At 36.4% G+C, this 51,077-nt stretch carries 47 protein-coding genes, 1 tRNA gene, 1 pseudogene and 3 riboswitches; of the genes and pseudogenes, 4 read left to right on the top strand and 45 right to left on the bottom strand.

Annotation, left to right across the window (positions count from 1 at the left end):
• Positions 1-210: hypothetical protein (locus MWH30_RS07155; protein WP_248663379.1), on the top strand; the 210-nt coding region annotated here is incomplete at its 5' end.
• A 168-nt stretch (positions 211-378) separates the two neighbouring features.
• Here MWH30_RS07155 and MWH30_RS07150 read toward each other — a convergent pair.
• From MWH30_RS07150 to MWH30_RS07105, 9 genes are all read right to left on the bottom strand, one after another.
• Positions 379-747, bottom strand: coding sequence for a hypothetical protein (locus tag MWH30_RS07150; protein ID WP_248663378.1), 369 nt, complete (start codon positions 745-747; stop codon positions 379-381).
• 116 nt (positions 748-863) lie between these two features.
• Positions 864-2,768 (bottom strand): selenocysteine-specific translation elongation factor, encoded by a 1,905-nt coding sequence (gene selB / locus MWH30_RS07145; protein ID WP_248663377.1) that lies wholly within the window; start codon positions 2,766-2,768, stop codon positions 864-866.
• Positions 2,765-4,171 carry an L-seryl-tRNA(Sec) selenium transferase gene (gene selA, locus MWH30_RS07140; RefSeq protein WP_248663376.1) on the bottom strand — a complete coding sequence of 469 codons (1,407 nt, stop codon included), beginning with the start codon at positions 4,169-4,171 and terminating at the stop codon, positions 2,765-2,767. The genes selB and selA overlap by 4 nt, the downstream gene beginning before the upstream one ends.
• Before the next feature lie 165 nt (positions 4,172-4,336).
• Positions 4,337-5,131, bottom strand: coding sequence for a formate dehydrogenase accessory sulfurtransferase FdhD (gene fdhD, locus MWH30_RS07135; RefSeq protein ID WP_248663375.1), 795 nt, complete (start codon positions 5,129-5,131; stop codon positions 4,337-4,339).
• Positions 5,132-5,165: 34 nt separating this feature from the next.
• Positions 5,166-7,844, bottom strand: coding sequence for a formate dehydrogenase subunit alpha (gene fdhF / locus MWH30_RS07130; RefSeq protein ID WP_248663381.1), 2,679 nt, complete (start codon positions 7,842-7,844; stop codon positions 5,166-5,168).
• Between the two features lie 53 nt (positions 7,845-7,897).
• The gene (locus tag MWH30_RS07120; protein ID WP_308221605.1) at positions 7,898-9,475 is read right to left on the bottom strand and encodes an NADH-ubiquinone oxidoreductase-F iron-sulfur binding region domain-containing protein; all 1,578 of its coding nucleotides are present in this window, start codon (positions 9,473-9,475) and stop codon (positions 7,898-7,900) included.
• Positions 9,476-9,510: 35 nt separating this feature from the next.
• Complete coding sequence (locus tag MWH30_RS07115; RefSeq protein ID WP_248663374.1) at positions 9,511-9,870, bottom strand: (2Fe-2S) ferredoxin domain-containing protein; 360 nt, start codon at positions 9,868-9,870, stop codon at positions 9,511-9,513.
• 29 nt (positions 9,871-9,899) lie between these two features.
• Positions 9,900-10,391: an NADH-quinone oxidoreductase subunit NuoE gene (nuoE, locus tag MWH30_RS07110; protein ID WP_248663373.1), complete on the bottom strand. Its 492-nt coding sequence runs from the start codon at positions 10,389-10,391 to the stop codon at positions 9,900-9,902.
• Positions 10,392-10,657: 266 nt separating this feature from the next.
• On the bottom strand, positions 10,658-11,278 hold the full coding sequence (locus MWH30_RS07105) for a redox-sensing transcriptional repressor Rex (RefSeq protein WP_248663372.1): 621 nt from the start codon (positions 11,276-11,278) through the stop codon (positions 10,658-10,660).
• Positions 11,279-11,508: 230 nt separating this feature from the next.
• Here MWH30_RS07105 and lgt point away from each other — a divergent pair, with 230 nt between their 5' ends.
• Positions 11,509-12,279, top strand: a complete 771-nt coding sequence (gene lgt, locus MWH30_RS07100) for a prolipoprotein diacylglyceryl transferase (RefSeq protein ID WP_248663371.1) — start codon at positions 11,509-11,511, stop codon at positions 12,277-12,279.
• Positions 12,280-12,336: 57 nt separating this feature from the next.
• Here lgt and MWH30_RS07095 read toward each other — a convergent pair.
• The 13 genes from MWH30_RS07095 to MWH30_RS07035 all read right to left on the bottom strand — a co-directional run bounded on the left by MWH30_RS07095 (position 12,337) and on the right by MWH30_RS07035 (position 27,243).
• Positions 12,337-12,412 (bottom strand) — tRNA-Phe (locus MWH30_RS07095).
• Positions 12,413-12,499: 87 nt separating this feature from the next.
• A complete protein-coding gene (gene ilvE, locus MWH30_RS07090) occupies positions 12,500-13,351 on the bottom strand; it encodes a branched-chain-amino-acid transaminase (protein WP_248663370.1) in 852 nt (283 codons plus the stop codon).
• Entirely contained in the window at positions 13,341-13,940 is a 600-nt protein-coding gene (locus tag MWH30_RS07085; RefSeq protein ID WP_248663369.1) for an anthranilate synthase component II, read from the bottom strand. Before MWH30_RS07085 ends, ilvE begins: the two co-directional genes overlap by 11 nt.
• Positions 13,921-15,429, bottom strand: a complete 1,509-nt coding sequence (gene trpE, locus MWH30_RS07080; protein WP_248663368.1) for an anthranilate synthase component I — start codon at positions 15,427-15,429, stop codon at positions 13,921-13,923. The genes MWH30_RS07085 and trpE overlap by 20 nt, the downstream gene beginning before the upstream one ends.
• A gap of 123 nt (positions 15,430-15,552) precedes the next feature.
• On the bottom strand, positions 15,553-17,964 hold the full coding sequence (locus MWH30_RS07075; protein ID WP_248663367.1) for an MASE3 domain-containing protein: 2,412 nt from the start codon (positions 17,962-17,964) through the stop codon (positions 15,553-15,555).
• A gap of 79 nt (positions 17,965-18,043) precedes the next feature.
• Positions 18,044-19,864: a hypothetical protein gene (locus tag MWH30_RS07070; RefSeq protein ID WP_248663366.1), complete on the bottom strand. Its 1,821-nt coding sequence runs from the start codon at positions 19,862-19,864 to the stop codon at positions 18,044-18,046.
• Positions 19,865-19,973: 109 nt separating this feature from the next.
• Positions 19,974-20,285: an STAS domain-containing protein gene (locus MWH30_RS07065; protein ID WP_248663365.1), complete on the bottom strand. Its 312-nt coding sequence runs from the start codon at positions 20,283-20,285 to the stop codon at positions 19,974-19,976.
• A gap of 53 nt (positions 20,286-20,338) precedes the next feature.
• Entirely contained in the window at positions 20,339-22,072 is a 1,734-nt protein-coding gene (locus tag MWH30_RS07060; protein ID WP_248663364.1) for a methyl-accepting chemotaxis protein, read from the bottom strand.
• A 48-nt stretch (positions 22,073-22,120) separates the two neighbouring features.
• The gene (locus MWH30_RS07055; protein ID WP_248663363.1) at positions 22,121-22,708 is read right to left on the bottom strand and encodes a chemotaxis protein CheD; all 588 of its coding nucleotides are present in this window, start codon (positions 22,706-22,708) and stop codon (positions 22,121-22,123) included.
• A 15-nt stretch (positions 22,709-22,723) separates the two neighbouring features.
• Entirely contained in the window at positions 22,724-23,584 is an 861-nt protein-coding gene (locus MWH30_RS07050) for a CheR family methyltransferase (protein WP_248663362.1), read from the bottom strand.
• A gap of 32 nt (positions 23,585-23,616) precedes the next feature.
• Complete coding sequence (locus MWH30_RS07045; protein WP_248663361.1) at positions 23,617-25,749, bottom strand: chemotaxis protein CheA; 2,133 nt, start codon at positions 25,747-25,749, stop codon at positions 23,617-23,619.
• A gap of 13 nt (positions 25,750-25,762) precedes the next feature.
• Positions 25,763-26,143, bottom strand: coding sequence for a response regulator (locus tag MWH30_RS07040; RefSeq protein WP_248663360.1), 381 nt, complete (start codon positions 26,141-26,143; stop codon positions 25,763-25,765).
• A 416-nt stretch (positions 26,144-26,559) separates the two neighbouring features.
• Positions 26,560-27,243 carry a Crp/Fnr family transcriptional regulator gene (locus MWH30_RS07035; protein WP_248663359.1) on the bottom strand — a complete coding sequence of 228 codons (684 nt, stop codon included), beginning with the start codon at positions 27,241-27,243 and terminating at the stop codon, positions 26,560-26,562.
• A gap of 217 nt (positions 27,244-27,460) precedes the next feature.
• Here MWH30_RS07035 and MWH30_RS13835 point away from each other — a divergent pair, with 217 nt between their 5' ends.
• Positions 27,461-27,583 (top strand): hypothetical protein, encoded by a 123-nt coding sequence (locus tag MWH30_RS13835; RefSeq protein ID WP_282706235.1) that lies wholly within the window; start codon positions 27,461-27,463, stop codon positions 27,581-27,583.
• 173 nt (positions 27,584-27,756) lie between these two features.
• On the opposite strand, the gene MWH30_RS07030 is transcribed toward MWH30_RS13835, so the two are convergent.
• From MWH30_RS07030 to MWH30_RS07020, 3 genes are all read right to left on the bottom strand, one after another.
• Positions 27,757-28,557, bottom strand: a complete 801-nt coding sequence (locus tag MWH30_RS07030; protein WP_248663358.1) for an ExeA family protein — start codon at positions 28,555-28,557, stop codon at positions 27,757-27,759.
• A gap of 2 nt (positions 28,558-28,559) precedes the next feature.
• Complete coding sequence (locus MWH30_RS07025) at positions 28,560-29,813, bottom strand: helix-turn-helix domain-containing protein (RefSeq protein WP_248663357.1); 1,254 nt, start codon at positions 29,811-29,813, stop codon at positions 28,560-28,562.
• 156 nt (positions 29,814-29,969) lie between these two features.
• Entirely contained in the window at positions 29,970-30,491 is a 522-nt protein-coding gene (locus tag MWH30_RS07020; protein ID WP_248663356.1) for a DUF6431 domain-containing protein, read from the bottom strand.
• Positions 30,492-30,633: 142 nt separating this feature from the next.
• Here MWH30_RS07020 and hcp point away from each other — a divergent pair.
• Positions 30,634-31,404: pseudogene (hcp, locus tag MWH30_RS07015) on the top strand (hydroxylamine reductase); the annotation flags it as partial.
• Positions 31,405-31,602: 198 nt separating this feature from the next.
• On the opposite strand, the gene MWH30_RS07010 reads toward hcp, so the two are convergent.
• From MWH30_RS07010 to MWH30_RS06915, 20 genes are all read right to left on the bottom strand, one after another.
• Positions 31,603-31,848: a hypothetical protein gene (locus MWH30_RS07010; RefSeq protein ID WP_248663355.1), complete on the bottom strand. Its 246-nt coding sequence runs from the start codon at positions 31,846-31,848 to the stop codon at positions 31,603-31,605.
• 33 nt (positions 31,849-31,881) lie between these two features.
• Complete coding sequence (locus MWH30_RS07005) at positions 31,882-32,409, bottom strand: 4Fe-4S dicluster domain-containing protein (RefSeq protein ID WP_248663354.1); 528 nt, start codon at positions 32,407-32,409, stop codon at positions 31,882-31,884.
• Positions 32,406-33,194, bottom strand: a complete 789-nt coding sequence (locus MWH30_RS07000) for a 4Fe-4S binding protein (RefSeq protein ID WP_248663353.1) — start codon at positions 33,192-33,194, stop codon at positions 32,406-32,408. Before MWH30_RS07000 ends, MWH30_RS07005 begins: the two co-directional genes overlap by 4 nt.
• 33 nt (positions 33,195-33,227) lie before the next feature.
• Positions 33,228-33,770 carry a 4Fe-4S dicluster domain-containing protein gene (locus MWH30_RS06995; protein ID WP_248663352.1) on the bottom strand — a complete coding sequence of 181 codons (543 nt, stop codon included), beginning with the start codon at positions 33,768-33,770 and terminating at the stop codon, positions 33,228-33,230.
• A gap of 2 nt (positions 33,771-33,772) precedes the next feature.
• Positions 33,773-36,022, bottom strand: a complete 2,250-nt coding sequence (locus tag MWH30_RS06990) for a molybdopterin-dependent oxidoreductase (protein WP_248663351.1) — start codon at positions 36,020-36,022, stop codon at positions 33,773-33,775.
• Between the two features lie 20 nt (positions 36,023-36,042).
• Positions 36,043-36,315: a chaperone NapD gene (locus MWH30_RS06985; protein ID WP_248663350.1), complete on the bottom strand. Its 273-nt coding sequence runs from the start codon at positions 36,313-36,315 to the stop codon at positions 36,043-36,045.
• Positions 36,316-36,327: 12 nt separating this feature from the next.
• Complete coding sequence (locus MWH30_RS06980) at positions 36,328-37,023, bottom strand: formate dehydrogenase subunit gamma (RefSeq protein ID WP_248663349.1); 696 nt, start codon at positions 37,021-37,023, stop codon at positions 36,328-36,330.
• 361 nt (positions 37,024-37,384) lie between these two features.
• The gene (locus tag MWH30_RS06975; RefSeq protein ID WP_248663348.1) at positions 37,385-38,674 is read right to left on the bottom strand and encodes an ammonia-forming cytochrome c nitrite reductase subunit c552; all 1,290 of its coding nucleotides are present in this window, start codon (positions 38,672-38,674) and stop codon (positions 37,385-37,387) included.
• 192 nt (positions 38,675-38,866) lie between these two features.
• A complete protein-coding gene (gene asrC / locus MWH30_RS06970) occupies positions 38,867-39,820 on the bottom strand; it encodes a sulfite reductase subunit C (protein WP_248663347.1) in 954 nt (317 codons plus the stop codon).
• Between the two features lie 118 nt (positions 39,821-39,938).
• Positions 39,939-40,271 carry a hypothetical protein gene (locus MWH30_RS06965; protein ID WP_248663346.1) on the bottom strand — a complete coding sequence of 111 codons (333 nt, stop codon included), beginning with the start codon at positions 40,269-40,271 and terminating at the stop codon, positions 39,939-39,941.
• Between the two features lie 84 nt (positions 40,272-40,355).
• Positions 40,356-41,027, bottom strand: a complete 672-nt coding sequence (locus tag MWH30_RS06960) for a HesA/MoeB/ThiF family protein (protein ID WP_248663345.1) — start codon at positions 41,025-41,027, stop codon at positions 40,356-40,358.
• Positions 41,028-41,110: 83 nt separating this feature from the next.
• A complete protein-coding gene (locus tag MWH30_RS06955; RefSeq protein WP_248663344.1) occupies positions 41,111-41,344 on the bottom strand; it encodes a MoaD/ThiS family protein in 234 nt (77 codons plus the stop codon).
• A gap of 14 nt (positions 41,345-41,358) precedes the next feature.
• Positions 41,359-43,089 carry an aldehyde ferredoxin oxidoreductase family protein gene (locus MWH30_RS06950; RefSeq protein ID WP_248663343.1) on the bottom strand — a complete coding sequence of 577 codons (1,731 nt, stop codon included), beginning with the start codon at positions 43,087-43,089 and terminating at the stop codon, positions 41,359-41,361.
• 13 nt (positions 43,090-43,102) lie between these two features.
• Positions 43,103-43,229, bottom strand: a riboswitch (molybdenum cofactor riboswitch).
• 166 nt (positions 43,230-43,395) lie between these two features.
• Positions 43,396-44,556: an iron-containing alcohol dehydrogenase gene (locus tag MWH30_RS06945; protein ID WP_248663342.1), complete on the bottom strand. Its 1,161-nt coding sequence runs from the start codon at positions 44,554-44,556 to the stop codon at positions 43,396-43,398.
• A gap of 418 nt (positions 44,557-44,974) precedes the next feature.
• On the bottom strand, positions 44,975-46,903 hold the full coding sequence (locus tag MWH30_RS06940) for a sigma-54-dependent Fis family transcriptional regulator (protein WP_248663341.1): 1,929 nt from the start codon (positions 46,901-46,903) through the stop codon (positions 44,975-44,977).
• Positions 46,904-46,998: 95 nt separating this feature from the next.
• A riboswitch (molybdenum cofactor riboswitch) is annotated at positions 46,999-47,123 on the bottom strand.
• Positions 47,124-47,259: 136 nt separating this feature from the next.
• Complete coding sequence (locus MWH30_RS06935) at positions 47,260-47,595, bottom strand: winged helix-turn-helix domain-containing protein (RefSeq protein WP_248663340.1); 336 nt, start codon at positions 47,593-47,595, stop codon at positions 47,260-47,262.
• Positions 47,596-47,613: 18 nt separating this feature from the next.
• Positions 47,614-48,693, bottom strand: a complete 1,080-nt coding sequence (locus MWH30_RS06930; protein ID WP_248663339.1) for an ABC transporter ATP-binding protein — start codon at positions 48,691-48,693, stop codon at positions 47,614-47,616.
• 24 nt (positions 48,694-48,717) lie between these two features.
• Positions 48,718-49,377 carry a molybdate ABC transporter permease subunit gene (modB, locus tag MWH30_RS06925; protein WP_248663338.1) on the bottom strand — a complete coding sequence of 220 codons (660 nt, stop codon included), beginning with the start codon at positions 49,375-49,377 and terminating at the stop codon, positions 48,718-48,720.
• Between the two features lie 13 nt (positions 49,378-49,390).
• On the bottom strand, positions 49,391-50,185 hold the full coding sequence (gene modA / locus MWH30_RS06920; protein ID WP_248663337.1) for a molybdate ABC transporter substrate-binding protein: 795 nt from the start codon (positions 50,183-50,185) through the stop codon (positions 49,391-49,393).
• Between the two features lie 76 nt (positions 50,186-50,261).
• Positions 50,262-50,389, bottom strand: a riboswitch (molybdenum cofactor riboswitch).
• Positions 50,390-50,526: 137 nt separating this feature from the next.
• Positions 50,527-50,967 carry an ATP-binding cassette domain-containing protein gene (locus MWH30_RS06915; protein ID WP_248663336.1) on the bottom strand — a complete coding sequence of 147 codons (441 nt, stop codon included), beginning with the start codon at positions 50,965-50,967 and terminating at the stop codon, positions 50,527-50,529.
• Positions 50,968-51,077: the final 110 nt, after the last annotated feature.

The raw sequence follows: 51,077 nt of genomic DNA, 5'->3' as shown, positions 1-51,077 counted from the left end.
GTAATCGGTATAGATAGAAGAAAATTAAAGCAGCCTACTTTAACATCAATATTGCAAATAATTGATAGAGTCAGAGTCATAACTTATAAAGTTAACGGAAAAGCTTACCGTGAAATCAAAGAACTAGATGATAGCTGCAAGAAAATAATTAGATTTCTTGGATTAAATGAAAACCATTTTGCTTGGAATGAAGCTAGTAATTCCACATAAAAGGCTAAAATAAAATGGTATTTTTATACTATTGAAAACTACTATTCACTTATGCGGAATATGGGTTAAAATGAAAGTAAGGTATGGAATTAGTATAGCCCAAAGAAAGAAGCAGGTGTTAAACACCTGCTTCTTTCTTTGAAAATTTTTCAAGACTAAATACTATATTTACCAAGGATCAAACTCAGTAATTTTACCGTGAATTATCATCTGCAGGGCCTGTCTACTGCGATTAACAAAACATTCCTCCATATGATAGGCACCACAGTGCTGACATAAGCCTTCTACCTGCCCCAAAAACTCTTCCATTTTAGCTTTATCAAAGTCATCTCTATTATCATCAGTTGAAAACTCTATATCTTCCAAACCTTCATTAGCTTTACGACCTGCCTTAGTGAAATCATGCAAATAGCTTTTAGCCTTACCAAAGTTACAGCCATCTTCACATTCAGATAAACAGCCTTTATCTCGACAGTGCTGACTAATATTCATCCAAACCTTACTTACTTTATGTTGGGGAATCGAAGTTACCGACATAATTAATAACCTCCTTTTGATAATTATTAATAACAGTTACTATTATTAATTATATACTAATTTATTATAGCTGTCAATAAGTATTTATTAAAAACTTTGAATAGTTTTCCTGTTAACTACTTTAAAACTCTCTTATCTCCAATTCGTTCTATTAAACCCTGTTGCTCAAAATAACTAAACAAAGCTAAAGTATACTTACGACTACTGGCTAATAAGTCTCTATAGTCACTTATCTCTATCTCCTCTTCTTGTTGTAAGTAGTTCTTTAACTTTTGCTCAGCCGTTAATAAAGCCTGTCGATGAAAATAGATCTCTCCTGCTACTCTTTGCACTTTATTTTCAGCTAATAATAATCTAAATAGTTCCTCAAATAGCTCTTCTGCTGCTGAAAAATTTGATTTTAGTTCAGCTAAACTAGGCGGAGTAAATAAGTTTTTTCTAAACTGCGCTTCTATAGCCTCCTTATGCTCTTTTTCAGCATAGCTTAACTCTACTTTATGCTCCGCTAATTTAACTTGGTCTTCCTTAATTTCAATCAACTCTTCAACTACTAGCTCTTTTAAAAATTGATTATACTCTCTTTTTTGCAAATGAATTTCTAGCTGATCTCTAAGCTCCTCTTTAGACCTGCCCCAGCGCAAATGATACTGTTGATGGTACTCTTCTAGTAAGGATATTAGATTATTTTTAAGAGTAGAGTAGTTAACCAGATGCAGATAAGTATTATCGCTTCCTAGCTCAAAACTAATAGCTTTTTCTTCAGTCACTAGCTGATTGCACTTCTCTATTAGCTCAGTCTCGTTTAAGCCAGTTTTCAAAATAAGCTCTTCGGCTTTAACTGTTTGAGAAGCAGACTTTAAAGCTAGTTCAACTCGGTCTAAGTCACTTCCCTTTTCTTGCACAGCCAATCTCTTAAGTACAGTCTGGCGAGCTGCCTTATATTTAATAGTCTGTGGAAATAGAATCTTACCTCCGCCAATAGTCAGCATTGGTGAATAACGCCTGACTACATAAGGCTGATTATAATAAGCCACCATCTCCTCTTCCAATCTTAATTGTACATAGGCCTCTTCGCCAGGATAAATCTCTGCTCCTTCTAAAATACTAACCCGCGCAAATACCTCTTTAGCTCCAATATGAACCCTTAATCTGTCGTTATGCTCTAAGCTCAAAGGAGCTTCCGGCAATAAGCTTAGCTTTACATCCATTAAGGTACTAGGACTTAAGCTACCCGGTGTAGCTAGAATATCCCCTCTATTAATGTCTGCTACCTCTATATCGGTTAAGTTAACTCCTACTCTTTGTCCAGCAACAGCTCTTTGAGCCGACTCGCCGTGAATCTGAATATTTCTGACTGTAACAGGCTTTACTTGCGGATAAATTACCACCTCCTCTCCTACTTCCAAACTGCCTGAAATTAAAGTTCCAGTTACTACTGTACCAAAGCCGGCTATAGAAAAGACTCTATCCAAAGGAAAGTAGAGATTACCTGCTTCATCTTTAGGAGCTAACTGCTCAGTTAAAGCTTCTAATTGAGCAGTCAGTTTTTCAACCCCTTGACCGGTAACACTAGATACCTCTATTAAAGGAGCTGCTTTTAAAAAAGTACCGGCTAAATTATCTTTAATATCCTCCTTAACTAGCTCCAACCATTCTTGATCTACTAAGTCCACCTTAGTAACTGCTACTAAGCCTTTATTTACACCTAATAACTGCAAAATATTTAAGTGCTCTAAAGTCTGAGGCATAACTCCTTCATCAGCACTAACCACTAATAAAGCTAAGTCAATTCCTCCAGCACCGGCTAGCATATTTTTAACAAACTTTTCATGCCCCGGAACATCTACTATTCCTAGCTCTACCTGATTAGCCAAATTTAATGAGCTAAAACCTAAGTCAATAGAGATTCCCCGCTCCTGCTCTTCGGATAATCTATCGGTATTAGTACCAGTTAACCTTTCAATTAAGGTAGTCTTACCGTGGTCAATATGTCCTGCTGTTCCTAGTATAAAGTGTTTCATTCCCCTTCCCCCTCTAGCAGCTTATTAAAGTGATTAACTATAATGGAAATCTGTTCTTCTTTCACTGTTCGCAGATCAATAATAATTTCTTCATCTTGAATCCGAGTAAATAAAGGGGGATTTAAGCTCCTTAGTCTATTGGCTAATTGATTAGCAGTTAAACCGGGAACTGTTACTTTAATTAAATAAGTAGCTAGCCTTTCACTAGGAAAAGAGCCACCTCCTACTTGCGAATAACCTTCTGCTTTTTCTATAGTCAAGTTGCTATTTAACTCTGCTAAAGCTTCTTTTAATTTGTCTGCTTTATCTGCCAATATTTGTAAATCTAGAGTCAACATTCGTAAAGTAGGAACCTTTTCTACCACCTGATCCAGATCTAGATAGAGTCGCAGCGTTTCTTCTAAGGCAGCTAAAGTAAACTTATCTACTCTTAAAGCTCTAGTGAGCGGATTCTTTTTCATCCTGCTTATATATTCCTCTTTACCAACAATAATTCCTGCCTGTGGACCTCCTAACAGCTTATCTCCACTAAAGGTAACTACATCAACTCCAGCTTCAATACTTTCTTGGACTGTAGGCTCTTCTAACTCAAAGCCATATTGACTAAAGTCTATTAGGGTGCCACTACCTAAGTCATCTAAAACAGCTAAGTTATTATCATTGCTTAGTTTAACTAATTTTTCTAAGGCTACTTCTTTGGTAAAGCCGACAATTCGATAATTACTGGTATGGGCCCGCAACAACAACGCAGTCTCCTCGTTAATTGCTGCTTCATAATCCCGCAGATGAGTCTTATTAGTAGCTCCCACTTCCACTAAGTGAGCTCCACTCTGCTCCATTACCTCCGGAATTCTAAAAGAACCCCCGATTTCCACTAGTTGACCGCGAGAAATAACAACTTCCTGACCTTTAGCCAAGGTATCCAGAGCCAATAACACAGCAGCAGCATTATTATTAACCACTAAGGCCGCTTCCGCTCCTGTTAAATAGGTTAATAGTTCACTTACATTATCGTATCTAGAACCTCTTTCTCCGCTCTCTACCTCTATTTCTAAGTTAGAATAATTATCAGCAACCTCCACTAATCTTTGCTGAGCTGATTCTGCTAATAAGGAACGTCCTAAATTAGTATGGATCACTACTCCAGTACCATTGATCGTTGCCCGCAAATTGGGTTCTGACCAGCCCTTCACCTTCTCTCTAAGCAATTCAACCACTCTATTTATTGCTAATTCAGAGTCTGAACTAAGCTTTCCCGCTAGAATTCGCTCTCTTAACTGCTCATTCACTCCGCGGATGGAATCCACTATTAAAGTTCTAGGATAATCCTTAAGTAGCTCTTGAACCTTCTCCTCTGCTAATATCTTATTCACCGCCGGTATCTGTCTTAAATAAGTTTCCATAGCCTCACCTCAATTCCTCGATAATAAAACTACTCTATATTATTTCAGTTATACTTTTTATTATTCTCGATTAACTATCTTTCTCCTCCTGAATCCCTAGATAAAGCCTCTAACAAATAAAAAGTAGAGCTCCCTTTAAAGAAGCCCTACTAATTAAATTCTAGCTTATCTTTTTACTCTATGCTTATGGGTATAAACATTCATTCTCTTACCTCTGGCAAAGCAGATTAAAGTAATCCCTAATTCATCGGCTATCCTAACTGTTAAAGAAGTAGGAGCAGCCCTGGAAATGAGAATGGATATTCCAAGCTTAGCTACTTTCAACAGAATTTCAGAAGAAACTCGACCACTAGTAACTACTAGTTTATCCTCCCACTCTATCTCCTCCATAATTACTTCTCCAACTATCTTATCCACAGCATTATGCCGACCAATATCTTCATTAAAAATCACTATCTCTTCGGGAGTACAAAGAGCTGAGCTATGAGAGCCACCAGTTTCTTTAAAGAGTTCAGCTCTTTGCTGTAAGTCCTTTACTAACTGTAAAGCATTATTAACTTCAACTTTCAAGTCAGTTTCAATCTTACTACATTGTAAAGAATCGATTACGTTATAGAAGATAGTTCCCTTACCACAACCAGAGGTAATAGTTCTTTGCCCGTGTAATTCTTCGACTAAAGAAGAAGTAGCAGTATCCGTTTCGACTTCCACTCTACCTTCCTCTTCATCTACTTTAAGTTCCTTGATATCAGCCTTAGTTGAGATCAAGCCTTCAGACTTCAAAAAGCCTAAAGCTAAATAATCCATCTTATCAGGCGTACACAGCATAGTAATTACCTCTTTACCATTAAGTACGACAGTCAAAGGCACCTCAACTACTACTGAATCAGTTACTTTTCTACCTCTTATTCGATCTACTTTCAATATTTCGATCTTTTCCGATTTCTCTAAGTTCTGCAATTCATTACCTCCAAGACTTCTATCTAAACTCTAATTAGCTTTTTTCTATATTTACTGCACATACTTTATACTCCGGTATCTTAGCTACTGGATCTAAAGCTGGATTAGTTAGCACGTTAGCAGCCGACTCAGCAAAGTGGAAGGACATAAAGACTAAACCTTCAGGAACTCGATCGGTAACAGTCACTTTAGATTCCACTTCTCCTCTTCTAGAGCTAACTAATACTCTATCTCCATCTTCTATCTCCATCCTTTGAGCATCAGCTAAGCTAATCTCCATTAGCTCTTCAGAATACTGTTCTTCTAAACCTGGAGAGTTTCCACTCATAGTTCTAGTGTGGAAATGGAAGAGCCTACGTCCTGTAGTCAAGACATAAGGATAATCCTCATCTGGCTTCTCTGCCGGAGGAATATATTCAGCCGGATTAAACTGTCCTAGTCCTCTACTGAACTCTCCTTTGTGTAAATACTTAGTACCTGGATGATCATAGTCTGGACAAGGCCACTGTAAGCCTTCCTCTTCGATTCTTTCATAGCTAATTCCACCGTAGATTGGACTTACTCTAGCTATTTCATCCATAATTTCGCTAGCACTACTATAGTCCCAGTCGTGACCTAAGCGATTAGCTAATTCCATTAGGATCTCCCAATCAGACTTACTCTCACCTATAGGTTCAATAACTTGATCAAGCTTTTGAACTTTACGCTCGGAATTAGTGAAGGTACCATCTTTTTCTGCAAAGCTAGCCGCAGGTAGTACTACATCGGCATATTCAGCAGTATCACTCATAAAGATATCCTGCACTACTAAGAACTCAACCTGCTCTAAAGCCTCTCTAATATGGTTAGAGTCAGGGTCACTTAGTACTGGATTTTCTCCCATTACATATAGAGCTTTAACTTCATCTTCTTCAATTCCATCGAAGATCTCCGTTACTGTTAATCCTACTTCATCAGAGAGTTCTACTCCCCAAGCTTCGCTAAATTTCTTATTAACTTCTTCATCATCTACAGCTTGGTAGCCTGGATAAACATTAGGTAATGCTCCTAAGTCACAAGCCCCCTGTACGTTATTTTGACCTCGCAGTGGATTAACCCCGGCATTCTCCTTACCGACATTTCCAGTTAGCATAGCCAAACAAGCAATCGATAATACATTATCTGTACCAGAGGTATGCTGAGTAATTCCCATAGCATAAAGAATACTAGCCCGCTCAGCTTCGCCGTACATATGAGCTGCCTTTACAATATCTTCTGCCGGCACTCCGGTGATTTCAGCTACATGCTCTGGATCATACTTTTCCATAATATCTTCAACTGCTTCAAAATTCTCAGTTCTCTTTTGAATATACTTTTTATCCAATAAGTCATCTCTGATAATCACGTGCATCAAACCATTCAATAAAGCAATATCAGTTCCTGGCTTTTGCTGTAACCAGAGATCTGCATACTTAACTAGATCAATCTTTCGCGGATCAGCAACTATCAGCTTACTCCCATTTTGCTTAGCTTTCTTAACTCTATAAGCGATTACTGGATGAGCTTCTGTAGTATTAGAGCCCGTTACAAAGATTGCGTCAGCTCCTTCAATCTCATCAATAGAGTTTGTCATTGCTCCACTACCAAAACTTTTGGCCAGACCGGCCACAGTAGAGGAGTGTCATAAACGAGCACAGTGATCTACACTATTAGTACCCATTACGGCCCGCATAAATTTCTGCATTAAATAGTTTTCTTCATTGGTACATTTAGCCGAACTAAGAGCTGCAGTAGCATCCCCACCGAACTCATCTCTAATTCTTCCAAAGTTATCGGCTACTTTATCCAAAGCTTCTTCCCAACTAGCCTCTCTAAACCTACCTTCTTCTTTAATTAACGGTTTAGTTAAACGCTCTTCGCTATTTACAAAGTCTAATCCAAACTTACCTTTAACACAGGTTTGACCTCGATTAACATTATCAGAATTAGTAGTCACTTTTACAATTTGATCATTTTCATCTATATTTAGTTCCAGTTCACAACCTACCCCACAGTAAGGACAGATAGTGGATCCCTTTTTTAACTCCCAATTTCTAGCTTTTCTTAAAGCACTCTTCTCCATTAAAGCTCCTGTAGGACATTCATTAACACATAATCCACAGAATTGACAGTTAATTTCCTCTAAAGGTAGATCAAAAGCAGTAGTTACTCTAGTATCAAATCCTCTATTTTCCAAATTGATAGATGCCTCACCCTGTACTTGCTTACAAAGATTCACACATTTATAGCAAAGAATACATTTTCTATTATCCCGAATAAAGAAGGGATTATCATCTTTAATTCCCTTAAACTCTGTTTTTTCTCCTTCAAATCTAACTTTTTTAACGCTATAGCGATAAGCATAATCCTGAAGTTTACAGTCTCCAGCCTTATCACAAGTTAAGCATTCTACATCGTGATTAGCTAACATCAGTTCTACTAAAACTTTTCTCATTTTTTTCAAGCTAGGGGTTTCCGTTTCAACTACCATTCCAGCGCTAACTTCAGTAGTACAAGCAGTTACTGGATCAGCTACCCCTTCTATATCAACTACACACATTCTACAGGCACCTTCGGGCTTTAATTCTGGACTATAACAGAGATTAGGAATATCAATTCCATTCTCTTGAGCTACTTCCAAAATAGTTTGCCCTTCAGTAGCTTCTAACTTCTCTCCATTAATAGTTAACTTCATATTACTTCACTCCTTCCGTAAACCATTATCAGTTATTATGATTTTGTTATTCATTAAGCTTCCACTTCCTCTTCATCTTCTTCTAGCAAGTGTCTATACTGCGGGAAGTGTTCTATATAGTTTTTCTGGATAATAGCATCCACTGGACATTCCGGTTCACAAGCACCACAAGCATTACAGTCTTCCTCATTAATTTCATGGATTTCTTCTAATCTTCCATCTACAACATCTATTGGACAGGCATCTATGCAATAAGTACAGCCAATACACTTTTCATAATCAATTATATAACCTGGTAATAAGTTTTGACAGACTCCTCCTGGACACTCATCATTCTTAATATGAGCTTCATACTCATCTTCAAAATATCTTAAAGTACTCAATACCGGATTTGGAGCTGTCTTACCTAAGCCACACAAGGAAAGCTTTTTAACACTTTCAGCTAAGGTTCTTAATAACTCTAAGTCCTCTTCTTCGCCTTCTCCTTGAGTAATTCTATTTAAAATTTCCAACATTCTTCTAGTTCCTTCACGACAAGGAGTACACTTTCCACAGGACTCACTTTGAACAAAGTTTAAGAAAAATCGAGCTACATCCACCATACAACTGTTTTCATCCATTACTACTAAACCGCCGGAACCCATCATTGCTCCTGCTTCAATCAAAGAATCATAGTCTATAGGTAAATCTAGTTTTTCATCAGGTAAGCAGCCTCCGGAAGGACCACCAATCTGCACTGCTTTAAACTCTTTATCGTCCTGTATTCCTCCACCTATGCCAAAAATTATCTCTCGCATAGTAGTTCCCATCTCTACTTCAGCTAACCCAGTGTTTTCAATCATTCCTGTTAAAGCAAATACCTTAGTCCCACTGCTATCTTCAGTTCCTAATTCTTTAAAACTAGCAGCTCCTTCTCTAATAATTATCGGTATATTTGCAAAGGTTTCTACATTATTGATGTTAGAGGGTTTATCCCATAAACCTTTATTAGCCGGAAAAGGTGGTCTAGGAGTAGGCATTCCTCGCTCACCTTCTATAGAAGCCATTAAACCTGTCTCTTCACCGCAAACAAAGGCTCCAGCTCCAGCCTTGATCTGCAATTTAAAGTTAAAGCCACTACCGAAAATATCTTCTCCTAATAAACCCTTTTCTTCAGCTGCTGTAATTGCTTTTTCCAAACGCTTGATAGCTAAAGGATATTCTGCTCTAATATAAATATAACCTTCATCTGCTCCGATAGCATAACCACCAATAATCATCCCTTCAAGTATGCTATGCGGATCCCCTTCTAATAAACCTCGATCCATAAAAGCTCCCGGGTCACCTTCATCAGCATTACAGATTATATATTTTTTATCTCCCGAAGCATCATAAGCAAACTGCCATTTCATTCCCGTGGGGAATCCTCCTCCCCCTCGACCTCTTAAGCCTGATTCTTTTACCTCATCTATTACTTCCTGAGGCTTCATCTCAGTTAAAACTTTACTTAAAGCTTGATAACCATCGCTAGCAATATAGTCCTCTATACTTTCCGGATCTATAAAACCACAGTTAGCCAAGGCTAATCTTCGTTGACTCTTATAAAAATCTAAATCTTGATAACTGGGAATATTCTCTTCATTTGTCGCCACAGCTTCTCTACCTCCTTTAATAACTTAGATTAAACCTATTCTTCCATTTTAGCTACAACTAAGTCCCTAACAATATTACCATTTTCTAAATGTTCGCTAATCAGTCTCCTTGCATCCTCAACACTTAAGTTTCCATAAGTAACTCGAGTTTCACCGGGCAGTTTTACATCTACTAAAGGTTCTTTTTCACACAAACCTATACAGCCCGTCTTTTTAACTATTACTTCCAACTCTCTTTCTTCCAACTCAGTTTCTAAGGCAGTTAATATATCTTTAGCCCCAGCAGAAATTCCACAAGTTCCCATTCCAATGATTAACTGGGCCTGCTCAGCCTGCTTTTCTAACTTACTCTGTACCTCTTTTTGTAAGTTATCCAATTCTGCTACAGATCTCATTCCTTTTTCACCTCCATATGAACTTCAAATTATTCTCCATATTGAGCCAAGATTTCTGGAACATCTTCTGGTGTTAGCCGACCATGAGTATCGTCATTAACCATTATCACTGGAGCTAAACCACAAGCACCAATACAAGCTACTGATTCTATAGTAAATAGCAAATCATCAGTAGTTCCTCCGTCTTCAATACCTAGCTCTCCTTCAAGTTCATCTAAAATCTTAGCTGCTCCTCGAACGTGACAGGCAGTTCCCATACAAACTCGAATAATATATTCACCTCTAGGTTCTAAGTAAAATTGAGAATAAAAAGTAGCAACTCCATAAACTTGACTAAAGGAAATGCCTAGGTAATCAGCTACCTCCTTGAGAACTTCTTGCGGAAGATAACCATATTCCGCTTGCGTTTCTTGTAAGATCGGAATTAAGTTCTTTTGTTTTTTTTCATAACCTTCCAAAATCTCTTTTACAAGTGTTAAATCCAATTCTTCTTCAACACAGTCGCATTGTTGCGAACACATAAATTTGACCCCTCCTTTAACATTTAATAATGATTTTTCATAAAATAAAAAATCTAAAAAACACTTTACTATACTAATTTCTATAAATAGACCAGTTATTCCTTTTTATTAGCACAAAAATGAACACTTTAGTAGGGCTATTAAGCTAAAGTGTTCAACTAATTAAAAATACTATTACATTTATTTAACTATTTTCAAAGAAATCCCTTCTTTTTTAACTGATTTTTTTAAGATATTAGTTAAAACACTTTAGTTGTTTTATATTTTTATGTTAAGTGATAAGCTAAACTGATCAAACCAATAGAAAGGTCTTCATTTCTTAATTGAATATCATGAGGAACCTTAATATGAGTAGGAGCAAAGTTCCAAATAGCTTTTACTCCTCCAGCTATCAATTTATCAGCCACCTCTTGAGCTACTTCCGGCGGCACAGCTATAATTCCCATCTTTATCCCTTCTTCTTCAATTAGATCTTCTAAATTATCTATATCTTCAATCTCAATTCCTGAAAACTCCTCCCCAATCTTTTCAGGAGCAGCATCAACTACATAATCAATATTTAAGTCCAACTTGCGAAAGCCCTGATATCTAACTAAGGCTTGACCTAAATTACCTGCTCCTACTAGAACTATCTTCCATTCATTCTCTAAACCTAAGATCTTTCTCAAGTACTTTAAAAGTAAGGAAACTTCATAGCCTACTCCTCGACGACCAAACTCACCATAGTAGGATAAGTCTTTTCTTACTTGAGTAGAAGGAATTCCAATTTTCTCACCTAATTCTTTGGAAGAGATCACCTCCACTCCATGCTTATCTAGCCTCTGTAAACAACGATAATATATAGGTAACCTCTCAATGGTAGTAGCAGGTGTAATTACATCTGGCATATTTTCACCTCCCTATTAATCGACTAATTAAAGCTATAACTATTTCAACTAAATAAAAAAATTCTTTGCTTAAAATTACTTACTTAATTATATACTATAACAATTAAATTTACAATTGGACTTATTATATAAGTTACTAAGAATTGTCTTTATAATTACTTTACATCCTCAGCTAATTATATTATGATGTTAATAAACTCAAAACAAAGTTAGTTAGGAGGTACTTAGAAATGTTTAAACCCAACTATATAGATCCAGTAGCCTTTGAAATAGGTTCCTTTTCAATCCATTGGTATGGAATTATTATAGCTACAGCTATTTTTAGCGGCTTGATTATTGCTCTTAAAGAATGTGAAAAACAGGACATAGATTCTGAATCATATATAGATTTAATCATAATCATGCTGCCTATAGCTATTATCGGGGCCCGAATCTACTATGTTATTTTTAATTGGAGCTATTATAGTCATAATCTCTCCAGTATATTTGCCATTTGGAAAGGTGGATTAGCTATTCACGGGGCCATAATCAGTGCTACTTTAACAGCTCTTATTTTCACTAGTAAAAAAGGAATTAATTTTTGGACCATAGCCGATATAACTGCTCCTAGCTTAATCTTAGGGCAAGCTATTGGCCGTTGGGGCAACTTTATTAATCAAGAAGCCTACGGTTATGCTACTGACCTACCTTGGGGAATCTATATTGACGGTGCTTATCGCCATCCTACCTTCTTATATGAATCACTATGGGGAATAGCTATCTTTATTTTTTTAGTTAAAATTAAAAAAAGCAGTAAAATTAAAACAGGAGAACTATTCTTAATATATCTCATTGCTTATTCCGGAGGTAGATTATTCATTGAAGGGTTTCGCACCGATAGCTTAATGATAGGCCCGTTGCGAGTAGCCCAATTAGTCAGTATTTTAGGAATCCTCATTTCCAGCGGATTAATTTATTGGCGCAGAAAAACTAATAATAGATCAGAAAAGATGGCTAAATAGCCATCTTTTCTTAAATCGTAATTATATAAAATGAAACATACGACTATTAGCCAAAGATGGTGGCGAGACCCGGATTCGAACCGGGGACACGAGGATTTTCAATCCACTGCTCTACCACCTGAGCTATCTCGCCCTTACTAATGTTATTGCAAGCATATAATACTATAAATATATCCTTTTGTCAATGACCTCTAGTAATTAACAAAGCACCAATTAATATTTATTCTGGACGTGGAAATCCTTTTAATATTTTTGCTGTAACTGGTCCACAAGTACCTTCTCCAATCACCCTACCATCTATTTCAACTATAGGGATTATTTCTACTGAAGTTACAGTAGCAAAAACTTCATCGGCTGTATAAAAGTCATACCTAGTTAAGTTCTCTTCTTTAACTGTTAAGCCTAAACTTGGAGCTAACTCAATTACTACTTCTCGAGTTACTCCAGCTAAAACTCCTGCTGATAAAGGAGGAGTCTTTAATTGCTTATCTTTAAGTAAAAATAAATTACTTACTGTACCTTCAGTGATAAACCCTTGTTGATTTAACATTATTCCATCATCGGCACCTACTAATTTAGCTTCAGCTTTTGCTAAAATACTATTTAAAAAATTACAGGATTTAATTCTCGGATTTACTGTTTCATTATGATTTCTGCGAGTAGGAACCGTAGTTACCTTCCAGCCCTGTTCATAAAACTCAGGGCCCGGAGTCTCGAGCTCCTTAGCAATTACCATCAAGGTTGGCTCTACCTCCACCGCAGGATCAATCCCAATTCCAGCTTCTCCTCGCGAAAGACTAATTCTAATATAGGCATCCTGCTCTGTTAAACCATTAGCCTCTACAGTAGCCTCTATTTGCGCAGTTAACTCCTCTTTACTCCAGGGGATATCCAAAAGTACTGCTTTAGCTGAAGCAAAAAGTCTATCTAAATGCTCAGCCAGCTTAAATATCTGTCCTTGATAAGAACGAAGCGTCTCAAAAATCCCATCACCATAAAGATAGCCTCGATCCAATGGCGAAATTCTAGCCTCAGCTAGAGGCTTGATCTCGCCATTGATATTAACCAGCATAGTCAATCACATCACGATCCAGTTTTGGTAGTTCTAAAAAGTTAGCTAAAAGATCGTGACCTACTCTAGTTAATATGGATTCCGGATGAAACTGTAGTCCAACTATCTCGTATTCTTTATGTCTAATTCCCATAATCTCATCGGCTTCAGTATAAGCAGTAATTTCAAAGCAGTCAGGAATTGTTTCTCGGTCAATAATCAAAGAATGATATCTAGTAGCTATAAAAGGAGACTCTATCTCCTCAAAAATACCCTCTCCATCATGATAAATTTCCGAAGTTTTACCATGCATCAAGTTTTCAGCCCTAACAATATCCCCTCCGAAAACATGGCCTATACATTGATGGCCTAAACAGATCCCTAAAATAGGAATCTCTCCTTTAAACCTTCTAACTACTTCATTAGAGATACCTGCTTCTAAAGGAGTACAGGGCCCGGGTGAAAGAATTATCTTCTCCGGAGCTATCTCCTCTATTTCCTCGATAGTAATCTTATCGTTTCGATGAACTACCATCTCCGCTCCCAATTGACCACAGTACTGCACCAAATTATAAGTGAAAGAGTCATAATTATCGATCATCAGAATCATAGATATCACCTTTTTCTACAATAGTAATAGTTTTTAATAAGGCTTCTGCCTTTTTCAAAGATTCATCATACTCCTTACGCGGAATAGAGTCATCAACTATTCCTGCTCCAGCCTGTACATAGGCTCTACCGTCCTGAATTACCATAGTTCTGATTACTATATTTAACTCCATCTCTTCGCCAAAGCCCAAAAAGCCAATAGCTCCCGTATAGGGCCCGCGTCTGACCGGTTCTAACTCTTCAATAATCTCCATAGTTCTTACCTTAGGCGCTCCGGTAATGGTTCCGCCGGGGAATACGGCCCTTAAAGTATCAAATCTATCGCTGTCTTCGTGTAACTTTCCTCTGACATTGGAAACGATATGAATTACGTGAGAGTACTCCTCAATCACCATTAACTCATTAACTTCCACACTTCCGTAATCAGAAACCCTGCCTAGGTCATTTCGCTCCAAATCGACTAACATAATATGCTCTGCTCTTTCCTTAGGGTGATTAATTAATTCCTCAGCCAAAGCCTCAGTTTCCTCTTTTGTCTCTCCCCGAGGTCTAGTACCAGCAATAGGTCTAGTCTCTACCTTACCATCTAAAGAACGTACTAATAACTCCGGCGAAGAACTAACAATCTGTAAATCACCAAAGTTCAAATAAGCCATATAAGGAGAAGGATTTAGTTTACGCAACACCTTATAGATAGTAAAAGGCTCTTCAGTAACTGGAGCATCCACCCTTACTGATAGATTTACCTGAAAGATATCTCCAGCCTTAATATACTCTTTAGCCTGTCGCACAGCATCAGCAAAACCATCCTTAGTAAAACTAGCCTGATAGTCTAAGTCTTCTTCATTAAAGGAAATATCATCAAACTCTCTAATCTGATCTTGATAGTCTTGCTCCTTTAAGTTGTTAATAATTCCTTCAATTTTTTCTCGAGCCTGTCCATATAATTCTTTAGTCTCTCCCCGGTCTAAGTGAATATTAACAACTACCATTAATTCATCAGCAAAATGGTCAAAAATAAAGACTGTATCAGTAAATACAAAATAAACTTCCGGTATTTCTAAATCATCTTCAGCATCTTCAGGAAGCTCTTCAAAAAATCTACCTACATCATAACTAAAATAGCCTATTGCTCCTCCGTAAAATTTAGGCAAACCATCTATCTTAACCGGCTGATAGCTATCCATAATCTCTTTTAACTTCTGTAATGGATTAACTTCAACTTCAGTAACCTCTCCTTGCTCTGTAATTTCTACCTGGTAGCCCTTACTTTTAAAGGTCATATAGGGCTGATAACCCAAAAAAGAATATCTAGCAATATTTTCCGGCCCTTTTCCACTCTCCAACAAAAAAAATTGACTATCATCGCCTTCTAATTTTTCCATAACGGAAATCGGCGTCTCTTCATTCAAGGATACTTTTTTATAAACTGGTATTATATTCCCTTTTTTCTCCAGTGCTTCAAGTTCTTCTTCAGCGGGAGAATACAATTATATCTCACCCTTTCTCTGTTAGGTCTTTAAATTAATAACTGTTCTGAATATTCTGCAAAAATAAATCTACAACCCATTCTCTACCATTAATAATCCTTTATTATTATACATCAACTTAAATTATTTTGCAAATGTAGCTTGAGTACTTGCTAACTCCCAACCCATAGCTATTTTATTTCCTTCTTTATTAAAGGTAACCCGGTCAGCTGAAAGCTTGATTAACTCTATCCCTCTACCTCGCTCCTGAGCAGAAAGTAAGTCTACTTCTTCTGAAAGCACCTTTTGCCAATTAAAACCAGAGCCAGCATCAAAGACACTAATTACTAATTGCTTATCAGTCCAGTAAGCCTGAATTTCAATTTCACCTTCCCCATCAACATGTTCAACGGAGTTAGTAAGTGCTTCATAAGCTGCCATATAAACCATATCTAAATCGATATCTAAACAAGATAACTCCTCTAAGACATTTCCTAATACCTGATCAACTAACTCAATTTCCTGTTGGCATGTCCACTTTTTAACTTCAAAATCCAAACGAGAATAAATACCTAATACAGCCATATCATCTGCTGGCATATCTTTATCTAAGTCCCTTAAGGTATCGTTTAGAATTCTTTCTATCAGCTCCTCCAAAGAAAGTAAACCAAAAATACTAGTTAATAGTTCATTTATCCGCTGATCTCCATCTTCAGATTCTGCTACCATAAAAGGTTCATCAACTCCATCGGTATAGACTATTATAGCCTCTCCAGAGTTTAATTGGATAGAGTTAGTACCAAAAACAGGCGGGTTAGCAACTCCATTAATTAACATCCCGTGGCTATCAGGGAGCTTTTGAGGAAATTTAGACATACTTAACTGTAAGGCACGAATAGCTCCCGCAGTAGCATACTCCAACTCCATAGTTTCCAAACATAAAAAGCCCAAAAAGACCTCCAAAGAATAATCATCAGGAAAGTTCTGTTTTTGAAAATCAGTATGTAAGCGTTGCAATAGTTCTAAAGGAGAGTTTAATTCTCCCAACTCCATTTCTCTTCTAAAAAAGCTACTCACAAAAACAGTAATTAAAGCTGCATCCAAACCATGTCCAGTTACATCAACCATTAAAAATACTACTTTGTTATCTTGCAAATATAAATTATAATAATCACCGCTAACCTCTTCTGTCTGCTGATAGTCTCCAGCTATCTCTATACCTGGAATATCTGGAAAAGACTTGGGAAATAAAGAGCTTTGCAAGTACTTAGCCTTCTCTAATCCTTCTTGAATATGAGCTTGAAACCGCTTCCGTTCAATTTCAATTCCTAACGCTTTAGCTAAGGTGCTCATAGCCTCTAAACTCTGGGTTGCTGCTTTTTTAGGACTAGTAAAAAGAGTGCATAAAACCCCTACAATCTCTCCCTCAACCTGAACTGGACAACCGATATAAGTTTCCAAATTATAAGCTTTAACACTAGGGTCGGTCTCAGCAAATCTAGAATTCTGTAAGTCCTCTATAACTATCGGCTCATAGCCCCCTTGCTTTACTACATACTCACAAAGATGACCAGCAGCAGTATCTACTTTAATTAAGTTTGGAGGAGCATTCCAAGTATTCCTGATATAAAGCTTACCTCGTTTTAACTCATTATAAAGGGCCGTATCCGCTTTAAGTAACTTACCTGTAGTTGCTACTATACTATCTATATTGCTTTTATGATCAGCTCCAAAGGATAAAAAACAGTTATTAACCATCCTTACATTAGCTTCAGCCTGCTCTATGTTTCTATAAAGTAATGAATGAGGCTTTTGTAGTCCTTTGCTAACAATAGCCTTATACAGAGCATAAAAAGAAATTAGATAAAAGATATGTCCACCGAAATTACTAATTCCATAAATATCTGTATAAACCGTAAAAAATAGCTCAGCAATAATGCTCATCAGTATAGCTAAAGATAGATAGCGCTTAAGCTCTGCTTCAAGCTGTTCCTGCTGACGAAGCTGATAAAGAAAAATACCTAAAATAAATACCAAAAAATATTCACTATAAATCTTAAAAGAGGTTAAACCGACTCCCTCTTCAAAACAGGTAGGAAAAATCGGATAAACCAAGATTGTTACTATAGCTAAAGCTGTATAGAATCCATAAGCTAGAGCAATCTTTTTTAGACTATAATTTTTATTTTGTTTAGCCAGCATTATAGTAGCAGCTACTAAAGTAAAAGTTTCTAAATATCTAGCAGCCATCCAGAACTGAGTAGGAGGGTCAGGTCCTAAATTAGGTAAAATGTTTATCCCATCATAAGTAATCGTATGAAAAAAAGTTAAAACAGCTACAAACAGATAACCTATCCCTAAAAATAAAAGAGAATCATCTTCAGCTAAGTCACGAGTATTCCAGGCTACTATAAAGATACTTACTGCTACTAACATGGCCCAGCCTTCGACTAAACTATGAAATAACAGAAAGTCCAGTCGAGCCATAATATAAAGTGCAACTAACAATACTCCAGCTACTGGTATTATAATTGGTATATATTTTTTGCTATTCATAAAAAATTCACCACCTTAATCCCACTATAAACTTCAAACATCAAAAAATAAGCAGTTTATCACCATAATTCAAATCTATTTAAAAAAGTACCAAGCCTTCTTCAGCATCTTCTCCATCATTAAAATCATCATTTTTACTGCTATTAATACTAATCTGCTTCTGCTCAAACTCTGCCAAAAGCTCTCGCAGCTTTGCTTTTTCTAAACTTTGTTCTCTAGCATCAATACCTGTCAGTTCTATTAGCTGAACCTCGTTTTCATTTTTTAATTTCAGTAACTGCTCTTCTATCTCCTGTAATCTATGTAGTAAGTTTTGAGCCGCCAACAGTTCCTCAGTTATTTCATCAATCTCTGCAAATAATCTCTCGGCTGAAGACCTGAGGGCCCAAATAGCTTCCGAAATTAACTGCTCTACCATACCTAACTCTTCTTGACACACAGAAATTTTTCCACTCATATCACCAATATTTTCCTGATTAACATTCAGAATGTCCTTAAACTTCTCTAAATCCACCTCTAAAGACTCCTTAAGCTCCCAAACAAGCTCTTCATTATCCTCAACCTCCGCAGCAATTTCAGCAGATATCTGACTTATTTCCTGCCCGAAAGACTTATTTCCTGTTTCTAAGCGAGATAGTTCAATCTTACTTAATAGCTTAAGCTTCTGTAAAAAATCAACTCGTCCTTTAATAGAAATAATCCATTCTTCTATTTCAGTTACCAATTTATAAAAGTGGTGATCAAAGTCAGAAATATCCTCAATCTCTTGCTCTAATCTAAGCAGTCCTACCGAAAACTGTTCAATAAAAGAGTTTATCTCTTTAAATATCTCCTCTACACTACTATAAGTATTTAGTTCCTGCTCTCCTCCTAAAAAGTCAGTAATCAGCTTCCCATCCTGACGCAGACTATTTGTATCATCCCTTATTTTATCTAAGCAAGTACATAGTTCATTTAAAGAACTATTAAGCTCCTCTTTAACTATATCTAAAGAATCCACCGCCAAATCCAAAAATTGAACTGTAAACAGTTGAAAATCTACTTTACCCTCTTTTATAAATTCCGATTCCAGCTCGCGAATACTATTTAAACCATTATTTATAAACTCCAAGTTCTGCTCAATCAGATCCTGACTCTGAATAGAAATCATCAGTTCTTGTATAGGCTCCATAGCTACTTTAATATTTTCAATTAAATCCGCTAATAGTTCGTTGATTATAGTTAAAGATTCAAAAATCACCGAAATAATCTCCTCAAACTGATCTATCTGTTCTATATTTAACTGTTGATGACACTCTAATAACTTTTCTAAGTTTTCTACAAACTGCAAATTCCAGTTATAAAGCTTATTAGCCGAACTCTGCATCTCAGTATAATAACTTTTAAGTTCAGTAGCTACCTTTTTAATATTATCGGCCACTACACCAAAACCAACTCCTCCATTTTCTAAGTTAGCAGCATAAATCATAGCATTCATTGCTATCAGTTCTACATCTGTAACTCGCTCTTTAATTTCAATCAATTTATCAGTAAGATGATCAATGTTAATCTGCTTAGCAGCATCCTCTTTATTAAGTAATAGACTATCTATTGTCTGACGAATAGTCTCTTCATCGATCATCTTTTTTCTATTTTGACTTAAATTAGCAGAAATTGTTGATAAAACCTCAGATAGCTTATACATATCTTCAGAATCACTACTCTCCGCTATCTGCTTATCATTTGAAGGCAAAAAGTACTCTAGTAAAATGTCCATTTCTTGAATAGTCAACTCTATTTCCCTTTCAATCTCAGGCAACTGCTGATAAATACTCCCATAAATATCTTGAGTCTGATTTATTAACTCATCTATTGCAGAAGTTAATTCTTTAACTTGAGGTTCTAAATCAACTTTCCCCATTAGCTAACCTAGCCCCTTTCCTATAATAAATTAAGGCCTGAGTTCAGCAGATAAATCCTATTTTGTGCTAGCTAGCATTACTAAACCCAGGCCTATATTATTAATAATCTTAACTTAATCCCTCAATATCTATTACTTTATTTAGATGAATCATCTTAAACATCTTCTTTACGTAATCACTGCTGACATTGATAATTCTCAACTTACCATCTCTTTCCTTCAGCTTTTTATGAAAGAGCAACAGCTTTCCTAAGCCAGAGCTGTCTATGCTATCCACATTAGTAAAGTCAATTATAATTTCTTCATAGCCTTCTTCATAGATAGCCAGCAAATCCTCTTTTAAATCCTGTGAATTAGTAATATCAATTCTAGACTCCGGAGTAATAGTAGCCTTATAGCCTTCTTCCTTCTTAATTTGCATTTTGAATCCCTCCTAATTTATATTATGGAAACTGAAAAAGCTTCCGCAAAAACTTAGAATTTTTCAAAATCATCTTCATTAAAGTAATTACCTTCTTCAGAAGTCGAAGCAGCCTCTGAGCTTTCATTGCTCATCTTTTTTTCATTTATTCTATCCTGATTCCTTACTTTATTATCTCTATTCATCGACCTCCCTTGTTGATTCTCTTCTCTGTGACTTATATTTCTATTTTGCTCTGCTAGCTCGAAGTTAGAAACTAAACTTTTTAACTGAGCCGCCTCACTATTCATATTCTCACTAGAACTAGCAATCTCCTCCACTAAAGAAGCATTTTGCTGAGTAACTTGGTTTAACTCCTCTACTGCACTGCTGATTTCATCGGCAGCCACATCCTGTTCTTTTAAGGCAGCAGCAATCTCTCCTATTACATCGGTTATCTTTTGAGCATTAACTACAATTTCTGCTAATACTTCATCTGTTTCCTCCATCAGTCTATTTCCTCTATTGATCCGCTCAATGCTATTATTAATTAACTTTTCTATCTCTTCAGCAGACTCAGCCGTACGCCCAGCTAAGTTTCTAACTTCGGCCGCTACTACTGCAAAACCTTGTCCAGCTTCACCGGCTCGCGCTGCCTCTACTGCTGCATTTAAGGCTAATAAGTTAGTCTGAAAAGCAATATCGTTAACTTTAGAGATTATCTCCGCAATATCCTGACTACTATCAGTAATCTCTTCCATAGCACCTTGCATTTCATCGATTACCTCTTCCCCTTGTTCAACACTTTCTAAAGTCTGAGTGGAAAGATTATCGGCTTCGCTAGCATTAGCCGAGGAGGCATTAATAGAAGAAGCTATCTCTTCAATAGTAGATGAAAACTCCTCTAAAGAAGAAGCCTGCTCCTGAGTTCGTTGCGAAAGATCCTGATTACCAGTAGAAATCTCTTCCGCTGAGTTACTGACCATATCGGAAGAATCACGAACCTTTAACATTATATCGTTTAACTTAGCAATAAAGGCATTAAACCAGTAAGCTAAATCACCTATTTCATCATTAGCAGCAACATCGATGGTCTGCGTTAGATCTCCTCCCCGCTCGGTAGCTTCCTCTAAAAAGTCCACTACTTCATTTACAGGCCTGGAAATTCTACCACTTAAAAATAAGGCGATAGCTACAGAAATAATTACCGCTAAAATAGAAGCAATAATTAAAACCTGTTGAGCAGCCTCCCCTTGCTGGGCAGCTCCCGCTACATAATCAGCTCGTTCAGCATCTAAATATGCTTCTAGTTCATCTAGACTTGCTCTAACCTCAGCTAGATGCTCTTGAGTTTCCGTCTGATAAACTGCCAAAGCTTCTTCGTAGGCTTCTTCAGAGTCTAAACCGCCTTCGGCAAAAATATCTACAATTTCTGCAGCTGATTCATGTAAGTCTATATGTGGTTCCTCAATTGCTAAAAATATCTCTTGAAACTCTCTACTACTTTCTTCAAACTCCTCCGACTCCAAAGTATTATAGTACCATAATCCAAAGTCACACTGACTAGCATCCAGCTCACCGGTAAACTCTTCCCCTGAAATAAAGGTATCGGCTAACTGATTAACCCAGTCTAAGTGATCTACCTCTTTTTCTACGCTAAAGATTATAGTCTCCATATTATCTAGAGCAGCAGTATTAGCTTCATCAACTCTATTTACCATTATAAAAGAAACACTAGCCATAACTATCATCAATAACAGAACTATTCCAAAACCTATTAATAATTTGGGTCTGATATTTAATTTCATATTACCCACCTCCTATAATAGTTTAGCAAACTATAGTTTAAAAAGTAATTATTCAAAAAGTGTCAATTCACTCTCTTTTTCAGCACTCGACTTCATTTTCTTTAGTAACCTCTTCTCTTCAGCTACAGTATCCTTGATCTGTTCAGATATCTCAATTCTTTTTAAATAAACTGTAAAACTATCAGGTAAAAAGTAGATTTTTCTACCTCCCTTCCCTCCTAAGTCACTAGCTACAATAGGAATATTTTCCATATTTAAAAAGGTTAATACAAATTCTACATTGGATTCAGCTACATTATTTAAACTACCTTTAACTACTTTGCCTCCTCCAAAAACTTTAGCCTCCAAACCTCCTCTATGAGCTCCTAACTTCATCATATTATTAATCATAATTTCCATAGCGTGAATTCCATAGCGAGCATCTTCATTATGTATTATATCCTCCAGTTGCCTAGTACTGGGCAGCATAAAGTGGTTTATCCCTGAGACTTTGCTAACTCTATCTCTCATACAGACTGAAACACAAGAGCCTAATAAGGTCTGCAATACAATATTTTGTTCTGTAGTAGTATGCCATTCTCCAGTAAATATCTCGTAGACATAGCGATTAAATTTAGTATCGAATCTTTTCCTCACTAAACGATCCTCCTTTTAAGGGAGTCTTTGGTATATAGTAGCTTCGACTAAACGCCAATCTCCAGCTTCTTCATCCATTAGGTCAATTTTTTCTGAATGGCCCAGCATTAGCAAGCCACCAGGAGCCAAGTGTTCATAAAAGCGCTTTAAAACTCTCTTTTGAGTTTGAAGGTTAAAGTAAATAAAAACATTACGACAAAAGATGATATCTAACTCTTCCCCAATAGGATACGGCTCTGGGCTAGTTAAGTTAATCTGTTTAAAAGAAATCAAGCTCCGCAGAGACTTTTTTACTTTGAACAGACCTTGATTAGGGCCCGTACCTAATTTAAAATACTTAGTCAATAGCTCATAGGGAATATCTTCTACCTTTTTTTGAATATAAACTCCCTCTTGAGCCTCTCGCAATACCTCGGTATTAATATCCGAAGCTAAAATGGATATCTGCCAATCCTCTTGCTCGGCAAAGTAATCCTTTAATACTATAGCTAAGCTATAAGGTTCTTCACCGGTAGAACAGCCAGCCGACCAAGCTCTTAAGCTCTTCTTTCGAGCTGATCTTTGAGCTTCAGCCTCCAACTTAGGTAAAAAAGAATGCTTTAAATACTCAAAGTGATGATCCTCTCGAAAAAACTTAGTTACGTTAGTAGTAATTAGATTAAACATAGTTTCTAACTCAGCTGAATCTTTCTCTAAAAAATCAATATACTCATCAAAAGTACTTAAGTTTAACTTTCTAAGCCTTTTAGAAAGTCGGGAAATAATCAAAGGCTTCTTACTATCGGTTAGATTAACTCCTATAGAATCATAGACTAAACGCCGGATTCTTTCAAACTCTGCTTCTGAGAGTCTACCTTTATTTGTTTTTTCAGCCATACATCTACCACACTCCTAAAAAACAGCTTAAATCAAAGCTGATTAGTAAGCCCCTGCCCATCATCTAATCTTTTTCTGATTAAACGGAACAGAGAAGAAACATCTAAGATTAAAGCTACTTCACCATCACCTAAAATAGTAGCTCCAGCAATTCCTTCCGCCTGGCCCATATTCTTCTTAACATTCTTAATAACCACCTGTTCTTGACCAATTATCTCATCAGCCTGTAAAGCAATATTTTTCTGACCATCTTTAAGAATAATCAAAATTCCTTCATCAGTTTTAATGGGTCGATCTCCCATCTTCAATAGTCGATATAAAGTAAAGTAAGGTATGTACTTATCTCTAAGATTGACTATTAAACCCTGACCCTCTACCTGTTTAATATCCTGTTTTCTAGCATCAACGAACTCAATTATAGAAGTCAAGGGAATCAAGAGTCTTTCCTCTTCAACCCGAATAATTATTCCGTCAATAATAGCTAAGGTAAGCGGCAGCTTAATCTGAAACTTAGTTCCTTCATTCTTTTCAGAAAAGATCTTAATATCGCCCCGAATGCTCTTAATATTATTCATCACTACATCTAAGCCTACTCCTCGACCTGAAACATCAGTTACCTCTTTAGCAGTAGAAAAGCCCGGCTTAAATAACAAGTTTTTAATCTCTGCTTCGGAAAGGTCTTGACCAACTTCAACTACGCCTCTTTCGATAGCTTTGTTCAGCACAGCTTCTTCATCAATCCCTTGTCCATCATCGCTAATTTCAATTACAATATTACCTTCTTGATGAAAAGCATTTAGCTTAATAGTTCCTTTAGAGGGCTTACCTAGCTCTTTACGTTTAGCAGGTGTTTCTATTCCGTGGTCAATAGCATTCCTAACTAAATGCTTTAATGGGTCAGCTAATTGCTCAATAATCCTTCTATCTAGTTCAGTATCTTTGCCCTTGATTATCAGCTCTACCTCTTTATCCCTTTCCTTAGCTATATCCCTAACAATTCTTTGCACTCTAGTAAAGGTTCCTCCAATCGGAATCATACTAGCACTTAAAATTTCTTCTTGCACCTGTCTAATTATTTTATCTACTTCCTGAAAGGAATTAATTAACTCCGCTTGCAAAGAACGATCCATCTTATTAGTAAGATCTAACGTTAGGTCTTTAACTCTAGATTGAGCTATTAATAGTTCAGCTATATCATTTAAAACACCTTCTAAAATACTAGTTTCAACTCGTACTGTTTTAGTCTTTTTGCTTTTCCGAAAGTTTTTTTGAATATCAACTATTTTATCCACTTGACCATCAAAAACCTTACCCTGTTCAGCTAAAAGCTCACCAATCTTCTTTTGTTTTGCTAAAACTTTCTCTACATCTCCGGGAGAAATTAAACCTCTTTCCACCAGTAACTCTCCCGTCTTTTTATCACCACTAAACCAGTGATCTAGCTCATCACTAATATCAGTAATATTTATATTATTATCCTCTTTGACAAATATAAATATATCCTCTATATCTTCAATATCCTGCTCAGATTCTAAAAATACAGTCCAAGCTATATATAGCTTATGAGGGTCTAGTTCGTAGAGACAGTCTAGATCAGTAGCATTCACATAAGACTCCAAAATATTACCGCACTCATTCAATTCCAATAACAGCATTAGAGGATCAGTTCCAGTTTCAAATATATCCTTTCTAAATTCAAGATCAACCTTATAATACCTTTTCTCTGCACTTTGTTCAGGCTGAACCGATGATGTCTCTGTTGATTGAATCTCTTGGTCTTCCAATTTCCCATGATATAGTTGCAAGGCACTCTTTAAATCTTCAATCTCTGCTGCTAAGTTCTCACCTCTTAAGTCATTATTCTGTACCATCTGTCTTAATAAGTCGGTACCAGAAAAAAGCAAAGTGAAGACCTCTTCCGTAGCTTTAATATTAGCTTGACGAACTTCTTCCAAGATATTTTCTAAATAATGAGAGATATCACTAATCTTAGTCAAACCAACTAGGCCAGCTCCACCCTTAATGCTATGCATAGCCCTAAAAACCTCATCGATTAGTTCTTGATTTTGAGGCTTCTTTTCTAGCTCTAATAGTCCTGTCTCTAAAACTTCTAAATTCTCTTCAGTTTCTTCTATAAAAGTTTGAACTAAACTTTCATCTGTCATTAACTAGTCCCCCTTACTTAGCAAGTTTTTGAACTACATTTATTAGTTGTTCAGGTTTAAAGGGTTTCACTAACCAACCGGTCGCTCCTGCTTTCTTTCCCTCCATCTTTTTGCTTTCTTGAGACTCCGTAGTTAACACCAAGATAGGTAGAAACTTAAAGCTGGACATCTTCTTAACCTCTTTAATAAAGGTTATTCCGTCCATTTTAGGCATATTGATATCAGTAATAATCATTGCCGGCTGCTGGCCCTTAGCTTCTAAGCCTTCTAAGAGCTCAACTCCCTCTGCTCCATTTTCTGCTAACATAACCTCATAATTATTTTTTTCCAAAGTATATTTCAAAGACGCTCTCACAGTCTTAGAATCATCTACAGCAAAAATTAATTTTCCCATAACTTAATAGTTCTCACCTCCGTTAAATCTTTGAAAAACAAATCTAAAATAAACAGAAAAATTAGAAATAACTTATGTATTACTTCTACATTTTTTCACAATCTTCCTTGTTTTATTTACTTCTTTTTTAGAAAGTACTTAAGTACTTTTTTCACATTGCTGACTTACATCTTTAATTATTGAAATTATATCATGTTTAAAACAACCAGGTAAAGTCTTAACTTTATATTACAAAGACTAGCTTTATAATATGAAAATATTTTACTTTCTTTACTGCTGTAAAAGTAGTTTATTAAAGTTTCCAAAAATTTGTGACTATTTTACGGCATATATACTTTCTAATCAAATAGCAGCTGTTATAACTTAAGTAAGGTACTCTGAATCTTGCTCTAGGCAGGCTCTACAAAAAGAAAGTATTAATCCACCTTTTCTAGTTCATCAACATCATCAATGATTAAATACTTCCCTTGACCAGAAATCAAATCTTTATCTTTAAATTCGCTAAGTACTCTAATAGCTGTTTCGGTAGATATCCCTAACATATCTGCTATATCATCACGAGACATAGCTAACCTTAACTCGATCCCATCTTCTACAGGTTCATCTTTTCCAGCAGCTAAAGACATTAAAAAATTAGCCATCTTTTCTTTAGCTGATTTGGTTCCTAAAAGATAAATTTTCTCATAAGCTCGATCTATCTCATCAGCTAAGACTTTAAGAAATTTACTACTTAAATCTTCATTGAGAGATAACAACTTATCTAACTTATTTTTATTTAAGTAGCAGAGTATAGATTTTTCCATTGTTTCAGCTGTATGTCCATAGTTGCTTTTAGCTCTTAAAGCACATAAGCCTGCTATTTCCCCCTCTTTTAAAACTCTTAAAATCTGCCGTTCGCCTTCGCGAGATCTCTTATAGAGCTTAACCGCCCCTGATTTAACTATATAGCTACCATGCATCTTTTCTCCTTCGCAAAAAATAACTTCTCCTTTTTTTAACTGCTGATGAACCAAGAGTTCTTCTACTTCTGCTAATTCTTCTGGAGTTAGTCCAGCTAAAATAGTATTCATCCTCACCGCACATTGCACACATCCTTTCAAAATCAATCCCCCCTTGTTAAGTTTCTTGCTTCATACCCTAGTTTTTAAGACCCTTTTAAATATAAATTACCTTCATTATATCAAAAGTTTATAGTAAAATAAATACACCACTTTACAAGAAATCTAAATAAAAAATGCGACCAAGCTGTGACGCCCCCTATTGATGTTGGACAAAAGGTTAGTTAACACTTTATAATAATTATAGGGGGTAGAAATAATGCCAAAAGGTCAAACTTATGATCCTGAATTTAAAATGGAAATAGTGCTAGAAGTTCTTAAAGGTCGTAAGCCATCTGTAATAGCTGATAAATATGAAGTTAGTCGTAATTCCATATTGTGAATTAGCAAATTAAAATTACTAAAATAATCAGATTAAATTGTAAGGAAAATAGCTTTTAAATTAGCAATTTTTCAAAATAAATTAGCATATCATTTAAAATCTTGCAGATTAAAAAAGAAAAAGGCATTCCTAGTTCACTAGAAATACCTTCACATAAAAAGCTAACTTAAATTTTATAAACCAATCTCCTCACAAGCTTTAAATACTATCTCCTCATTTATAGTATCAGCTTTAAGTTGACAGCCTAAAAGTAGAGAATTAACAGCTAAATTATTAATTAATCGAGGCAAGCCTCTAGACCTTAAACAGATAGCCTCAATAGCTTGGGGAGAAAAAATAGAATGGCTAGCTCCAGCTAATTGGAGTTGATGCTCAATATACTCATTAACTTCATCCTTACTTAACGGTTTAAGATGATAACGCATAATTACCCTCTGGTTTAAAGATTGATTTTGATTTAAAGATAACTTATCCATAAAAAAAGGAAGCCCAGCTAAGATAAGAACAAAAGGATTCTCAGAGTCCATAGAAAAATTAAAAAGTATCCCCAAATCATTTAAAAACTTATTAGCAGCCAGATGGATTTCATCTAAAATAAAAACAGGAGTAATTTTTTTATCATTAGAGAGTTTAGTTATAGCGTGTTGTATTTGCTTAAACAAATCAACCTTACGAAAAGCAGGCTCCTCACCAAGCCCTGCAGCTAAACCACGATAAAAATCCATTACCGTACCAGTAGAAAGCGGAAAATATATCACCTTAAACAAAGAAGGGTTAAGCTTATTAGCCATAGCTCTTAAAGTAGAAGTCTTACCACTACCCGGCTCCCCAACAATAACTCCCATACCTTTAGTCTTCTTAAGATAATCAATCCTAGCCGAAACCTCCTTAAAACAACCAGAAGGAAAGAGATTCTCAGTCTTAATCTCCTTAGCAAAAGGATTATCAGCCAGAGAATAAAAAGACTTATACATAATCAATCACGCTCCTTAATTATATCCTGAAAAGAAATACTATCTTTCCTTTTAACATAAGCATTATCACTAAGCACAACAGGCTTGGCCAAGCCAAGACACTTACCATCGTCATAGATAAAAATCTTCTCATAAGTATCAGGGTTAAATCTAACCTCAATCCTTTTAGCAATTAAAGTAGGAGGAACTTCATACAATTGGCAATTAACAGAAATAGTAGCATCGTGCTTAACCTTACGCTTAGCCCTCTTTAAAAAGATCATCTTCATTTTCTCAGGATCATCAAAAGTCTTAACCTTGCTAATCTGAGACATATACTTATCAAGCGGGGTCATTTCCAAAGCAGAATGAAACTTACGATGATAATCCTCTTCAAGCCACCTAAAAAACTTTTGATTAAGAGCATCAAGAGAACTAAGATCATCATCAGTCAAAAGAGGAATAAACCTCTTTCTAACAGTCAAAAAGAACCTCTCAATTTTACCCTTACTAGCAGCATCATAAGGCTTAGTATGAATCAAAGTAACCCCCAAAGCAGCACAAGCAAAATGAAGCCTATCAGAGCGATAGACCTTGCCATTATCAACATAGATTAATCTAGGGATCCCCCTTCTTAAAATAGCCTCAGAAAGCACCTTAGCAACAGAAGAAAACTTCTCCGATACCAAAAACATAGCAAAAGGAATAACTCTAGAACAATCATCAATAAAAGCAAATAAAAAAGTCTTAATCTTCTTAGAATCAACCTTAAGATAAGGGCCAACCATAGTATCCCCCTGCCAGAGAGCATTAACGCAATCATAGGCAAAACGCCTTCTATTTAACTCCCTGCGGGGAGAATTAGTAAGCAAGCCCTCCCGTTTAAAAAAACGGTAAACAGTAGAATAAGAAAGTTGAGAAGGAAGAAGTTTATCCTTAGCAACTAACTGATCATAAAAAAGAGACACAGAAAGCTGAGGGAACTTCTCCCTTTCAGATAACAGCATCTCTTCAAGTTCAGGTGTAATCTTACGACTAGCACCACGATCAGAACGCTTCTTAGGCTTTAGTGCATCAAAACCATTGCGGCGATAATTTCTAAGCCAGGTATAAACAGTCTTAGGCGCATACTCCTTAAGCCCGTAATAAGGGACATCATACTTCTTAGCAGAAACAGTAGCTAAATACTCACTTTGATTTTCAACCTGTCCATTAAGAATAGGAGAAATTAATCTAAAGCGAAATAAGGCTATCTGTTCTCTATCATTATCAGTCATCAAATCGGCCTCCTTAGAAAATAAAAAATTAAAAACTAGAAGTTCAACCGGTTAAATCTCTAATAATAACAATTATAGAACAAAAAATAGCCCTAGGCTAGTCAAAGATAATGTGTTTTAAAAAAAGCTTTTCTTTCACTCAGATATATGGTAGAATTAAAGTGCCATAAAGCTAATATTAAAGTGAGTAAAAAACCTTTGGGAGAAGGTGTGGGTTGGGGAACTCATAATCATTTTAATAAGTTTTATGGCTTTTTCATACTTAGAGCCTTTAAAAACAAGAAAAGAGTAAATAGACTCCCTAAAAAAAGAAATCATAGCCGGGATATTTTTTATAAAACGCTTAAGATAAAAGAAAAGAGCACTAGGATAAAGTAGCAACTTACGAGTAAATAAATACTCCTTAATACAAAGAAAAATACACTTTAAGCTTCGCTGGAAATGAGGCAGCAAAAAAGAAGGCAAAACAGAAACGCTAACCCCGCAATGCTTACACCTATACCTACGAATGAAAATTATATAAGTCGTAAAATAAGTAATCACAAACCTCTGATAAAAACCATTTTTGATCATTAGATCACCACATAGAGAACATTTAGAGATAAGAGGAAAATCATTATCTTGTCCATTAGCAACATAATCTTGAATACTAATATTAAAATCATGAATTACTTGCATAAAAAAACCTCCCATATTCTTAAGTAATTTGAAAAAAGTCTATCAGATTATCTAAGAAAAGGGAAGAGTAAATTACAAAATAAATTGAAAAAATATTCAAGTTTTATGCTAATATAATTTGCTACTTTACACCATATATACTTGGAAAAAAGACTTTCTTAACGGTGCTTTAGATGGTTTAGCTAACAATAATCAAGTTAAGTCTAAAAAGGATGCTGAACTTAAAGATAAGCTATTTACTACTGGAGCAGTAGGCTTTGAAGGAGTTAACTATATTGAAGCTGATGCAGAGGGTAATAAAGACTTCAGTGAGATCATTGAATTAGCTAAAGAATGTGCAGCGCCAGAACAGATAGAAGAAGGTACAATTGTAGGTGGCTTTGCTCATAATCAGGTATTAGAGCTAGCAGATAAGGTAGTAGATGCTGTTAAGTCGGGAGCTATTAAACAATTCTTTGTAATGGCCGGTTGTGACGGTAGAATGAATAGTAGAAACTACTATACTGAGTTTGCTAAACAATTGCCGGAAGATGCAGTAATTTTAACAGCAGGCTGTGCTAAGTATAGATATAATAAGTTAGACTTAGGATAAATTGGAGGTATTCCGCGAGTCTTGGATGCTGGTCAGTGTAATGATTCGTACTCTTTAGCAGTAATTGCTATGAAACTACAAGAAGTATTTGAATTAGATGATATTAATGAGTTGCCTATATCTTATAATATTTCTTGGTATGAACAAAAAGCAGTAGCTGTATTATTAGCTTTATTATCTCTAGGAGTTAAGGATATTTACCTAGGGCCCACTCTACCAGCCTTCTTATCTGAGAATGTGGTGGAGGTATTAGTTGAAAACTTTGGTATTGGTGGTACCGATGAAGTAGAGAAGGATGTCGAGATGTTTATGAAAGCTTAATAAATTAAAAGCTCTGTGAGTATTTAAATATTCACAGAGCTTTTAACATGCTATTCTATTGGCTCCATATCTTAATTTATTAATTTCTTCGGTTATATTTTTCAACTAAGAGTGGAATGTGAGGTAAATAGAAATTATGCTAAAAATAGGGAAAGGGAAGATCCGCTTCCCCGGTTAATATTTCAAATAGTCTTTTTATTATTCTTCAACATGACAGCCACTACACCCTAATCTCTCTGGATGAGGCGAAACAATCGCTCCACTTACAGCATTTTGATGACAAAAACTACAAGAGCCAACTCTACTATCTATTTCGTGAGGAACAAAAGTTGGTTCATGTGGTTTAGGTTCTTGCTCTATAGAGTTAGCATAAGCTATACTAAAAACAAAGATGCCGAATATCAACCCTATAATAACTAAAAAGCCTAATTTTCTATTATTCATAAGAATTTCCCCCTTAGATCGTTAGTTAGATAATTATCCAAACCAGTCTTTAAATATAGATACATAAGTCTCTTTTTCATCTTTAGCTTCAATCTTAACTTCTATAGCTGCTCTTTCCCGAACACATACATATTCACAAACTCCACAGCCTACACATTCATCCTTATCGATAAAGGTTTTATTTAACTCTTTGATTATTAAAGCCTCTCCAGTACGAGGACAATTAGCATGACAAACTCTACACATATCCCCCAACCAGGTATAACAATGATCAGGATCTATCTCCGCTACTCCCATATCTATATCTTCTATTTCTACATCCTCTAAAGCATTACTAGGACAAATCTCAACACAAGGCAAGTCTGAACATAAATAACAGGGGCTTTCTCTAGGTATTAAATAAGGAGTTCCAATAGCACTTCCCTGATTAAAAGTTCCTAGTTTAATTGAATTATAAGGACAAACTTGAGCACATTTACCACATCTTATGCATTTAGCCAAGAATTTCTTTTCTGATGCTGCTCCTGGAGGCCGAATAAACTCCTTTTTGTTATTGCTCATTTTTCTATCACCACTTCTTTTCTTGCGTTCTTTCCAGTAGTAAAACTAAATTCAAGAGCTGTTTCAGGACAAAGATCAATACACTTACCACAGTTTGTACAAGCCCAAGATGAATTTATTGTTTCTTCTTTGTTAATCAATGGTTCCAATAATCCAGCTCCCCAGGCGCAGCTATCCTCGCAAATGTAACACTCACTACAACCAAGGTGGTTTATTTGTAAACGCAAAAGCCTTTTACTACCTAATAGAGAATAAAAAGCGCCTAGTGGACATAGAGAAGTACACCATACTCTAGGTTTTATGAGTTCTAAAACTATAAGTATAGCTACTAGCAATAGTTCCGGGCCCACAGCAAAAGCAAAAGCCCTAGCTAAAATATTAATAGGGGTAATCAGCTCAAAAACTGGTAAACCGATTACAAAGGTAGCTACTAATAATAAAAACAAAATTAAATATTTAGGTTGAGTAGCATAATACTTCCACCTTTCCTTGTCAATTGGTAGAAATTCTAAAATAGTATTAACTGGACAAAGCCAACTGCAAAAAGCACGACCCAAAACTGCATAAATAACCAAAATCGGCAGAGTAGATAAAATAAGAGGCAAATATAAGCTACGACTAGCTAAAATTATTTGCAGACCAGCTAAAGGATCAGACAGCGAAAATCCTAACAACTGACTAGAGCTTAAGCTACCTACAAATAATAAAGAAGTAAATCTACTTCCGATCAATAAAACAATAAAGGCTAATTGAACTAATCGCCTTTTTTGAATCCAATTTTTCAATACTTCCACCTCCATCTTCTCGAAAAACCTACCTTAAATTAATTTAACTTTGATAGCTGTTGGAGCCTGAGGACAAAAGTAGCTACAGCTCCCACAGCCTAAACAGTCTTCAGAATTTAGGCTCGGTTTGCCTGAATTTAATACTAAGGCTTTATCCTGTTGAGGACAGTTATAATAACATTGAGCACACAATCCTCCTTGATAAGCCAAGCATCTATCCTTTATTAATTTAGCTTTACCCAAGTTAACCTCTGCTTCTGCTTTTAATACTCCAGTTGAACAGGCATCAACACAGCTATAACATAAACGACAATAATTATCGTCTAGCTCTAAAATAGGGGTTCCATAATAAACACCTGTTTTAGCTTCAGCAGTAGTAAGTAAGTTATGGGGACAAGCTTCAATGCAGCCCCCACAACGCTTACAAGAGGTTAACAATAATTCTTCTTCAATACTCTTCGGAGGTCTAAAAAAAATTTTCTTGGTTTTCTCCTCCAAATAAGAAGCAAAGGCAGAAGTAAAACCATTACTTAGTTTTTTAAAAACCCCTCTCCGAGTAATTTTTTCTTCTGTCATTTTTAAGCCTTCTCCACTCTAACGGCACAAAGTTTATATTCAGGCTGTTTAGACCCTGGATCATAAGCATCAATAGTAACAAAATTAATTAATTTTTCCTCATCATGCATCGGCACAAAAAGCAATCCCGGTCGAGGTTCAGCCCTTCCTTTTATCTTAGTTGGTAAAGTTATCTCACCTCTTCTAGAGATTATCTTCAACATATCTCCTTCATTTACCCCTAATTTTTCAGCATCTTCAGGATTTACCTCTACATAATGTTCCGGAAAAGCTCTCTTCAACTGTGGAATTCGCCCGGTCATAGTTGAAGTATGCCAGTGCTCAACCACTCGACCAGTAGTTAAAGTATAAGGATACTCTTCAGTCGGCGGCTCTTCTGGAGGTGTATGAGGTCTAGCAAAAATAATCGCCCTGCCATCAGGATGCCCGTAAAAATCAACACCTTCCTCAACATAAGGATCATAATCGGCTACAAACCTTCTCTTTGTTTCTTGACCATCTACTACCGGCCAGAGCAAACCATGTTCTTGCTTGTATCTTTCGTAAGGAGCTAAGTCCATCCCCGTACCTAAAGTAGTCTGACGATATTCAGCCCATACATCCGCTGGCCCCTCATAAGGAAATAAATCTTGATAGCCTAAGCGATGTGCCAGATCAACCACAATTTCTAAATCTGGCTTAGCTTCGCCAGGTGGATCAATTGCTTTTGCTATATGTTGAGTCCTACGTTCTGCATTACCATAAATCCCTTCCTTCTCAACCCAAGTAGCTGCTGGTAAAACTACATCTGCTAATTCAGTGGTTCTATTAGGATAGATATCAGAAACTATTAAGAAAGTTCTTTCCATTCCTTCGCGATATCTTTGTAGATTAGGTAGTGTATGACCTGGATTAGTACACATTACAAACAATGCTTTAATATCTCCTGTATAAGTAGCATCAAAGAGAGAAATCGTATGCAAACCTGGCTCAGGTTGAATCCTATCTGGATCAATACCCCAAATTTCAGCTATCTCTTGACGATGTTGCTCATTATCTACCACTCGATGAGCAGGAAGTAAATGTGATAGAGCACCTACCTCTCGAATACTTCCGCAAGCACTAGGCTGACCAGTCAAAGAGAATGGGGTAGAACCAGGTCTACAGATCTTACCTGTCAAAAGATGCAAGTTGTGGATTAAGTTATTGGCCCAAACTCCTCTAACTCGCTGATTAATCCCCATACACCACAGTGAAGTAGTCTCTTTATCAGGATCTGCAAATAATCTAGCTACTTCATAAATCTCTTCAGCTTCAATACCTACTAGGTCTGCTACATCCTCTGGAGCATAATCAGCTATAAATTCTTTAAATTCTTCATAACTCATATCTTCACCATCAGAGTTAAAATTAGTATGATCTTCAATGAATTGTTCATCAGTTAAACCTTCATTAATAATTACATAAGCCATGCTATTCATTAAGGCTAAGTCATTGCCTGGTTTAAAAGTTAAGTAGTAATCAGCAATCTCTCCTGTTCTAGTTAAACGGGGGTCAGCCACAATAACTTTTACATCAGGATTTTCGCGCTTATGCTTCACTATCCGGTTGAATAAGACTGGATGTGCTTCAGCTGTATTAGAGCCAATAATAAAGAAAACATCAGCCTCCTCAAAGTCCGCATAAATACCCATCGGTTCATCCTTACCAAAAGTAGTAACATAGCCTCCCACTGCACTAGCCATACAGGTTCGAGGGTTTCCTTCTACATTATTAGTACCGATGGCACCTTTATAGAGTTTATTGTAAGCGTAAGCCTCTGAAGCATTACACTGACCAGAACCATAAAATCCTAAAGCATCAGCACCATGTTCGTCAATAATTTCCTCAAACTTATTAGCTATTAAGTCCATTGCTTCATCCCATTCAGCCTCTTGTAGTTCACCATCTCTTCTAATTAATGGCTTAGTCAGTCTATCTTCACCATACAAATAAGCTGGCAGCAAAGAACCTTTTACACAGAAAAGCCCTTCATTTACTGGATTATCCTCAGAACCCTTGACAGCCACTACTTTACCATCTTTTACTCCTACCATTGCTCCACAGCCTGTTCCACAAAAACGACAAACACCCTTCTCCCAACGATCAACTTCCTCTATATCTTGAACCGTCTGTACTTCATCCCTTCTTTTTCCGCGGGGAGTGCAACCAGCAGCCATAATTGTAGCCGCTGCTGCTGCTGATTTCAAAAAATCACGACGTGAAAGTTTCACTTTCTCTACCTCCTTCATAATTAATTCAAAATTAATTCATCTTCTTTTGAATTTAAAATATCAAGTTCACTATTCGTATAAGCTGGAGCAGCATTTATTACTCCAGCCAACGAAGCTATTTCTCTTTCCACAAAGTTCTTTAGCTCTTTACGACTCTTCGCTTCTAAAACCAAAACTATCCTGTCAGTTTCTTCTACTTCATAAATAGTCACCTCAGCAAAAGAACTTAAAACATCTTTAATTTCAGCTTTTTTTTCCTCTTTAACCGTTACTAAAATACCAGCAATAATCACTAGCGTCACTCCTTAATTAAGATTCAGTTTTGCTGAACTTTCTTCCTCTTCAACCACATCTTGAGCTTTACTTTCGACCCAGCGCGGCCAATGTTTCTTAGCAAACTCTGTTTTTAAAGTACCATCTCCAAACATAGCTCGCCACATACCTCGATAAGGTTTAAATATACCTGCTCCCAAGAAAATATGACCAATTAATACAAAACCTAAAATAGCCATTGAAACTCGATGAGCTAAGCTAAAGATGTTGACCAGAAAAGAAGGAGAGAACTCATGGATAAAGAAAACCCTAACTATTCCACTCCCGACCAACATTAAAGCAACCCCTATAATCAGCCAACCAGCAAACTTCTGGCCAGGATTATAGCGCCCTTCAACTGTTGGCATATCTGCCTGGTCATAATTCAAAAAATAACTAGGAGTTTTTAATAGCCACTTAGTATCATTTTTACTCCAACTTAGAAACTCCCTTAAAAACTCTTTAAAGCCTTCAAAATTCAAAATCAACATTCCTAAAGGAATCACAATAAAGACTGCTGCTGAAATGCGATGAACAGTAGCTATTAACTGATAATTTCCTAAGAATCCACCTCCATCAGCAAAATACCAACTCAAGCCAGTAAGATAAAGAAATAAAGTAGCCAACGTATGCGTCCAATGCAAAAACCTCTTTTTCAAATTATTCCTTTCAATCCTTTTTTCAACCACTTAAAAGCCCTCCTTTCTTTTTTAAAAGATAAAAAATATAGCTAGTCAAAAATTAAGTGAACCTAAGAACAATCTATTGCAAATTATAGCACCTTTTTTAAGTAAATTTTATGACATATATCATAAATGATCATTTTAACAATGAGTTAATCCTTACTAGAGCTAAATAGTTTTTCTACAAAGTAATAAATTTCCTCAATAGAATTTAACTGTTCTTGAGTTGCTGCTGAAACTTGTTGACTATCAGCAAACATCTTATTACTAATGATAACTATTTACTCAGCTTTTTCTACTACAGTATCGAATAGATAAATTAAAAGCTCTGTGAAAGCTTTAAGGTTTTCACAGAGCTTTTTACATACTATTCTACTATCTCCAGACCTTCATTAATTAATTCTTCAGCATTATCTAATATTCTATTAGCCTCTTCCCAGTTATGGAAGCCATTACTGTTCTCTACCCAGACAAAGTCCCAGTAGAACTGAGCCTCTCTGTGAATAGCTTGAGCTTCCTCTAACTCAGAGTCTGTTAGAGAGCCCTCATCCTTGGCAGCTCCTAGCTTATCAATAAATCCTGCTAGTTCATCACCTAATCTATTCTGCTTTTCATAAACCTCGCTCTGTACTGCCTCAGTTCTTTCTATTACTCCATCTTCTCCCCAGCCGCTATGACAGTCCAAGCAAGAGTCTTCTACGTGAGTTAAAGGACTAGTCCACTGATGGAAGCTATACTCATTACCCGCTTCATCAACCTGCTGTGGCATATGACAGTCCTCACAGCCTAAGCCCATATTGGAGTGAACATTTGTTTTTAAGCCTTCGTGGAATAGTTCATACTCAGGGTGCTGAACTTTAGCAACTAAGGCTCCAGTTATCTCGTGCTCCCACTCATCGTTAACTCTTCCTACACTATCATAATGAGCCAGCTGATCCTCAACCGTTAAACCATAGGTCCACGGCAAGGTGATTTTGGTAGTTTCAGGATCAAAGTGGTAGTTAACGTGACATTGAGCACAACTTAAATCAGAGCGCCCTTCCGGATTCATATTCTCAAATGTATCGTGGTCTAATGCTTCTCCAACATAAGACCTCTGGGCTACTACAGAAGCGTCCTCATGATCATGACAGTCTAAACAGCCAACAGTATTATCTTTGCTAACCTCGGCAAAGGACTTACTATAAAAGTCATCTCCATACTTATCCTCCTGTACCACTACATCGGTACTCTTACAAGACAAGCAGGCCGCTGGTCTTTCGTCAAAGTCGGGTAGTCTTCCCGTCTCCAAAACATCCTGTAAGGCATAAGCATGCCCTCGCGAACGATAATAGCTTTGACTAAATGGGAATCCTGCATAAGTAGTCTTTAGAAATGGATAGATTTCTAAGTAATCCATCTTGACTACCTCTCCGTCCACATACATAGCTGCTCCTCCATATGTAGTATCATCTGGATTAATAGTCATCTCCTCAGTAGCCACCCATTCCTGATACTGAGCTGGAAAATAAGCCTCCCAAGCATCTGAGTCTGCAGCTTCTTCTAGAGAGTCAAAACCTCTAAACTCCTCAGTCTCTTCAACATCTTCTTGACAGCCTACCATAACTAATGCAAATACTAAGCTAATAGCTAATAAGAACAAAATCTTTTTATTCATTTGTTGACATCCCCCTTTCGTTTGATGGTTTAGTATCGTATTGTTAAAATTATAACAAAGATTAGTCAACTTTAAATGACATATGTCATAAAATAGCCATAAAATAGTCACAAAAATTATGAAAATTCAAATAGAATTGGCTGAAGTTTTCTTGGGGATGAACGATAATATAAATTCTCTGCTGATTAAGTTTTATTTAAAATTAATATGCTTAGTTAGCTGAGCCTCTGAATTTAGCTCTACATTTTGCAATAGCTCTTCTTTAAAAAGCGGATATCCAGTTCGATCTACTATATAGCTAATATACTCTTTTGATTTAGCAGAATCTATATGCTTATCTATATATTGATAGGCATTATTAAGTATCTGTATAATCACCTCTTTAGTAGTCCATTTTAAAAAAGTAGAGGCTAGACGCGGATTCTTCTTTCCGGTACGGCCCATAATCAATAACTTATAATAGGGCCCTTCTCCCCTCCAAGCTCCAGTAGGACATTCAGAGATACATTCACCACAACCTATACAGCGCTGATTATCGAGTCTTAAGTTAGGGCCCTGATAACTCAAAGCAGCCCTAGCCCTATCTCTACAAACCTCTACGCATCTATCACAGTCTATACAGCGCTCTTCAATATAAAGAGGCTTTATCATAGCTATAATACCAAAATCCTGCAAATGAACTTTCATACAATCATTAGCACAGCCTGAAATACCCACCTTTAAATTTCTATGATCAGGATAAATAGCCCTCTCTATTTCTTGAGCAAACTCTGTAGCATCACAATGGGAAAGCCTACACACCCTATCACCTATACAAGCTATAATATTCCTAGTGCCAGCTGCTGGGTAGCCCGCCTCTATATCTACAATCTTTACCCCTAACTCCTCTTTTAACCCCTTTAACAGAGGACTAATCTTTTTATTAATCAGCTCAATATTTTCCCAATCTAACTCAGGAATCTCAAAACCCTGCCGAGAAGTAATATGCAAAGTACCATTACCATAATCCTGAGCTATTTCCTCCAAAATGGAAAGATACTCAGCCTTAAGATGCCCTCCCGGTACTCTAACTCTTAGAGCTACCTTCCCTTCTTGATTTGTAATTCGATAAGCATTTTGTCTAACTTTTTGCTGATCCATCTCCATTGATTATAGCCTCCTTTAACTTTTATCTTCAGTTTACCATTAGCCAAAGGCTTAGTCTATGAGAAATGCAAGTTAAAAAAATAGATAATGGATGCTATTGAGCATCCATTATCTATTATCAATCCTCTTCAGATGTTCTCTTCAGCCCCAGTATATATCTATACGGGCCCGGCACCCCCGGCGGAGTAAAGGCTATTCTATCCCCTGCTTCAACCCATCCCTCATCTAAGGGCTTAGCCTTACCATTTATAAATACACCTTCTAGCTCATCCAATGGCAAATCCATCAGTTGAGCCAACTCTACCGCCGAACAGGCTATCTCTAATTCAAAATATACCGGAGAAGGCCAGCCGCGTTTATCAAAGACCTTTTTAAGGTAAGAAAAAACCCTAACCTCAACCTGCTTAGCACCTATTGGCTCTGCAGAAACCTCAATATCTAGTTTAGCCATTACTTTAACCTCTCCCTCCACAAATTAGATTTAAAATCTAAGTCCTCTTTAAAATACCTTAAGAGACAAGATTTAGAACTGACTTTATTTAACTTCAATGATATCCATTGAATAATCATTTAAATCCACTAATAAAAGCTTGTTGATAAGTACATTATCCCTATCTAAGATAACTTTAATGCCTTCCATCACCTGTAATGAAGCGATAACCGAAACAACTGGTGAAAAAGCTGGAATTTCTCCAGTTGTAGCTTTTACTTCTCCAATTATTTCTTTTAATCTAAGAGTCTCTCCGGGGATAATACTTGTTATTTGACCATACCAGGAACTAACTCCACCATGAATCAAGGGTAATTTATATTTATTTGCTAATTCCTCCAATTCATATCTGCTTTCAAAATTATCAAAAGCATCAAAAATCAGATCAACATCCTCCGGGATTTCCGTATCTTTAGTAACTCTTTCAGTAACAGCCACAATCTCAGTTCCTAGCTTAAAATCAGCAAGAATCTCTTTAGCTTTTACTGCTTTAAACTTTCCTATATCATCCTTTCCATATAGAACTTGACGATTCAAGTTAGACACTTCAATTCTATCAGAGTCTATTAAATATATCTTTTTAACCCCAACCCTTTGTAATTCTATAGCTTGATGAGTTCCTAGCCCTCCTACTCCAGCTACTAAAACAGTCAAATTAGAAATTAACTTCGATTCTTCCTGACTAAACATCAATTTCTGTCTTTGCAGAAACTCCATATTCTAACTCCTCCTAATATAGAAACGCGAAGGATAAAAGATAGTAAAGACCACTGATCTTTTATCCTTCGCAAATTCACTCTTTAACCTCCGCCAACCGGAGGAAAAATCCCAACTCTATCTCCATCTTTTAATACCGTACTCTTATCTGCACTTCTACCATTAACTTTAATAATCAAAGTTTCTTCTTGAGGGATCTTAAAATGTTCAGCCACATCATTAACTGTACTTCCCTCTGCTAACTCTACCAAAACTTTCTTCCGATCCTTAGGTAGTAAGTCTTTTAAAGTAGCAAATAACCTAACAGTTACCTTCATCTTCATCTCTCCTACTAAAAGTTATAAAGCCCATCAAGCTCTTCATCAGTTATATCAAACTTAACATTATGTGGTGGGCATTCCTCGTCTACGAAGAAATCAGGTAGTCTATCATCTGCTTTAGTAAATCCAGCTTCAATATTGAACTCTCTTTCAGTCTTAATAATAGACTTTCCAAGGGCAGTTACATCATCAGCTTCTAGCTCTAAACCATACTGAGCATTGAGCATATCTATTACAGCCGGTAAAGCATTTTCGTCATCCAAGATTGCAAAAGCAGCAAAGATACAAAGACCAGTACTATCTACAGCAGCAGTAGCTATTTGTAATCCTTGTGAAAGCTCGACCTGACCTTCCTTACTTAAAGGATCTACTTCACCACCGATACTTAGGATATTACTTGTGACAGCATAACCAGCTGTATGATCCGCTCCCATAGTACTTGTAGCATAAGTAACACCTACACCTTTAACAGCCCGCGGATCATAAGCAGGAATACCCTGGTTTTTAACTACTGGTACTCGGTCTAAACCAAAGGCTTTAGCAGTAAATCCAGCTCCACTACCGATAATTCTACCAAGTGGAGTACCTTCACCTACCTGCTCTAAAAGATCAATTGCTCCTTCAGCATCGCCAAATTCAATCACCCCTGCATCCATAGCCACTCCAACAGCAACCCCCATCTCAATAGTATCTATTCCCACATCATCACAAATTCGATCCATCATAGCAATAGCATCTATATCATCGACTTTAGTATTAGCACCAAAACCCCAGACAGTTTCATACTCAAAGCCACCTGTTAAATACTCACCATCTTTATCATTATAAATCTGAGAACATCTCATCACACAGCCTGGATGACAAGAGTGAGTTTTTTGCCCTCCCCGATCACTAATAACATCCGCTATTGTTTCACCACTAATCTCATCTGCTCCCTCAAAACGCCCTGTTTTGAAGTTTTCAGTTGGCAGTCCACCAGATTCATTTAAAATATTGATTAAAATTGCTGTTCCGTACTCAGGTAATCCTTCGCCACATACTGGATGATCTAACAAAGACTTAGCTAAAGCACGAGAAGCTTCCTTAAACCTATCCTGATCAACTATCGGCACTCCCGGAGCATCGCTATCATCAATAACTATGGCTTTGACTCCTTTAGCACCCATCACAGCCCCAGTACCGCCCCGTCCACAATGTCGTGTAGGACGACCTTCAGGGTCAGAGACAGCAATTGAAGCAGACTCTAACCTATACTCTCCAGCCTGACCAATAGACATGACACAAACCTTTTCCCCTAATTCTGCTTGAATCTTCTCCATCACTTCATAATTGCCCTTGCCAATTAAGTCATCAGATACATCTTCCAACTGAATACCATCTTTATTGACTGTCATAGTGTAAAGCTTATCGTCCGCTGGCTTTCCTTCGATAATAATTGCTTTTATACCTAATTTAGCCAATTTTTGAGCCGCTGTACCACCAGCATTAGACTCCTTAATAGTACCAGTCAAAGGACTTTTAGCCCCTACAGATAAGCGACCAGAACTTGGCGCCATTGTTCCTGATAATAGTCCAGGAGCAATTACCAACTTATTCTTAGGACCAATTGGATTACAAGTAGGGCTAACCTCATCAGCAACAATTTGAGAAGTAAGTCCCCGACCACCTAAAGCAGCATAAGCATCTTTTACATCTTCAGTAGTAACTTCGCCTTCAGTCATATTCACTCGATAAATCTTCATAATGTAAACTCCTCCTTATTTTTTTAGTGCTCCTTTCCAAAGCTGGGAGGCATCTAGATTTCTCCAAATACCCAATGGCATCCCTCCATAAATATCAAGTATTATTTTTAGGAATAGAATGCTCGGAGGCAAAATTAAACTTTTGAAACTCTATACTAAGTGATTATATACACATTGAAAATATCCTTCTTTTCAATATTAATTTTTCAAAATTTTTAGCATTATATCAATATAAAGCCCAGAATAGTAATAAAGGTACCTTTATTACTATTCTAGCTCTAATTTATTTATGAGTTTATTAACCTATTAAAATGCTGCTTCAAAGATACCGATTACCTGTTCTTTAGTAGCACATCTTGGATTAGTCGCACTACAAGCATCTGCCAAAGCATTTTCCGCTAGAGTAGGGAAGTCTTCTTCCTTAACTCCTTCTATATCACTTAATTTCTCCGGAATACCGATATCAGTAGACAGTTTAAAGATAGCCTCAATACCTTTATCTGCAGCATCTCTAGTAGATAAGCCTTCAATATTTTCTCCCATAGCTTCAGCAATATCAGCTACTCGTTGTGGATTAGAAATCAAGTTATACTCTGTTACATGCGGTAACAAGATCGCATTACAAACACCGTGTGGTAAATCATAAAATCCACCTAATTGATGGGCCATGCCGTGTACAAAGCCTAAGGAAGCATTATTAAAGGCCATTCCAGCCAAAAACTGAGCATAAGCCATATTATCTCTAGCTTCAAAATTATCACCATTAGCTACAGCATTCCGTAAGTTATTTGCGATTAACTCAATAGCCATTAAAGCTGCTGAGTCAGTAACCGGAGTAGCAATTGTAGACATATAAGCCTCAACCGCGTGAGTTAAAGCATCCATTCCTGTAGCTGCTGTCAAAGCTGGAGGTTTCTTCATCATTAAGACCGGATCATTAATAGATACATTTGGAGTAACTCTCCAATCTACAATAGCCATCTTAATATGTCGCTCTTCATCAGTAATAATACAGAAACGAGTCATCTCACTAGCTGTACCTGCTGTAGTATTTACAGCTACCAAAGGCATCATCGGCTCACTAGATTGATCAACACCTTCATAATCTTTAATGGAGCCGCCATTAGTAGCTACCAAGGCAATTCCCTTAGCACAGTCATGCGGACTACCTCCACCTAAAGAAACTACTACGTCACAGTCTTCCTCTTCTAAAAGGGCTAAACCATCTTCTACATTAGTTACAGTAGGATTAGGTTGTACACCATCAAAAACTACCGCTTCAATACCTGCATCTTCAATATAGCCTACTACATCACCTACTACATCACCTACAATACCTATTTCCACCAATACCTCATCAGTTACAACTAAAGCCTTTTCCTTGCCCAAAGTCTTAATCTGCTCTCCAATTTCCTTAACCGAATCCTCGCCCATCAAATTAACCGTTGGCATAAAAAATCCATACATAATTTAACTCCTCCTTTTTGTTATTTAACTCCAATTCGGCAAGCAAGCTTAAGTAAGTTGTTTACCGGATCCGAGTTTAATAATCAATTTGCCTTTTCACTAAATATTAAATGCAATATATATGCCAACAGCCTCATTAAAGTTATTTTTTATTTGAAATTTTGCAAAAAAACATAGATTAAAGAAGAATATTAAGAAATTTATTGCTTTTGTAGATATATTTAACTTCCGAGTTTATAGATTTTTTAGTAAATTCAATCAATTTCAATTAAAAAGATAAGTAGTTGTGTTCTGAGCGTTACATTTTGGTACACTGAATAATAATTTTTTGCTCTACTGCCTATAAATAAAAGGCGGGATCACAAAGTGTTCAATTTTAGAACATTATCATAAAATTGAACACTAAACTATCAAAGCGCTAATTTTCAATATTATATTCCTTAATTTTGCGGTATAGAGTATTTCTAGCTATCTGTAAGTGTTCAGCTGTTCGAGTTACATTTCCATCAAAATGTTCCAGAGCGTCCTTGATTGCCTTGGCTTCAGCTTCTTTCAAAGATGCTACTTCATTATTCTTTTCATACTCAGGAAGTTCTTGCTGATTAACTATATAGTCTGGTAAGTCTTCAACTTTAACTACTTCACTCTCTACTAAGTTCAAAATTCTCTCTATTATATTTTCTAGCTCCCTCACATTACCAGGCCAGTGATAAGCCATTAATAAGTCTTTGACCTCTTCAGATAGCATCACCCTCTTTTCACCAAAAACTTTCCCTAACTTCTTAAGTAAGTACTTAGCCAAAATTAAAATATCTGTCCCCCGTTCTTTGAGAGGGGGGATTTCGATCTGAATTACATTTAAACGATAATAGAGATCCTCTCTAAATTTATGCTCTTCAACCATGCTATTCAAGTCTTTATTAGTAGCAGCAATTACTCGTACATCAACAGGTACTACCTCATTACTACCTAAAGGAGAGATCTTTCTCTCCTGCAAAGCTCTTAGTAGCTTAACTTGAGAGCTTAAAGGTAGTTCGCCGATCTCATCAAGAAAGAGAGTACCTCCATTGGCCACCTGGAACTTACCAGGCTTACCTCCTTGCCTAGCCCCAGTAAAGGCTCCTTCTTGATAACCAAATAATTCGCTTTCGATTAAATCTTTAGGTAAGGCTCCACAGTTAACTGTTACGAAGCTTTCTTCTTCCCGAAAACTCTTATTATGTATAGCCTGAGCAAAGAGTTCTTTGCCAGTACCACTCTCACCAGTCAATAAGATTGTAGAATCATTAACAGCTACTTTCATAGCCAACTCTATAGCTTCATTTATAGCTTCACTTTCACCTATTATATCCGCAAAGGAATAATCCGTTCTATCGTTTTCAATCTGTTTAGCACCAATATTTTGGGAAGAGTCAATTCTAATTACTAAATCGGTAACCTCGCTATCATTAGAGATGATATGACAGTCTTTTCCAGGTAATCTATTAGCATTTCTTCTATAGAAGCCTTCCCCTGAGATATCTTGTAATGGGATAGAGTTATGCTCTGTAAAGAATTCATCTATTCTCTTACCTATGCAGTCTCTAGCAGAGTAACCCAGAATCTGTCCACCCTTTTGATTTACCTGGGTAATTACTCCTTTTTTATCTAGAGTAATCAGTCCATCAGAGACTAAGTTTAGAAATAACTCTTCTTTCTTTTTAGAAACAGCTAAGTTATCTTGGAGATCCATTACTAAGATCTGTTTTTGAATTAATTGAGCAGCAACTTCTACGATTCCTAGAGTATGTATATGGGGTGTCTGATAGTTTCTAGAAATATCTAGCACCCCCATTAAGTCTCCTTCTGAAGAAAAGATCGGAGCAGCCGAGCAGGTTAACAGATGGTTCTGGCTAACGAAGTGTTCGCTAGCATAGACATTTAATGAGCTCTCTTCTTCTATAGCTGTACCAATAGCATTAGTGCCCTGAATCCTCTCATTCCAATTGGCGCCCTCAATTAAGTGAACATCTTTGGCCTCTTTGCCAAAATCCTCATTACCGATGCTCTTTAAAATATATCCTTCACAATCGGTTAAAAGAACCAAAAGATTAGAGCCTTTAGCCGTCCGATATAAATCTTCCATAATTGGACTTGCTATTCTAATTAACTTTTCTGATTTAGTCAAGCGTTCTTTTAAACTACCCTGCTTTAAAACCGGTGTTTCTACCATCTCTAAAGGATCTACTTTATATTCTCTACACCTATTCCATGACTTTTCAATCTTTGAATCTATATTATAGTTTAGATGGCCACTATCAACATAATCCTCCCAGGCCTTATTCATTTTAACTAAATCCTTACTCATATCTATATCACTCCTTTCCAGTCAATGGAAAGAAGATAGACACTTGAACAAAAAGACACTACTTTTATTAATAACTTGCCCATTAATAATCCCTCCTTATTTTATTATGTGCTCCTTTCCAAACACGGGAGGCTATTAGATTTCTCTAAAAACCCAATGATATTTTCTTCATAGAATAAGTTCTTCCTTAGAAAAAAATATTCGGAAGCGAATCAGTAATAGCAAGTCTTAAGCTGACTAGATAACCTGTTAATTAATGGTACCAAACCGTTGTTAATTTGTCAATCACTAAAGTTATACTATTAAACTAATTCAAAATTCTTGAATTAGTGACTATTAAATCAATACCTTGCTGTCTATTTGTCAAAGTAATCTATAAAAAGAAACTCTAACTCCTTTTGAACTCTTTTATCAAACTTTTTAAACTTTAACAAAAGATCCTTCCCTTCTTTAGTTAGGATGCTGCCGCCCCCTCCTTTTCCTCCAGATTTTCTTTTAGTTAGTTTTAAACCTAGTCTTTTTTCTACCAGGTTCAACTTACCCCAGGCAGCTCGGTAAGACATATCTAGTTGCTGAGCCGTCTGGCTAATAGAGCCTGTCTTATCGATAAGCTCCAACATACTCAACAGCCCTTGGCCCATCACTAGTTCTCCTTCCTCATTCTCTAACCACAACTTATAATTTAACTTCATCAAAAAACCACTCCTAGGCTAAACTATTAAGTGAACCTTTGCTGGCGGAATCTTAAACTTAAGCTCAGAACCATAATTTAAATCTCGGGCCCTAGTTGTTAAGACATCTATTAATATATCAAAACCTTGCTGACTAAATTGATTAACAAATAACCTAGTTATAGCACCTTTAGCTAACTTCTTGTGCAAAACCCCCGAATATAAGTTCTCACTAGCTCTTGCTTTCTCATCTTCAGCAGTTACTAGTTCTATAAACTCCGGCCTGATTATGGCCACCACTTCCTGCCCCATACTCAACTCTTTTTTACTTTCAGCAAACAGTGTTAAGTTCTCATTTTTTAACTTAAATTTACCATCAACTTCTTCCACCACTAAATCAAAGATATTCTTACTTTCCACAAATCGTGCTACATCCCTAGTCCGGGGTCTATAAAAAATCTCTTCTTTGCTTCCTAACTGCTCTATTCTACCTTGATTATAGACAGCCACCTGATCGGCCAACACAAAGACATCTGTTAAATTATGGGTAACATAGATAACAGGTATCTGGTATTCTCTATGAACCCTCAATAAGTCCTGTCGTAATTTTTCCCGAACTAAGGTATCCAGAGCCGAAAAGGGTTCATCCATTAATAAAATCTCCGGTTCTATAATCAAAGCCCTAGCAATAGCTACTCTCTGCTGCTGTCCTCCGGATAGTTCAGATGGATAATTATTGCTTAGTCCTTCTAGTCTAAGATTAGTCAATAGATTATTGACCTTTCTTTTGACCTCTAACTTATCTAAACCCCTCCCTCTAATACCAAAAGCGATATTTTCAAAAACAGTCATATGAGGAAAAAGGCTATAGTCCTGAAATACATAGCCAATATTTCGTTTGTTAATCGCTAAATTAGCTTTAGTAGATCGCTTAAAAAATTGAACTTTTTGATTAACTATTGAACCTCGATCTGGTTCTTCTAAACCTGCTATCAGCTTTAAAGTAGTACTTTTTCCACTTCCACTGGGCCCGAAGAGAACTAATATTTCATTTTCAACTTCAAATTTTACTCTCAACTCAAAATTATTAAAGTTTTTTTCTACATCAACCTTTAACATAATATCACCCACTACAGATTAATTTCACCACTTTTCTATATCAAGAAATTTATTTAATAATAGTAAGCTCAAGATACTAAGAGTACTGATCAAGATAACTAGAAAGTTTGCTAACTGATAGTTGCCCCCTTGAACAGCATCATAGATAGCAATTGATAAGGTCTGAGTCTTACCGGGAATATTTCCGGCAATCATCAACGTTGCCCCAAACTCTCCTAGGGCCCTAGCAAAAGAAAGCACTATACCTACAACAATCCCTTTCCAAGATAAAGGTAGAGTAATTTTCAAAAATATACTCAACTCTGATTTACCTAAAGTCCTTGCTGCATTCTCTAAATTTTGATCTACACTTTCAATACTGGACTGCACAGACCTAATCATTAAGGGCAGAGAAACTATCACCGCAGCAAGCACTGCTCCCTGCCAGGTAAAAACCAAGCTGATATTGAAGGTCTCTTCTAGAAAGCGACCAATAAAGCTATTTTTGCCCATAAAAGTTAATAGATAGTATCCCAATACCGTAGGAGGCAAAATCATTGGTAAAACAGTTATAGAAGATAGTATATCTTTACCCCAAAAATCCCCTCGTGCTAACAACCAAGCAAGTAAAGTGCCAACTATAGTAGTAATTACTGTAGAAAAAAAAGCTATCTTAACAGATAAATATATCGGCGACCAATACAAACTTTACACCTCCCTAAGGTAAGTAAAAGCCATACTCTTCCATAACTTCTCTTCCCTGAGTGCTATTTATAAAATCTGCAAACTCCTGAGCCAACTCCTGCTGCTCAGAATGCTTGACAACTCCTAACATCTGTTCTAAAGGATTATGATATTTTTCATCAATCAAAGTATATTCCAGCTCGTCCATTTCTGCAATAGATAGGGCAATAATCCCTACCGGAGCATTAGCTGTTCGTACAAACTGCATAGCCTGATTAATATTTTCTCCATAGACTAAGCTCTCCTCAAGTTGCTTCCATAGCCCTTTACTTACCAAAGCTTCTTTAGCTGCCAAGCCATAAGGAGCATGGCTAGGATTGGCAATAGCTATCCTTTTAATCTCTGGAGATAATAAGCCCTCCAAAGATTCTAAGTTTAAATCATAGTTTTTATTTACAGCTAATACAATTCTTCCAATAGCATAAAGTGATTTTGTTTCCTCAATAATATCATCACTCTCAATTAATCTATCTACAAACTCCTTATTAGCTGAGGCAAATAAATCAATGGGAGCTCCATTGGCAATCTGTTGAGCTAGATTTCCCGAAGAACCAAATTGAAAAACTACTTCTACTCCCCTCTCTTTTTCAAATAGCTCACCTAACTCTTCAAAAGCAAACCTTAAATCAGAAGCTGCAGCTACATGTAATTCTTTCTCTGCTGCCGACTTATTTCCTTGATTATTAACTAAATCACAAGCACTACTTAAGCTAATCAAAACTAATATTAGTATCACTATCAGGCTCTGTATTGCTCTCTTCTTGTTCATAGACTATCCCCTCCCTTCCTGAACTAAAAAATCATCGCCAACAAAATAAAAATATCCCTCAATTAGAAAAGGGATATCGCAAGATAAAACATCTCCTTTCCTAAGTGAACGGGAGGCATAATGATTTCCCATTATACCCTATCGCATTTAAGCCACCCTAGCTCTTATAACCGTAGGCAACCTAATTCGAAGATGAAAAGACTTTAATATTAAGTTTTAGTAGTGAACTTATTTACAATTATAGCTAATAAAAAATGAGTTGTCAATTAGTAAGTTGATTTGATTGTGTCAAGCTTTTATGAATAAAGATTTGGTGAATTAACAGTTCTAAAAATTTAAAGCTAATATACTAATTCACCTGTTAAATACTCCTTAGTAATATTATGGTCAGGATTATCGAAAAATTTCTCCTTCTCATTGACCTCTATTAATTCACCCTGATGTAGTAATCCTACTCTATCAGCTAATCTTTTAGCCTGAAATAGATTATGAGTTACCATTATAGCAGTATTATCTTCTTCTTCCATATAATCCAAGATCATATTCTCAATAATCTCAATATTACCTGGATCTAGATTGGAAGTAGGTTCATCAAGTAAAAGAACTAAAGGCTTGGAAACTAAAGACCTAGCTAAAGAAACTCGCTGTGCTTCTCCGCCTGAAAGCTTATCGGCCCGCTGTTCTTTAAACTTTTCCATACCTAACTTAGTTAATAACCCATCTATCCTCTGATAATCAATCTCTTTGTTTCTAATTTTCAGCGGATAAGTAACATTCTTCAAAACTGAAGTTGTCAACAAAATAGGGCTTTGAAACAGGGCAATCGCAAGAAAGAACTCTAAAATAGATTTAATTTCTTCCCTTTAAGATGCTATAATTAAAAGCAAAAAGG

The organism is Fuchsiella alkaliacetigena (assembly GCF_023227765.1).
GTDB lineage: Bacteria > Bacillota > Halanaerobiia > Halobacteroidales > Acetohalobiaceae > Fuchsiella > Fuchsiella alkaliacetigena.
This window is presented reverse-complemented; position numbering and strand designations above follow the sequence as displayed.

Excerpts from the sequence above, each read along its gene's own strand:
- selB (WP_248663377.1), bottom strand. The coding sequence starts at position 2,768 with ATGAAACACTTTATACTAGGAACAGCAGGACATATTGACCACGGTAAG.
- MWH30_RS06995 (WP_248663352.1), bottom strand. The coding sequence starts at position 33,770 with ATGACAGAAGAAAAAATTACTCGGAGAGGGGTTTTTAAAAAACTAAGT.
- MWH30_RS07040 (WP_248663360.1), bottom strand. The coding sequence starts at position 26,143 with ATGGGAAAATTAATTTTTGCTGTAGATGATTCTAAGACTGTGAGAGCG.
- MWH30_RS07070 (WP_248663366.1), bottom strand. The coding sequence starts at position 19,864 with ATGGGGAAAGTTGATTTAGAACCTCAAGTTAAAGAATTAACTTCTGCA.
- ilvE (WP_248663370.1), bottom strand. The coding sequence starts at position 13,351 with ATGCTGGTTAATATCAATGGCGAGATCAAGCCTCTAGCTGAGGCTAGA.
- MWH30_RS13835 (WP_282706235.1), top strand. The coding sequence starts at position 27,461 with ATGCCAAAAGGTCAAACTTATGATCCTGAATTTAAAATGGAAATAGTG.
- MWH30_RS07060 (WP_248663364.1), bottom strand. The coding sequence starts at position 22,072 with ATGAAATTAAATATCAGACCCAAATTATTAATAGGTTTTGGAATAGTT.
- modA (WP_248663337.1), bottom strand. The coding sequence starts at position 50,185 with ATGAACAAGAAGAGAGCAATACAGAGCCTGATAGTGATACTAATATTA.
- MWH30_RS06975 (WP_248663348.1), bottom strand. The coding sequence starts at position 38,674 with ATGAATAAAAAGATTTTGTTCTTATTAGCTATTAGCTTAGTATTTGCA.
- MWH30_RS07150 (WP_248663378.1), bottom strand. The coding sequence starts at position 747 with ATGTCGGTAACTTCGATTCCCCAACATAAAGTAAGTAAGGTTTGGATG.
- MWH30_RS06965 (WP_248663346.1), bottom strand. The coding sequence starts at position 40,271 with ATGGCTAAACTAGATATTGAGGTTTCTGCAGAGCCAATAGGTGCTAAG.
- MWH30_RS07105 (WP_248663372.1), bottom strand. The coding sequence starts at position 11,278 with ATGCCAGATGTAATTACACCTGCTACTACCATTGAGAGGTTACCTATA.
- MWH30_RS07005 (WP_248663354.1), bottom strand. The coding sequence starts at position 32,409 with ATGAGCAATAACAAAAAGGAGTTTATTCGGCCTCCAGGAGCAGCATCA.
- MWH30_RS07020 (WP_248663356.1), bottom strand. The coding sequence starts at position 30,491 with ATGCAAGTAATTCATGATTTTAATATTAGTATTCAAGATTATGTTGCT.
- lgt (WP_248663371.1), top strand. The coding sequence starts at position 11,509 with ATGTTTAAACCCAACTATATAGATCCAGTAGCCTTTGAAATAGGTTCC.
- MWH30_RS06960 (WP_248663345.1), bottom strand. The coding sequence starts at position 41,027 with ATGGAGTTTCTGCAAAGACAGAAATTGATGTTTAGTCAGGAAGAATCG.
- MWH30_RS07085 (WP_248663369.1), bottom strand. The coding sequence starts at position 13,940 with ATGATTCTGATGATCGATAATTATGACTCTTTCACTTATAATTTGGTG.
- asrC (WP_248663347.1), bottom strand. The coding sequence starts at position 39,820 with ATGGAGATGGATCAGCAAAAAGTTAGACAAAATGCTTATCGAATTACA.
- MWH30_RS06945 (WP_248663342.1), bottom strand. The coding sequence starts at position 44,556 with ATGTATGGATTTTTTATGCCAACGGTTAATTTGATGGGCGAGGATTCG.
- MWH30_RS07050 (WP_248663362.1), bottom strand. The coding sequence starts at position 23,584 with ATGGCTGAAAAAACAAATAAAGGTAGACTCTCAGAAGCAGAGTTTGAA.
- MWH30_RS07025 (WP_248663357.1), bottom strand. The coding sequence starts at position 29,813 with ATGACTGATAATGATAGAGAACAGATAGCCTTATTTCGCTTTAGATTA.
- selA (WP_248663376.1), bottom strand. The coding sequence starts at position 4,171 with ATGGAAACTTATTTAAGACAGATACCGGCGGTGAATAAGATATTAGCA.
- MWH30_RS07030 (WP_248663358.1), bottom strand. The coding sequence starts at position 28,557 with ATGTATAAGTCTTTTTATTCTCTGGCTGATAATCCTTTTGCTAAGGAG.
- MWH30_RS06955 (WP_248663344.1), bottom strand. The coding sequence starts at position 41,344 with ATGAAGGTAACTGTTAGGTTATTTGCTACTTTAAAAGACTTACTACCT.
- MWH30_RS07115 (WP_248663374.1), bottom strand. The coding sequence starts at position 9,870 with ATGAGATCTGTAGCAGAATTGGATAACTTACAAAAAGAGGTACAGAGT.
- MWH30_RS06950 (WP_248663343.1), bottom strand. The coding sequence starts at position 43,089 with ATGAAGATTTATCGAGTGAATATGACTGAAGGCGAAGTTACTACTGAA.
- nuoE (WP_248663373.1), bottom strand. The coding sequence starts at position 10,391 with ATGTGTTCGCAACAATGCGACTGTGTTGAAGAAGAATTGGATTTAACA.
- MWH30_RS07010 (WP_248663355.1), bottom strand. The coding sequence starts at position 31,848 with ATGAATAATAGAAAATTAGGCTTTTTAGTTATTATAGGGTTGATATTC.
- MWH30_RS07065 (WP_248663365.1), bottom strand. The coding sequence starts at position 20,285 with ATGCAAATTAAGAAGGAAGAAGGCTATAAGGCTACTATTACTCCGGAG.
- MWH30_RS06940 (WP_248663341.1), bottom strand. The coding sequence starts at position 46,903 with ATGAGTAAGGATTTAGTTAAAATGAATAAGGCCTGGGAGGATTATGTT.
- MWH30_RS06935 (WP_248663340.1), bottom strand. The coding sequence starts at position 47,595 with ATGAAGTTAAATTATAAGTTGTGGTTAGAGAATGAGGAAGGAGAACTA.
- MWH30_RS07075 (WP_248663367.1), bottom strand. The coding sequence starts at position 17,964 with ATGAATAGCAAAAAATATATACCAATTATAATACCAGTAGCTGGAGTA.
- MWH30_RS06930 (WP_248663339.1), bottom strand. The coding sequence starts at position 48,693 with ATGTTAAAGGTTGATGTAGAAAAAAACTTTAATAATTTTGAGTTGAGA.
- MWH30_RS07045 (WP_248663361.1), bottom strand. The coding sequence starts at position 25,749 with ATGACAGATGAAAGTTTAGTTCAAACTTTTATAGAAGAAACTGAAGAG.